The 55,672-nt window shown below is 66.8% G+C and carries 55 protein-coding genes and 4 tRNA genes (2 of these 59 cut by a window edge); 40 read left to right on the forward strand and 19 right to left on the reverse strand.

Translation table 11 applies throughout. From position 1 onward, the window contains the following. The 15 genes from fabF to nagZ form a co-directional block, all read left to right on the forward strand. Positions 1-548, forward strand: partial view of a beta-ketoacyl-ACP synthase II gene (gene fabF / locus WT24_RS11975; protein WP_059501592.1) — the final stretch only. It extends 685 nt beyond the left edge of the window; only the last 548 of its 1,233 coding nucleotides appear in the window; its start codon lies off the left edge, out of view; it ends in the stop codon at positions 546-548. Positions 549-559: 11 nt separating this feature from the next. Beyond that, positions 560-1,024 carry a protein YgfX gene (locus WT24_RS11980; protein WP_059791472.1) on the forward strand — a complete coding sequence of 155 codons (465 nt, stop codon included), beginning with the start codon at positions 560-562 and terminating at the stop codon, positions 1,022-1,024. Positions 1,025-1,115: 91 nt separating this feature from the next. Next, positions 1,116-1,715, forward strand: a complete 600-nt coding sequence (gene rpoE, locus WT24_RS11985; protein WP_006490873.1) for an RNA polymerase sigma factor RpoE — start codon at positions 1,116-1,118, stop codon at positions 1,713-1,715. Positions 1,716-1,801: 86 nt separating this feature from the next. Then, positions 1,802-2,419 carry a sigma-E factor negative regulatory protein gene (locus tag WT24_RS11990; RefSeq protein WP_059501590.1) on the forward strand — a complete coding sequence of 206 codons (618 nt, stop codon included), beginning with the start codon at positions 1,802-1,804 and terminating at the stop codon, positions 2,417-2,419. A 5-nt stretch (positions 2,420-2,424) separates the two neighbouring features. Beyond that, complete coding sequence (locus WT24_RS11995; RefSeq protein WP_011544940.1) at positions 2,425-3,477, forward strand: MucB/RseB C-terminal domain-containing protein; 1,053 nt, start codon at positions 2,425-2,427, stop codon at positions 3,475-3,477. A gap of 16 nt (positions 3,478-3,493) precedes the next feature. Then, a complete protein-coding gene (locus tag WT24_RS12000) occupies positions 3,494-4,990 on the forward strand; it encodes a DegQ family serine endoprotease (protein WP_059501587.1) in 1,497 nt (498 codons plus the stop codon). A 7-nt stretch (positions 4,991-4,997) separates the two neighbouring features. Next, on the forward strand, positions 4,998-5,234 hold the full coding sequence (locus WT24_RS12005) for a glutaredoxin family protein (RefSeq protein ID WP_006476497.1): 237 nt from the start codon (positions 4,998-5,000) through the stop codon (positions 5,232-5,234). A gap of 196 nt (positions 5,235-5,430) precedes the next feature. After that, a complete protein-coding gene (gene lepA, locus WT24_RS12010) occupies positions 5,431-7,224 on the forward strand; it encodes a translation elongation factor 4 (protein ID WP_059501585.1) in 1,794 nt (597 codons plus the stop codon). A gap of 15 nt (positions 7,225-7,239) precedes the next feature. Further along, positions 7,240-8,133, forward strand: coding sequence for a signal peptidase I (gene lepB / locus WT24_RS12015; protein ID WP_059501582.1), 894 nt, complete (start codon positions 7,240-7,242; stop codon positions 8,131-8,133). A 154-nt stretch (positions 8,134-8,287) separates the two neighbouring features. After that, the gene (gene rnc, locus WT24_RS12020; RefSeq protein ID WP_060033644.1) at positions 8,288-9,514 is read left to right on the forward strand and encodes a ribonuclease III; all 1,227 of its coding nucleotides are present in this window, start codon (positions 8,288-8,290) and stop codon (positions 9,512-9,514) included. A gap of 60 nt (positions 9,515-9,574) precedes the next feature. After that, the gene (gene era / locus WT24_RS12025; RefSeq protein ID WP_034206782.1) at positions 9,575-10,474 is read left to right on the forward strand and encodes a GTPase Era; all 900 of its coding nucleotides are present in this window, start codon (positions 9,575-9,577) and stop codon (positions 10,472-10,474) included. Continuing rightward, entirely contained in the window at positions 10,461-11,297 is an 837-nt protein-coding gene (gene recO, locus WT24_RS12030) for a DNA repair protein RecO (RefSeq protein ID WP_059501578.1), read from the forward strand. Before era ends, recO begins: the two co-directional genes overlap by 14 nt. Next, positions 11,294-12,070, forward strand: coding sequence for a pyridoxine 5'-phosphate synthase (gene pdxJ, locus WT24_RS12035; protein ID WP_059501577.1), 777 nt, complete (start codon positions 11,294-11,296; stop codon positions 12,068-12,070). Before recO ends, pdxJ begins: the two co-directional genes overlap by 4 nt. 80 nt (positions 12,071-12,150) lie before the next feature. Continuing rightward, entirely contained in the window at positions 12,151-12,585 is a 435-nt protein-coding gene (gene acpS, locus WT24_RS12040) for a holo-ACP synthase (RefSeq protein WP_034206785.1), read from the forward strand. A gap of 16 nt (positions 12,586-12,601) precedes the next feature. Beyond that, positions 12,602-13,630 (forward strand): beta-N-acetylhexosaminidase, encoded by a 1,029-nt coding sequence (nagZ, locus tag WT24_RS12045; RefSeq protein WP_059501573.1) that lies wholly within the window; start codon positions 12,602-12,604, stop codon positions 13,628-13,630. Positions 13,631-13,806: 176 nt separating this feature from the next. Here nagZ and WT24_RS12050 read toward each other — a convergent pair whose 3' ends face one another. The 3 genes from WT24_RS12050 to earP all read right to left on the reverse strand — a co-directional run bounded on the left by WT24_RS12050 (position 13,807) and on the right by earP (position 17,347). After that, positions 13,807-15,192: a sigma-54 dependent transcriptional regulator gene (locus WT24_RS12050; RefSeq protein ID WP_059501572.1), complete on the reverse strand. Its 1,386-nt coding sequence runs from the start codon at positions 15,190-15,192 to the stop codon at positions 13,807-13,809. Positions 15,193-15,459: 267 nt separating this feature from the next. Then, on the reverse strand, positions 15,460-16,017 hold the full coding sequence (gene efp, locus WT24_RS12055) for an elongation factor P (RefSeq protein ID WP_034206788.1): 558 nt from the start codon (positions 16,015-16,017) through the stop codon (positions 15,460-15,462). A gap of 136 nt (positions 16,018-16,153) precedes the next feature. Further along, positions 16,154-17,347 carry an elongation factor P maturation arginine rhamnosyltransferase EarP gene (gene earP, locus WT24_RS12060; protein WP_060033648.1) on the reverse strand — a complete coding sequence of 398 codons (1,194 nt, stop codon included), beginning with the start codon at positions 17,345-17,347 and terminating at the stop codon, positions 16,154-16,156. 76 nt (positions 17,348-17,423) lie between these two features. Between earP and uvrC the strand changes: the two genes are divergently transcribed. The 6 genes from uvrC to WT24_RS12090 all read left to right on the forward strand — a co-directional run bounded on the left by uvrC (position 17,424) and on the right by WT24_RS12090 (position 20,779). Next, a complete protein-coding gene (gene uvrC, locus WT24_RS12065) occupies positions 17,424-19,457 on the forward strand; it encodes an excinuclease ABC subunit UvrC (RefSeq protein ID WP_059501568.1) in 2,034 nt (677 codons plus the stop codon). Between the two features lie 91 nt (positions 19,458-19,548). Next, positions 19,549-20,136: a CDP-diacylglycerol--glycerol-3-phosphate 3-phosphatidyltransferase gene (pgsA, locus tag WT24_RS12070; RefSeq protein ID WP_059501566.1), complete on the forward strand. Its 588-nt coding sequence runs from the start codon at positions 19,549-19,551 to the stop codon at positions 20,134-20,136. Between the two features lie 138 nt (positions 20,137-20,274). Beyond that, positions 20,275-20,350: transfer RNA gene (locus tag WT24_RS12075), tRNA-Gly, on the forward strand. Positions 20,351-20,403: 53 nt separating this feature from the next. Continuing rightward, positions 20,404-20,479: transfer RNA gene (locus WT24_RS12080), tRNA-Gly, on the forward strand. A gap of 51 nt (positions 20,480-20,530) precedes the next feature. Beyond that, positions 20,531-20,606 (forward strand) — tRNA-Gly (locus tag WT24_RS12085). Between the two features lie 99 nt (positions 20,607-20,705). Then, positions 20,706-20,779, forward strand: a tRNA-Cys gene (locus WT24_RS12090). 51 nt (positions 20,780-20,830) lie between these two features. Here the strand turns inward: WT24_RS12090 and WT24_RS12095 are convergent. Beyond that, a complete protein-coding gene (locus WT24_RS12095; protein WP_059791456.1) occupies positions 20,831-21,451 on the reverse strand; it encodes an NADPH-dependent F420 reductase in 621 nt (206 codons plus the stop codon). A gap of 112 nt (positions 21,452-21,563) precedes the next feature. On the opposite strand from WT24_RS12095, the gene WT24_RS12100 reads away from it, so the two are divergent. Then, entirely contained in the window at positions 21,564-22,490 is a 927-nt protein-coding gene (locus tag WT24_RS12100; protein WP_060033651.1) for a LysR family transcriptional regulator, read from the forward strand. A 243-nt stretch (positions 22,491-22,733) separates the two neighbouring features. On the opposite strand, the gene WT24_RS12105 is transcribed toward WT24_RS12100, so the two are convergent. Beyond that, entirely contained in the window at positions 22,734-23,282 is a 549-nt protein-coding gene (locus WT24_RS12105) for a GNAT family N-acetyltransferase (protein WP_034206794.1), read from the reverse strand. Between the two features lie 50 nt (positions 23,283-23,332). Beyond that, positions 23,333-23,950, reverse strand: coding sequence for a helix-turn-helix domain-containing protein (locus WT24_RS12110; protein WP_060033653.1), 618 nt, complete (start codon positions 23,948-23,950; stop codon positions 23,333-23,335). A 146-nt stretch (positions 23,951-24,096) separates the two neighbouring features. Between WT24_RS12110 and WT24_RS12115 the strand changes: the two genes are divergently transcribed. Both WT24_RS12115 and map read left to right on the forward strand, forming a co-directional pair. Then, positions 24,097-24,333 carry a ParD-like family protein gene (locus WT24_RS12115; RefSeq protein ID WP_059501559.1) on the forward strand — a complete coding sequence of 79 codons (237 nt, stop codon included), beginning with the start codon at positions 24,097-24,099 and terminating at the stop codon, positions 24,331-24,333. After that, entirely contained in the window at positions 24,333-25,139 is an 807-nt protein-coding gene (gene map, locus WT24_RS12120) for a type I methionyl aminopeptidase (RefSeq protein ID WP_059501557.1), read from the forward strand. Before WT24_RS12115 ends, map begins: the two co-directional genes overlap by 1 nt. Positions 25,140-25,242: 103 nt before the next feature. Here the strand turns inward: map and WT24_RS12125 are convergent, their stop codons facing one another. Together WT24_RS12125 and WT24_RS12130 are read right to left on the reverse strand one after the other, a co-directional pair. Then, positions 25,243-25,746 (reverse strand): GAF domain-containing protein, encoded by a 504-nt coding sequence (locus WT24_RS12125; protein WP_060033656.1) that lies wholly within the window; start codon positions 25,744-25,746, stop codon positions 25,243-25,245. A gap of 102 nt (positions 25,747-25,848) precedes the next feature. Continuing rightward, positions 25,849-26,766, reverse strand: coding sequence for a LysR family transcriptional regulator (locus tag WT24_RS12130; RefSeq protein WP_059836697.1), 918 nt, complete (start codon positions 26,764-26,766; stop codon positions 25,849-25,851). A gap of 110 nt (positions 26,767-26,876) precedes the next feature. On the opposite strand from WT24_RS12130, the gene WT24_RS12135 reads away from it, so the two are divergent. Next, on the forward strand, positions 26,877-27,743 hold the full coding sequence (locus tag WT24_RS12135) for a pirin family protein (RefSeq protein WP_059824191.1): 867 nt from the start codon (positions 26,877-26,879) through the stop codon (positions 27,741-27,743). Between the two features lie 143 nt (positions 27,744-27,886). Beyond that, complete coding sequence (locus tag WT24_RS12140; RefSeq protein WP_034206801.1) at positions 27,887-28,378, forward strand: GNAT family N-acetyltransferase; 492 nt, start codon at positions 27,887-27,889, stop codon at positions 28,376-28,378. Between the two features lie 22 nt (positions 28,379-28,400). On the opposite strand, the gene WT24_RS12145 is transcribed toward WT24_RS12140, so the two are convergent. From WT24_RS12145 to WT24_RS12155, 3 genes are read right to left on the reverse strand one after another with little or no spacing between them, the layout of a single operon-like run. Next, positions 28,401-29,270, reverse strand: a complete 870-nt coding sequence (locus WT24_RS12145; RefSeq protein WP_060033659.1) for a cytochrome c oxidase assembly protein — start codon at positions 29,268-29,270, stop codon at positions 28,401-28,403. 10 nt (positions 29,271-29,280) lie between these two features. Next, the gene (locus WT24_RS12150) at positions 29,281-29,727 is read right to left on the reverse strand and encodes a copper chaperone PCu(A)C (protein WP_059501551.1); all 447 of its coding nucleotides are present in this window, start codon (positions 29,725-29,727) and stop codon (positions 29,281-29,283) included. Positions 29,728-29,735: 8 nt separating this feature from the next. Continuing rightward, positions 29,736-30,371, reverse strand: coding sequence for an SCO family protein (locus tag WT24_RS12155; protein WP_059791441.1), 636 nt, complete (start codon positions 30,369-30,371; stop codon positions 29,736-29,738). Between the two features lie 408 nt (positions 30,372-30,779). Here WT24_RS12155 and otsB point away from each other — a divergent pair, with 408 nt between their 5' ends. Together otsB and otsA are read left to right on the forward strand one after the other, a co-directional pair. After that, the gene (gene otsB, locus WT24_RS12160; RefSeq protein ID WP_060033662.1) at positions 30,780-31,532 is read left to right on the forward strand and encodes a trehalose-phosphatase; all 753 of its coding nucleotides are present in this window, start codon (positions 30,780-30,782) and stop codon (positions 31,530-31,532) included. Next, entirely contained in the window at positions 31,529-32,914 is a 1,386-nt protein-coding gene (gene otsA / locus WT24_RS12165; protein WP_059501547.1) for an alpha,alpha-trehalose-phosphate synthase (UDP-forming), read from the forward strand. Before otsB ends, otsA begins: the two co-directional genes overlap by 4 nt. 83 nt (positions 32,915-32,997) lie before the next feature. Here the strand turns inward: otsA and WT24_RS12170 are convergent, their stop codons facing one another. After that, entirely contained in the window at positions 32,998-34,830 is a 1,833-nt protein-coding gene (locus tag WT24_RS12170; RefSeq protein ID WP_034206807.1) for an ABC transporter ATP-binding protein, read from the reverse strand. Between the two features lie 567 nt (positions 34,831-35,397). On the opposite strand from WT24_RS12170, the gene WT24_RS12175 reads away from it, so the two are divergent. From WT24_RS12175 to WT24_RS12185, 3 genes are all read left to right on the forward strand, one after another. Beyond that, on the forward strand, positions 35,398-36,462 hold the full coding sequence (locus tag WT24_RS12175) for a glycosyltransferase family 4 protein (RefSeq protein WP_034186533.1): 1,065 nt from the start codon (positions 35,398-35,400) through the stop codon (positions 36,460-36,462). A gap of 225 nt (positions 36,463-36,687) precedes the next feature. Next, positions 36,688-37,488: a hypothetical protein gene (locus WT24_RS12180; RefSeq protein ID WP_059501544.1), complete on the forward strand. Its 801-nt coding sequence runs from the start codon at positions 36,688-36,690 to the stop codon at positions 37,486-37,488. 39 nt (positions 37,489-37,527) lie between these two features. Next, positions 37,528-37,992, forward strand: a complete 465-nt coding sequence (locus WT24_RS12185; RefSeq protein WP_060033665.1) for a DUF2214 family protein — start codon at positions 37,528-37,530, stop codon at positions 37,990-37,992. Positions 37,993-38,188: 196 nt separating this feature from the next. Here WT24_RS12185 and gudD read toward each other — a convergent pair whose 3' ends face one another. Further along, positions 38,189-39,541: a glucarate dehydratase gene (gudD, locus tag WT24_RS12190; protein WP_059501540.1), complete on the reverse strand. Its 1,353-nt coding sequence runs from the start codon at positions 39,539-39,541 to the stop codon at positions 38,189-38,191. Between the two features lie 356 nt (positions 39,542-39,897). On the opposite strand from gudD, the gene WT24_RS12195 reads away from it, so the two are divergent. Further along, positions 39,898-40,647, forward strand: coding sequence for a FadR/GntR family transcriptional regulator (locus WT24_RS12195; protein WP_034206811.1), 750 nt, complete (start codon positions 39,898-39,900; stop codon positions 40,645-40,647). A gap of 138 nt (positions 40,648-40,785) precedes the next feature. Here the strand turns inward: WT24_RS12195 and WT24_RS12200 are convergent, their stop codons facing one another. From WT24_RS12200 to pdxY, 3 genes are all read right to left on the reverse strand, one after another. Further along, positions 40,786-41,934: a branched-chain amino acid ABC transporter substrate-binding protein gene (locus WT24_RS12200; RefSeq protein WP_059782139.1), complete on the reverse strand. Its 1,149-nt coding sequence runs from the start codon at positions 41,932-41,934 to the stop codon at positions 40,786-40,788. Between the two features lie 367 nt (positions 41,935-42,301). Continuing rightward, positions 42,302-44,446 carry a phosphocholine-specific phospholipase C gene (locus WT24_RS12205; protein ID WP_059501538.1) on the reverse strand — a complete coding sequence of 715 codons (2,145 nt, stop codon included), beginning with the start codon at positions 44,444-44,446 and terminating at the stop codon, positions 42,302-42,304. Positions 44,447-44,809: 363 nt separating this feature from the next. Next, the gene (pdxY, locus tag WT24_RS12210) at positions 44,810-45,670 is read right to left on the reverse strand and encodes a pyridoxal kinase PdxY (protein ID WP_059501536.1); all 861 of its coding nucleotides are present in this window, start codon (positions 45,668-45,670) and stop codon (positions 44,810-44,812) included. A 184-nt stretch (positions 45,671-45,854) separates the two neighbouring features. Here pdxY and WT24_RS12215 point away from each other — a divergent pair, with 184 nt between their 5' ends. Then, positions 45,855-46,916: an alpha/beta fold hydrolase gene (locus tag WT24_RS12215; RefSeq protein ID WP_059501534.1), complete on the forward strand. Its 1,062-nt coding sequence runs from the start codon at positions 45,855-45,857 to the stop codon at positions 46,914-46,916. A 36-nt stretch (positions 46,917-46,952) separates the two neighbouring features. Here the strand turns inward: WT24_RS12215 and WT24_RS12220 are convergent, their stop codons facing one another. Next, entirely contained in the window at positions 46,953-47,951 is a 999-nt protein-coding gene (locus tag WT24_RS12220; protein ID WP_059501532.1) for an LLM class flavin-dependent oxidoreductase, read from the reverse strand. 637 nt (positions 47,952-48,588) lie between these two features. Between WT24_RS12220 and hpnI the strand changes: the two genes are divergently transcribed. From hpnI to WT24_RS12245, 5 genes are all read left to right on the forward strand, one after another. Then, on the forward strand, positions 48,589-49,764 hold the full coding sequence (gene hpnI, locus WT24_RS12225; RefSeq protein WP_059501530.1) for a bacteriohopanetetrol glucosamine biosynthesis glycosyltransferase HpnI: 1,176 nt from the start codon (positions 48,589-48,591) through the stop codon (positions 49,762-49,764). 133 nt (positions 49,765-49,897) lie between these two features. Beyond that, a complete protein-coding gene (hpnJ, locus tag WT24_RS12230) occupies positions 49,898-51,340 on the forward strand; it encodes a hopanoid biosynthesis associated radical SAM protein HpnJ (protein WP_306453344.1) in 1,443 nt (480 codons plus the stop codon). A gap of 3 nt (positions 51,341-51,343) precedes the next feature. After that, positions 51,344-52,228: a hopanoid biosynthesis-associated protein HpnK gene (hpnK, locus tag WT24_RS12235; RefSeq protein WP_059501528.1), complete on the forward strand. Its 885-nt coding sequence runs from the start codon at positions 51,344-51,346 to the stop codon at positions 52,226-52,228. Further along, on the forward strand, positions 52,225-53,274 hold the full coding sequence (locus tag WT24_RS12240; RefSeq protein WP_060033667.1) for a lysylphosphatidylglycerol synthase domain-containing protein: 1,050 nt from the start codon (positions 52,225-52,227) through the stop codon (positions 53,272-53,274). Before hpnK ends, WT24_RS12240 begins: the two co-directional genes overlap by 4 nt. An 88-nt stretch (positions 53,275-53,362) precedes the next feature. Continuing rightward, complete coding sequence (locus WT24_RS12245) at positions 53,363-53,917, forward strand: hypothetical protein (protein WP_060033670.1); 555 nt, start codon at positions 53,363-53,365, stop codon at positions 53,915-53,917. A gap of 3 nt (positions 53,918-53,920) precedes the next feature. Here the strand turns inward: WT24_RS12245 and WT24_RS12250 are convergent, their stop codons facing one another. Together WT24_RS12250 and WT24_RS12255 are read right to left on the reverse strand one after the other, a co-directional pair. Continuing rightward, a complete protein-coding gene (locus WT24_RS12250; RefSeq protein ID WP_059501524.1) occupies positions 53,921-54,217 on the reverse strand; it encodes a BrnA antitoxin family protein in 297 nt (98 codons plus the stop codon). Further along, a complete protein-coding gene (locus WT24_RS12255; RefSeq protein WP_082742159.1) occupies positions 54,201-54,527 on the reverse strand; it encodes a BrnT family toxin in 327 nt (108 codons plus the stop codon). Before WT24_RS12255 ends, WT24_RS12250 begins: the two co-directional genes overlap by 17 nt. A gap of 368 nt (positions 54,528-54,895) precedes the next feature. Between WT24_RS12255 and WT24_RS12260 the strand changes: the two genes are divergently transcribed. Both WT24_RS12260 and WT24_RS12265 read left to right on the forward strand, forming a co-directional pair. Further along, a complete protein-coding gene (locus WT24_RS12260) occupies positions 54,896-55,585 on the forward strand; it encodes an ABC transporter permease (protein WP_006488734.1) in 690 nt (229 codons plus the stop codon). Continuing rightward, a protein-coding gene (locus tag WT24_RS12265) for an ABC transporter permease (protein ID WP_034206823.1) crosses the window boundary here: on the forward strand, positions 55,582-55,672 show its 5' end (the start). The gene runs 623 nt beyond the window's last position; 91 of the gene's 714 nt are visible here — the first part of the coding sequence; it begins with the start codon at positions 55,582-55,584; its stop codon lies beyond the right edge, outside the window. Before WT24_RS12260 ends, WT24_RS12265 begins: the two co-directional genes overlap by 4 nt.

Raw genomic sequence — 55,672 nt, forward strand, 5'->3', positions numbered from 1 at the left:
GCTTCGTGCTGGGCGAGGGCTCGGGCGTGATGGTGCTCGAAGAGTACGAGGCGGCGAAGGCGCGCGGCGCGAAGATCTACGCGGAAGTCGCGGGCTTCGGCATGACGGGCGACGCGTACCACATGACCGCGCCGAACATGGACGGCCCGCGCCGCTGCATGGTCGCGGCGCTGCGCGACGCCGGCATGAACCCGGACGAGGTCCAGTACCTGAACGCGCATGGCACGTCGACGCCGCTGGGCGACAAGAACGAGTCCGACGCGGTGAAGGCGGCCTTCGGCGAGCACGCGTACAAGATGGTGGTCAACTCGACGAAGTCGATGACGGGCCACCTGCTGGGTGGCGCGGGCGGCCTCGAATCGGTGTTCACGGTGCTGGCGCTGCACAACAACGTGTCGCCGCCGACCATCAACATTTTCAACCAGGACCCCGAGTGCGATCTCGATTACTGCGCGAACACCGCGCGTGACATGAAGATCGACGTGGCCGTGAAGAACAACTTCGGCTTCGGCGGTACCAACGGCACGCTGGTGTTCAAGCGCGTCTGACGTCGAATCGCTTGACGAGTCCATTCGATGCTCCGGCCGGGCGTCCGCAGCGCTTTGCGCTGCGGGCCTCGGCCGTGTCGTATCTCGTGCTGGCCGCGTTCGTCGCGTCGGCTGCCGCGTCGGCGTACCTGTTCTGGGCGCCGCGCGCGGGCGTTGCCGCCGGCGCGGGCGTGTCGGCCGCGACGGCGGCCCTGCTGGCCGTATGGGCGGTGCGGGCCTGCGCCCGCCGGCTGCCGGCCGAGCTGCGGATCGATGCCTTCGGGGAGATTGCGGCGTTTGGCCGCACCGGGCAGTTGTTGGCCCGCGGCCGCGTGACGGGCCACGCGCACTGGAGCAGCCTGCTGCTGGTGCTGTCGGTCGGGCAGGGTGCCCGGCGGGCCCGGCCGCTGCTGATTCCGGCCGACGCGCTCGACGCCGCATCGTTCAGCGCGCTGTCGGTGCTGGCGAGGACGGCCGGGGCGGCGGGGCGGGCATGACGGCGGCGCGGTTACCGGCCGTAACCAGCGCCCGGCGCCGGAACGCTACAATAACGCTCCGCGTTGCATCCCTAGTTAACGGATTTGTCAGGTGAGTGAAAAAGAAATCGATCAGGCTCTGGTCGAGCGCGTACAGAAGGGCGACAAGGCGGCGTTCGAACTCCTGGTCTCCAAATACCACCGCAAGATCATTCGGCTGATCTCGCGCCTCGTGCGGGATCCCGCCGAGGTCGAGGATGTGGCCCAGGACGCGTTCATCAAGGCGTATCGTGCGTTGCCGCAATTCCGCGGCGAATCGGCGTTCTATACGTGGTTGTACCGAATTGCCGTCAACACGGCGAAGAACTACCTTGCGACGCAAGGCCGCCGGGCGCCGACCTCGACCGAGGCCGATGCGGAGGAAGCGGAAACTTTCTCCGACGCAGACCAACTAAGGGATATCAACACGCCTGAGTCGATGTTGATGAGCAAGCAGATTGCCGAGACGGTCAACGCTGCAATGGCTCTGCTGCCCGAAGAACTGCGCCAGGCAATCACGCTGCGCGAGATCGAGGGCCTGAGCTACGAAGAGATCGCGGAAATGATGGGCTGTCCGATTGGGACGGTCCGATCGCGGATCTTCCGCGCGCGCGAAGCAATCGCTGCCAAATTGCGTCCGCTGCTCGATACGCCCGAAGGCAAGCGCTGGTAAGCGCGACGGGCGGAACGACGCGGGTCGGGGTCTAGTAACGGATAGAGTCGTGAAGTCACGACGGGGTGTGCAAGATGGGGAGCATCATGGGGTCGGTCAATACGCAATCGCAGGCGTGCTCGCGCGGCGAGCGCATTTCCGCGCTGGTCGACGGCGAAATGTTCGACGGCCCGGATCACGGGCAGTTTCTGGCTGAACTCGACCGCGCGGATCGCGCCGTATGGGCCCAGTACCACTTGATCGGCGATGCGCTGCGCTCGGACGAGCTCGCGCTGTCGCCCGCGCTGAGCGTCGCGTTCACCGCGCGCATGTCGGCTGCGCTCGAAAGCGAGCCGCACCTGCTGGCGCCGGCGGCCGCGCCGGTCGCACGCAAGCTGCTGTCGCTGCGCCGCCGCGTCGTGCCCGCGTTCGCGGTGGCCGCCGCGGCCGCCACGCTGACGTGGATCGTCGTCCCGCAGATGCAGACGGCCGGCGCCCCGGGCGCCGTCCAGGTCGCATCGGCAGGCGCGCCGCAGAACGGCAACCTGCAGCGCGTGACGGTTGCGCAGGCATCGACCCAGCCGGGCCTGCAGGACGTCAACATCATTCGCGACGCCAGCCTCGACCAATACCTTGAAGCGCACCAGCAATTCGCGCAGCAGCCCGTCGTCACGGGTTCGATGCCGCTGATCCGCGCTGCCGTGACCACCACGCCAGGCCAATAACCCCGATGCGGACATTGCAGTTGAATCACGCCATCTCCGGATGGAAGCGGCTGCCGGCCCTTTTGCTTTGCGCAGCCGCCCTGTTGTCCGTTCAATCCCTTCCCGCCAGCGCCCAGCAACCGGACGATCCCGTCGCGACCCGCAAGGGCGCCGCTGACTGGCTCGACCGCGTCCAGCAGGCGGCGCAGCAGCAGAGCTACGAAGGTACGTTCGTCTACCAGCGCGGTGGGTACGTGCAGTCGTCGCGCATCGCGCACGTCTCGTCCCGCGACGGCGAGTTCGAGCGGATCGAGACGCTCGACGGCAAGCCGCGCAAGCTGCTGCGGCACAACGACGAGCTGTATACGTTCGTGCCCGAGCGCAAGCTGTGCGTGGTCGAACGCCGCCAGACGCGCGACTCGTTCCCCGCGCTGCTCGGCGCGAGCGGCGAGCACGTGATGTCCGTCTACGATGCGAAGTCGCTCGGCAAGGACCGTGTGGCCGGGATCGACGCGCAGGTCGTCGAGCTCGTGCCGAAAGATGCGTATCGTTTCACGTACAAGCTGTGGGCCGACGCGCGCACCGGGCTGCTGCTGCGTTCGCAGACGCTCGACGCGAACGATCACGTGCTCGAACAGATCGCGTTCTCGCAACTGCAGACGGGCGGCGCAAGCGGCGACAAGGCCGCGATTGCAGCCGGCATGCGCAATCTGAGCGGCTGGACGGTCGTGCGCCCGCCGGTCGCGGCGGTCGACATGGAGGCGCAGGGCTGGCAGCTTGCGCCGAGCGTCGCCGGCTTCCAGAAGATTCGTGAAGTGCGCCGGCCGATGGCCGCGCGCGATGCGGGCGATCCGCCGATCCCGGTCGATCAGGCCGTCTTCACCGACGGCCTCGCGACGATCTCGGTTTTCATCGAGCCGGCCGAAAAGAATACGCGCAAGGAAGGCGCGGGCAGCACCGGTGCGACGCACGTTCTCGTGAAGCGCCGCGGCGACTACTGGATCACCGTGCTCGGCGAAGTGCCGCCGGCCACGTTGCAGCAGTTCGCGTCTGCCATAGAATACAAGGCTTCCAAGTAACGCTACGGCTTCCGACATGATGAAACTCACGCTGCGCAAATGGCTCGCGGCGGCGGCGCTGTCTGCCTGCCTGCCGCTCGTGCCGCATACCGCGTTCGCTGTGACGGCTCCCGCTGCCAGCCTGCCCGACTTTGCCGATCTGGTCGAGAAGGTCGGCCCGGCCGTCGTGAACATCCGGACCACCGCCAACGTGCCGACGAGCGGCCCGCGCGGGATGCTCCCGCCCGGCTTCGACAACGGCGACATGTCCGAATTCTTCCGGCGCTTCTTCGGCATTCCGCTGCCGCAAGCGCCCGGTAACGGCGGCGGCAACGGCGGCAACCCGAAGAACGCGCCGGCGCCGGACAATCCGCCCGACACCGAGCAGAACCGCGGCGTCGGCTCGGGCTTCATCGTGTCGGCCGACGGTTACGTGATGACCAATGCGCACGTCGTCGACGATGCGGACACCATTTACGTGACGCTGACCGACAAGCGCGAATTCAAGGCGAAGCTGATCGGCGTCGACGACCGCACGGACGTCGCGGTCGTCAAGATCCAGGCGTCGAACCTGCCGGTCGTCGCGATCGGCGATTCGAACAAGGTGCGCGTCGGCGAATGGGTCGTCGCGATCGGGTCGCCGTTCGGCCTCGACAACACGGTCACGGCCGGCATCGTCAGCTCGAAGAGCCGCAACACGGGCGACTACCTGCCGTTCATCCAGACCGACGTCGCCGTGAACCCCGGCAACTCGGGCGGCCCGCTGATCAACATGCAGGGCGAGGTGATCGGCATCAACTCGCAGATCTACAGCCGGACCGGCGGCTTCATGGGCATTTCGTTCGCGATTCCGATCGACGAGGCGATGCGCGTGGCCGACCAGCTGAAGGCGACGGGCAAGGTCACGCGCGGCCGGATCGCGGTGGCGATCGGCGAGGTGACGAAGGACGTGGCCGACTCGATCGGGCTGCCGAAGGCCGAAGGCGCGCTCGTCAGCAGTGTCGAGCCGGGCGGCCCCGCCGACAAGGCCGGCATCCAGCCGGGCGACATTATCCTGAAGTTCAACGGCCGTCCGGTCGATGCGGCGTCGGATCTGCCGCGCATGGTCGGCGACACGAAGCCTGGCACGAAGGCGACGGTCAGCGTGTGGCGCAAGGGTCAGGCGCGCGATCTGCCGATCACGATCGCCGAGACGCCGGCCGAGTCGACGGCGAAGGCCGAGCAGCGCAAGAATGCACCGCAGAAGCCGCGCCAGACCAATTCGCTCGGCCTGACGGTCAGCGACCTGACGGCGGAGCAGATGAAGACGCTGAAGTTGAAGAACGGCGTGCAGATCGACGGCGTCGACGGCCCGGCCGCCCGTGCGGGCCTGCAGCGCGGCGACATCGTGCTGCGGGTGGGCGACACCGACATCACGAGCGCGAAGCAGTTCGCGGACGTGACCGCGCAGCTCGATCCGCAGAAGGCGGTCGCGGTGCTCGTGCGGCGTGGCGACAACACGCAGTTCGTGCCCGTGCGGCCGCGCCAGAAGTAACGCGCCGATGTTCACGCTCTACGGCCGCGGCTGGTGCCACCTGTGCGACGACATGCGCGACGCACTGGCGCCGGTGGCGGCCGAATTCGGCGTCGCGGTCGACTACATCGACATCGACACCGATGCTGCGCTCGTCGCGCGTTACGACGAGGACGTGCCCGTGCTGCTGCTGGACGGCGCGGAAGTGTGCCGCCACCGGTTCGACGACGCGCGGGTGCGCGACGCGCTGGCGGCCCGGCGCTGAACCGGGCCCGCCGCGGGCTGGCGCCGCTTCGCACGGGGCACGATCCGGCGGTCGGCTCGGCCGGGCTCCCGCGTGGCAGGGCGTCCGAAATCCCGCCCGGCGTAAGCCTTTTCGGCTAAAATAAGCCGTTTTTTCACCGACTTACAAGGCGTGCTCCGCAGTGGTGAGCGCGCCTTTTTCGCTTGATCGGCACTGAATGGATCATATTCGCAATTTCTCGATCATCGCCCACATCGACCATGGCAAGTCGACGCTCGCGGATCGCATCATCCAGGTATGCGGCGGCCTCGCCGACCGTGAAATGGAAGCGCAGGTGCTCGACTCGATGGATATCGAGCGCGAGCGCGGCATCACGATCAAGGCGCAGACTGCCGCGTTGTCCTATCGCGCACGCGACGGCAAGGTCTACAACCTGAACCTGATCGACACGCCGGGGCACGTCGACTTCTCGTACGAGGTCAGCCGTTCGCTGTCCGCGTGCGAAGGCGCGCTGCTGGTCGTCGACGCGAGTCAAGGCGTCGAGGCGCAGACGGTCGCGAACTGCTACACGGCGATCGAGCTCGGCGTCGAGGTCGTGCCCGTGCTGAACAAGATCGACCTGCCGGCCGCGAACCCCGAGAACGCGATCGAGGAAATCGAGGACGTGATCGGCATCGACGCGACCGACGCGACGCGCTGCAGCGCGAAGACGGGCCTCGGCGTCGAGGACGTGCTCGAGTCGCTGATCGCGAAGGTGCCCCCGCCGAAGGGCGATCCGGCCGCGCCGCTGCAGGCGCTGATCATCGATTCGTGGTTCGACAACTACGTCGGCGTCGTGATGCTCGTGCGCATCGTCAACGGCACGCTGCGTCCGAAGGACAAGATCAAGATGATGGCGACCGGCGCGCAGTATCCGGTCGAGCACGTTGGCGTGTTCACGCCGAAGTCGCGCAATCTCGAGTCGCTGTCGGCCGGGCAGGTGGGCTTCATCATCGCGGGCATCAAGGAACTGACGGCCGCGAAAGTCGGCGATACCGTCACGCACGCGACCAAGGCCGCTGCCGAGCCGCTGCCGGGCTTCAAGGAAGTGAAGCCGCAGGTGTTCGCGGGGCTGTATCCGGTCGAGGCGAACCAGTACGACGCGCTGCGCGAATCGCTCGAGAAGCTCAAGCTGAACGACGCATCGCTGCAGTACGAGCCGGAAGTGTCGCAGGCGCTCGGTTTCGGGTTCCGGTGCGGCTTCCTCGGGCTGCTGCACATGGAAATCGTACAGGAGCGGCTCGAGCGCGAGTTCGACATGGATCTCATCACGACCGCGCCGACGGTCGTCTACGAGGTCGTGCAGAGCGACGGCTCGACGATCATGGTCGAGAATCCGGCGAAGATGCCGGAGCCCGGCCGCATCGCCGAAGTGCGCGAGCCGATCGTCACCGTGAACCTGTACATGCCGCAGGATTACGTCGGCTCGGTGATCACGCTGTGCGAGCAGAAGCGCGGCTCGCAGATCAACATGCAGTATCACGGCCGCCAGGTGCAGCTCACGTACGAAATCCCGATGGCCGAGATCGTGCTCGACTTCTTCGATCGCCTGAAGTCGGTATCGCGCGGCTATGCGTCGATGGATTACGAGTTCAAGGAGTACCGTTCGTCGGACGTCGTGAAGGTCGACATGCTGATCAACGGCGACAAGGTCGACGCGCTGTCGATCATCGTGCACCGGTCGCAATCGCAATATCGCGGCCGCGAAGTCGCCGCGAAGATGCGCGAGATCATCCCGCGCCAGATGTACGACGTGGCGATCCAGGCCGCGATCGGTGCGCACATCGTCGCGCGCGAGAACATCAAGGCGCTCCGCAAGAACGTGCTCGCGAAGTGCTACGGCGGCGACATCACGCGGAAGAAGAAACTGCTCGAGAAGCAGAAAGAAGGTAAGAAACGCATGAAGCAGGTGGGTTCGGTCGAGATCCCGCAGGAGGCGTTCCTCGCGATCTTGCGCGTCGAAGACAAATAACAGGACTGATCCTTTATGAATTTTGCGCTGATTCTTTTTGTGCTCGTCGTCGTGACGGGCGTAGCGTGGGTGCTGGACAAACTGGTGTTCCTGCCGCGGCGTCGCAAGGCGGCCGACTCGGCGATCGAGGAGTTCGATCGCCAGCAGTCGCGCATCGACAAGCGTTTCGCGGACGAAAACGCAGCGCAGACGCGTTCGAAGCTGCGTGACGAAAAGCTGCGCCAGCCGTGGTGGCTCGAGTACACGGCGAGCTTCTTCCCGGTGATCCTGGCCGTGTTCGTCGTGCGTTCGTTCGTCGTCGAGCCGTTCAAGATTCCGTCGGGTTCAATGGTGCCGACGCTGCTCGTCGGCGACTTCATCCTCGTCAACAAGTTCGAGTACGGGCTGCGCCTGCCGGTCACGAACACGAAGATCACGCAGGGCAGCCCGCTGTCGCGCGGCGACGTCGTCGTGTTCCGCTATCCGAAGGACGAGTCGGTCGATTACATCAAGCGCGTGATTGGCCTGCCGGGCGACACGATCGCGTATCAAGACAAGCAGCTCACGATCAACGGCCAGCCGGTGCCCGAAACGCCGCTGCCCGATTTCTTCGACGACGAGCGCCAGAATTACGCGAAGCAGTTCGAGGAAACGATCGGCAACAAGAAGAACGCGATCCTCAACAACCCGGCCGTGCCGCCGTTCGTGATGGGCGCATACGACTATCCGTATCGCGACAACTGCACGTACAACAGCCGCGGCGTGATCTGCAAGGTGCCGCCCGGTCACTACTTCATGATGGGCGACAACCGCGACAACAGCGCGGACAGCCGCTACTGGGGTTTCGTGCCGGACCGGAACATCGTCGGCCGCGCGTTCTTCATCTGGATGAACTTCGGCGACCTGAAGCGCATCGGTTCCTTCAACTGATCGCATTCGATTCACACGCAATACGCGACGCACGGGCCGCGTCGCGTATTGCCGAACTACTTTAAGAACCGGCGGTAACACCGCCTCGACACGCCTTTTCGCGTCCGGCCGTGCCGTTTCGGTCCGACCGGGCGCCCGCGTTATACTCCTGCACATGCCCCTATCCCAGTTGGAAAGCCGGCTGCGCTACGAATTTCGCAATGCGGAATTGTTGCGCCAGGCTTTGACCCATCGCAGTCACAGCGCCACGCACAACGAACGGCTCGAGTTTCTCGGCGATTCCGTTCTGAATTGCGCGGTGGCCGCCCTTTTGTTCCAGCGTTTCGGCAAGCTGGACGAAGGTGATCTGTCGCGCGTACGCGCCAACCTCGTCAAGCAGCAGTCGTTGTACGAAATCGCTCAGGCCCTGAATATTTCGGACGGCCTGCGACTCGGCGAGGGCGAGCTGCGCAGCGGCGGATTCCGCCGCCCGTCGATCCTCGCGGACGCGTTCGAAGCCATCATCGGGGCCGTATTCCTCGATGGCGGCTTCGAAGCCGCCCAAGGGGTCATCAAGCGGCTCTACATCCCGATTCTCGACCACATCGATCCACGCACGCTCGGCAAGGACGCGAAGACGCTGCTGCAGGAATACTTGCAGGGGCACAAGATCGCGCTGCCGACCTATACGGTCGTCGCGACGCATGGTGCGGCGCACAATCAGCAGTTCGAGGTCGAGTGCACGGTGCCGAAGCTTGACGTGAAGGTATCGGGTTCCGGCGCGAGCCGGCGCGCGGCCGAGCAGGCCGCCGCGAAGAAGGCGCTCGACGAAGTGATGGCGGCCGCGCCGATGCTGGCCGCGAAGCCGAAGCGCTCGAAAAACGCACGCGGGTCCAAGCATGTCGAACCCGAGATCGTGCCGGGCGTGAAGGGCGTGCAGGAAGCGCTCGACCTGCGCTCGCCGGAGCGCAAGGAACGTGCGGCGGCGCGCGAGGCCAGGGCGGCCGGCGCGGCGCCGGCTGCAACTGCTGCGGCTGCGGCCACGGGCGAGCCGGCCGTCGCGCCGATGGCGGCGATTCGCGCGGCGCATGTCGAGCCGGCAACGGACAAGGGCGAGCGGGCGGCGAAGCCGGCAACCGACAAGGTGGCCGACAAACCGGCCGAGCGGTCCGACAAGGCCGCAGAAAAACCCGCCGAAGCCGCGTCGCGCGCAGCCGACAAGCCGGCCGGCCATGCAGCCGATTCGACAGCGTCGTCGGCCGACAAGCCTTCCGCGAGTGCCGACTCCGCCGCGCGCACGCCGGCGCGCGCACGCGATGCCGCGGCGCCCGACGCCGATGCGCCGCCTGGCGGCGCGAGTCTTGCTGCCGCGCAGGCGCGCGTGGCCGATGCCGGCCACTGAATTGCCCATCGATCGTGCCGCGCGCCGCGCGGCCGTTTCCGAACCTGTCTCCCAAACGATATGAACACTCCCGCTCCTACCGGTTTCCGTTGCGGCATGATCGCGATCGTGGGCCGCCCGAACGTCGGCAAGTCGACGTTGATGAACGCACTCGTCGGCCAGAAGATCAGCATCACGTCGCGCAAGGCGCAGACGACCCGTCACCGCATCACCGGCATCAACACGTTCGACGACGCGCAATTCGTGTTCGTCGACACGCCCGGCTTCCAGACGCGTCACAGCACCGCGCTGAACCGTTCGCTGAACCGCGCGGTCACGTCGACGCTGACGTCGGTCGACGTGATCCTGTTCGTGATCGAGGCCGGTCGCTTCGGGCCCGACGACCAGAAGGTGCTCGACCTGATCCCGCCCGGCATGCCGACGCTGTTGATCGCGAACAAGATCGACCGCGTGAACGACAAGGCGTCGCTGTTCCCGTTCATGCAGAAGGTGAGCGAACTGCGCGAATTCACCGAACTCGTGCCGCTGTCGGCGCAGCGGCCGGAAGACATCAAGCGCCTGCTGGACACGATCAAGCCGTACCTGCCGGAAGGCGAGCCGATCTACGGCGAGGACGAGCTGACCGACCGCAGCTCGCGTTTTCTCGCGGCCGAAATCCTGCGCGAGAAGGTATTCCGCTGGACCGGCGACGAACTGCCGTACACGAGCACCGTGCTGATCGACAAGTTCGAGGAAGAGGGCCGCCTGAAGCGCATCTTCGCGACGATCCTCGTCGAGCGCGATTCGCACAAGGCGATGGTGATCGGCAAGAAGGGCGAGAAGCTCAAGCAGATCAGCACCGAGGCGCGGATGGACATGGAGAAGCTGTTCGACGGCCCCGTCTACCTCGAAACCTTCGTGAAGGTGAAGAGCGGTTGGGCCGACAACGAGGCGGGGCTGCGTGCCTATGGGTACGAATGACGCGCTGACGTCGACCGAAGACGCGGTGAGCGCCGGCGCGAACGACGCGCCGTTGCCGGCACCGCCCGAACCGCCGCGCAAGGTGCGGCGCGCGGCGTCTCGCACGTCCGATTTCCGCGTCGCCGAGCAGCCGGCGTTCGTGCTGCACAGCTATCCGTATCGGGAAACGAGCCTGATCGTCGATGTGCTGACGCGCGACCACGGCCGGCTCGCGCTCGTCGCAAAGGGCGCGAAGCGCCCGCACTCGGCGTTGCGCGGCGTATTGCAGACCTTCCAGCCGTTGCTGCTGTCGTGGTCCGGCAAATCCGAGGTGCGCACGCTGACGGGCGCCGAGTGGGTCGGCGGGATGCTGCCGCTAAGCGGCGACGGGCTGTTGTGCGGTTTCTACGCGAACGAGCTGCTCGTGAAATTCTGCGCGCGCGAGGATCCCCAGCCGCCGCTGTTCAATCATTACGTGCTGACCCTCACGCGCCTCGCGCACGGCGAGCCCGCGGTGCAGGTGCTGCGCTCGTTCGAGCGTGTGCTGCTGCGCGAGACCGGGTATGCGATGGCGCTGAACCGCACGGTCGCGCGCCGCGCCGTCGAGCCCGAGCGCCGCTACGTGTTCGATCCCGAGCGCGGCGTGCGCAATGCGGACGACGACGTGCCGTCGCACTGGCCGGTCATCACCGGACAGACGTTGCTCGACATGGAGCAGGACGATTACCATCGAGCCCAGACGGTTGCGCAAAGCAAGACGCTGATGCGCTTCCTGCTGAACACCTATCTCGGCGGCACGCCGCTCGCCACGCGTCAGATCCTGATCGACCTGCAAAACCTATGAGCTTCTTCCTGACAACGCCCACCGCCATCGACCTCGGCGTGAACATCGACCACGTCGCGACGCTGCGCAATGCGCGCGGCACGCGCTATCCCGATCCGGTCCGCGCGGCGCTCGCCGCCGAAGAGGCGGGCGCGGACGCGATCACGCTGCACCTGCGCGAGGATCGTCGTCACATCGTCGACGCCGACGTGCGCGAACTGCGCCCGCTGCTGAAGACGCGCATGAACCTCGAATGCGCGGTGACGGCGGAGATGCTCGACATCGCGTGCGAGGTGCGTCCGCACGATGCGTGCCTCGTACCGGAGAAGCGCGCGGAACTGACGACCGAAGGCGGTCTCGATGTCGCCGGCCACTTCGAGGCCGTGCGCGCGGCGTGCAAGCAGCTCGCCGACGTGGGCGTGCGCGTGTCGCTGTTCATCGACCCTGACGACACGCAGATCCGCGCCGCGCACGAAGCGGGCGCGCCGGTGATCGAGCTGCATACGGGCCGCTACGCCGAAGCGCACGACCAGGCCGAGCAGCAGCGCGAATACGAGCGTATCGTCGCGGGCGTGCAGGCCGGCGCGCAGCTCGGCCTGAAGGTCAATGCGGGCCACGGGCTGCACTACACGAACGTGCAGCAGATTGCCGCAATCGACGGTATCGTCGAGCTGAACATCGGTCATGCGATCGTCGCGCACGCGATCTTCGCGGGCTGGGACAACGCGGTGCGCGAGATGAAGGCGATCATGGTCGCCGCACGCGTCGCCGCGCTGCACGGCGGCGCGCGCTGAGATGCGAGGCCGCCGCGCCCCGCACGCCGTTTGCGACGCACTTGACCCGGCCTCGCCGGGCCACCCCGGCGGAGACTGACATGGCGATCTACGGCATCGGTACCGACATCGCGCAGGTGAGCCGCGTCGCGGCGGTGCTCGAACGCACGGGCGGCCGGTTTGCCGAGAAGGTGCTCGGCCCCGACGAACTGCGCGTGTTCCACGCGCGGCGCGCCCGCTCCGAGGCGCGCGGCATCGCGTTTCTCGCGACGCGCTTCTCCGCAAAGGAAGCGTTTTCGAAGGCAATCGGACTCGGCATGCACTGGCCGATGACGTGGCGCGCACTGCAGACGCTCAACCATCCGAGCGGCGAGCCGTACGTGGTCGCTTCGGGCGAGCTGGCCGACTGGCTGGCCGCTCGCGGCATCACGGCGCGCGTGACGGTCAGTGACGAACGCGACTACGCGGTGTCGTTCGTGATCGCCGAAACGGACGCCGCGCCTGCTCCCGGACCTGTTTCCCGAACCCCCTCCTGACGGAATTCCCGATTCGATGAAAACGACTCCCGGCCCGGTCATGCTCGACGTCGTCGGCACGACCCTGTCGCGCGACGATGCGCGGCGCCTCGCGCATCCGAATACCGGCGGCGTGATCCTGTTCGCGCGGCACTTCCAGAATCGTGCGCAACTGACCGCGCTGACCGATTCGATCCGCGCGGTGCGCGAAGACATCCTGATCGCGGTCGATCACGAAGGCGGGCGCGTGCAGCGGTTCCGCACCGACGGCTTCACGGTGCTGCCCGCGATGCGTCGCCTCGGCGAACTGTGGGATCGCGACGTGCTGCTCGCGACGAAGGTCGCGACCGCTGTCGGCTACATCCTGGCTGCCGAATTGCGCGCGTGCGGGATCGACATGAGCTTCACGCCGGTGCTCGATCTCGACTATGGGCACTCGAAGGTGATCGGCGATCGTGCGTTCCATCGCGACCCGCGCGTCGTCACGCTGCTCGCGAAGAGCCTGAACCACGGGCTGTCGCTCGCCGGCATGGCGAACTGCGGCAAGCATTTCCCCGGGCACGGCTTCGCGGAGGCCGATTCGCACGTCGCGCTGCCGACCGACGACCGCACGCTCGATGCGATCGTCGAGCAGGACGTCGCGCCGTACGACTGGCTCGGGCTGTCGCTGTCCGCGGTGATTCCGGCGCACGTGATCTACACGCAGGTCGACAAGCGGCCGGCCGGGTTTTCGCGCGTGTGGTTGCAGGATATCCTGCGCGGGAAACTCGGCTTTACGGGCGCGATCTTCAGCGACGACCTGTCGATGGAGGCGGCGCGCGAAGGCGGCACGCTCACGCAGGCAGCCGACGCCGCGCTCGCCGCCGGTTGCGACATGGTGCTCGTCTGCAACCAGCCGGACGCGGCCGAAGTCGTGCTGAACGGATTGAAGGCGCGGGCCTCGGCCGAGTCGGTGCGGCGCATCAAGCGGATGCGTGCGCGCGGCAAGGCGCTCAAGTGGGAGAAGCTGGTCGCGCAGCCCGAGTATCTGCAGGCGCAGGCGCTGTTGAGCAGCGCGCTGGCGTAAGCGGCCACGGACGGGGCGCATCGCGCCGTTTGGGTCGCCTCAACAGAAAGCCGCGCAATAGCGCGGCTTTTTTTGCGGGTCGCGACCGCCCGATCAGGGCAGTCGCCGGGACGAGCTCGGGCGTATAAGCAACTAACGGTCAGATCCCGTCAGCGCCCGCATTCAGGGCCGCCCGCTCAGTTCACCTTCATCCGCTGCAGCTTGTTGTACAGCGTCTTCGGGCTGATGCCGAGCAGCGTAGCCGCGCGGTGGCGCGTACCGCCGACCGCGTCGAGCGTCGCGCGGATCAGCAGATCCTCGACGTCGGACAGCGGCGTGCCGACCTTGATCTGCACGCTGCTGCCGTTCAGCGCGGCGCCGGCGGAGAAGCTGGCTTCGCCCGCGCGCAGCGTCTCGATGAAGTCGCCCGACGCGTCGTACGCGAAGCGCACGCGTTCCTGCAACTCGCGCACGTTGCCCGGCCATTCGTAGGACAGGCATTCGCGCACGAAGCCCGGCGCCGCCCGCTTGTCGGTCGTGCTGCGGCCGGTTGCGCGCGCTTCGCGGTTCAGTTCGTCGATCTGCGCGTCCGCGATCGCGAGCGCGTCGCCGTCGCGCTCGCGCAGCGGCGGCATCGTGATCGACGCCGCGTCGAGGCGCAGCCACAGATCCTCGCGCAGCGTGCCGTTTGCCACCGCTTCGCGCGCCGGGCGGCGCGTGGCCGCGATCAGCCGGAAATCGCTGGTGATCGGGCTCGTGCCGCCGATCCGCATGAAGTTCTGCGAATCGAGCGCGTGCAGCAGCGCTTCCTGCAGCACGAGCGGCAGCGCGGTGATTTCGTCGAGGAACAGCGTGCCGCCGCCGGCCTGCTCGAACAGGCCCGATTCGCGGCGCTCGGCGCCGTCGAACGCGCCGCGTTCATGGCCGAACAGCACGCTGTCGAGCGACGCGCCGTGCCGGCCGGCCTGCGCGAGCATGCGGCAGTCGAACGAGACGAACGGCCCCTTGCGGCGCCGGCTCAGTTCGTGCAGCGTGCGCGCCGCCAGCTTCTTGCCGGTGCCGGCTTCGCCCGAGAACAGCACGGCCGTTTCGGTGCGGGCGTTGTGCTCGATCATGTCGTACACGTGCTGCATCGCATCGCTGCGGCCCACCAGCGCGCCGAAGCGGCCGAGATGGCGCAGCGACGCACGCAGCGACTGCACTTCGTCGATCAGTTCGTACGGGCGGGGGATCCGCGCGAGCAGGCTGCGCAGGCGCGGAATGTTGATCGGCTTCAGCAGGTAGTCCCAGATGCCGTGGCGCAGGCCCTCGATGGCGCTCTCGACCGTCGCGTTGCCCGTCAGCACGATTACCGGCAGCGAGCCGTTCGGCTGTTGCTGCGGCAGGTGCTGGAGCAGGTCGAACCCGCTGCCGTCCGGCAGGTTCAGGTCGACGAGCACGACGTCGGGAATCGAGCGGCCGAGCGCCGTGCGCGCTTCGGCGAGCGACGTGGCCGTGTCGACCGAGAAGCCGTCTGCGGCGAGCAGTGCGGTGAGGCCTGACAGGCTGTTGGGATCGTCTTCGACAATCAGGGCGTGTGGCATGGTGGACGCGAGTCGAGTCAAGAGAGGCGGGCTGTCGGCCAGCGGGCCGCAGCCGCATGTCGGATTAAAGATTGATTTTATGCCCCGCCGAACGCATCACGCGCATTATTTCTCCGGCGCTATAAAACAGTTACCGATGATACAAATTGAATATCTTTACCGGTGGCTTTTGTGCTGCTTATGGCTCTGGTTTGTGGCAGCTGTTGGCGCCAGACAAACAAAAAGCGCCCCGGAGGGCGCTTTGTTCGATGCGGGTATCGCTGACGATTACGCGCGGCTGCGGTATTCGTTCGTGCGCGTATCGATTTCGATCTTGTCGCCGGTGTTGCAGAACAGCGGCACTTGCAGTTCGAAGCCGGTCGCCAGCTTCGCGTTCTTCAGCACCTTGCCCGACGACGTGTCGCCCTTGACGGCCGGTTCCGTGTAGGTGATTTCGCGAACGAGGATCGTCGGCAGTTCGACCGAGATCGCCTTCTCGTTGTAGAACACGACTTCGCAAGCCATGCCGTCTTCGAGGTAGTTCAGCGCTTCGCCCATCATTTCGGCTTCGACTTCGTACTGGTTGTAGTCGGCGTCCATGAACACGTACATCGGGTCGGCGAAGTACGAGTACGTCACTTCCTTGCGATCGAGCACGACGACGTCGAACTTGTCGTCGGCCTTGTAGACCGATTCCTGGCCTGCGTTCGTCAGCAGGTTCTTCATCTTCATCTTGACGACGGCGGCGTTACGGCCCGACTTGTTGTATTCCGTCTTGGCGATGACCCATGCGTCGCTGCCGATCTGCACGACGTTGCCTACGCGGAGTTCCTGTGCGGTCTTCATAAAAAACTGTCCTGATCCAATCGAATAAATAGGTGCCTGAGCGTTGCACAACGGGTGAGGCGCCAAGCAGATGCGTTCCGGTGGGCCCCCAAAGCTCAAACGCGAGCGCTTGCATGGTCAGCCGTCGGATAACCGCTTATTTTAACTGAGATTTTGCGTATTCCGCCAGCTTTCCGGCGAGATCGCCGACGGTCGCGAGCGCGTCGGCCCAGCGGGCTGCATTGGTGTCGAGTGCGGCGCGGTGCTGCCATAAATCGGCCCAGTCGGGTATGCCGGCGCCGTTCCAGGCATGCCAGAACCGCTCGAGCGCTGCGCGCGGCGCATCGGCGAGACCGGCCGACAGGTGCGCGAGCGCGGCGTCGAGCTTCGGCAGGTGCGCGTCGTCGGCTTGCGGGTAGATGTGCCACGCAAACGGCTTGCGCGCCCACTGTGCGCGGACGAACGAATCCTCGCCGCGGACGAAATTGAAATCGGCGACCCACAGCAGCGGGTCGTAGTCGGCCTGCGGAACGAACGCGAGACCATGGGCGGTCAGGTTGCCGCTGCGCGCCCGTGCGCCCGCCGCGAACGATTCGACCCCGAAAAAATGGGCGACGGCGGGCGACAGACGTCCGGCCGGCACGAGCGCGACGACCGGCGACGGGCCGTCGCGCCATTGCGCAAGCAGCGCGTCGACGGCCGGGTTTTCGTAGGCGAACAGGCTGACGACCGTCGTGCCGGGCGCCGGCGGCGCGCCGCCGGTCGCGCGCTGCCACCACGCGGCGCGTGCTGCCGGATCGGTGTCGAAGGCCATGCGGCGCGCGTCGAGGTCCCGCTCTTTCGGCACGCCGCCCGTGCCGGCCGACAGGCCCGGGAAGAAGAACGTCTTCAGCAGCGGGTAGCGTGGATGCGGCGATGGCCGCAAATGGAAATCGGCGACCCAGTCCTCGGCGCTCAGGTATTCGAGGTTGATCCACACGGGGCGTCGCGCGCGCCGCGCCATCGCCGAGAGATACGCGCCGGGCAGCTCGCACGCGAACGCCTCGATCACGACGTCGGCGATTTCCAGCGCATCGCCGACTTCCGCATGCCAGTGCTCGATCACGATCGTGTCGACCGTCTGCCGCGTCGCGTCGGGATCGACCTGCGGCAGCAGGCGTGCGAACGTGTGCAGGTCGTCGACGAACAGGCGAACCTGCCAGCCGTGCTCGTGCGCGAGCTGGCGCGCGACGCGCCAGCACACGCCGATGTCGCCGAAATTGTCGATCACCGTGCAGAAGAGGTCGCAGGCGATCGGTTCGCCCGGCGCGAGCGGCACGGCGGAGAGGGGGGCAGCGGAGGAGCGTGGCATCGAAGCAAGCCGGTGAATGCTCTAAACTGGCGATTCTAATAGACCCGTTCCGCGTTACAAGGCGCCCGGATCACGCATGACATCCCCAGAAGCCTCCGATACCCCGTTCGAACCGAAGAAGATCCTTGCGCAGTTGCCGCACATGCCGGGTGTCTATCGCTATTACGACACGGCGGGCGCCGTCCTCTACGTCGGCAAGGCGCGCGACCTGAAAAAGCGCGTGTCGAGCTATTTCACGAAGACGCAACTGTCGCCGCGCATCGCGATGATGGTCACGCGCATCGCGCGCATCGAAACCACCGTCACGCGCTCGGAAGCCGAAGCGCTGCTGCTCGAGAACAACCTGATCAAGGCGCTCGCGCCGCGTTACAACATCCTGTTTCGCGACGACAAGTCGTATCCGTACCTCAAGCTCACCGCGCACCGCTTTCCGCGGATGGCCTACTACCGCGGCTCGGTCGACAAGCAGAACCAGTATTTCGGGCCGTTCCCGAGCGCGTGGGCGGTGCGCGAGAGCATCCAGATCCTGCAGCGTGTGTTTCAGTTGCGCACCTGCGAGGATTCGGTCTTCAACAACCGCACGCGGCCGTGCCTGCTGCACCAGATCGGGCGCTGCACGGCGCCGTGCGTCGGCGCGATCTCCGACGAGGATTACGCGGTCGACGTATCGAACGCCGCGCGGTTCCTGCTTGGCAGGCAGTCCGAAGTGATGAAGGAGCTCGAGCAGAAGATGCACGCGTTCGCGGCCGAGCTGAAATTCGAGCAGGCGGCAGCCGTGCGCAATCAGATGAGCTCACTTGCGACGGTCCTGCACCAGCAGGCGATCGAGGTCGGCAGCGACCGCGACGTCGACGTCCTGGCCGTCGTCGCGCAGGGCGGACGCGTGTGCGTGAACCTCGCGATGGTCCGCGGTGGCCGGCACCTCGGGGACAAGGCGTATTTCCCGACACACGTCGAAAGTGCGCTGACGCTCGCCGAAGGCGGTCTCGGTGACGAGGCCGAGCCGGCGGAAGCGGTCGATGCGCCGCTCGACACGGTGCCTGACCAGCCTGTGGAAGAGGCCGGCAGCGCGCGCGGCACGGCCGCGGCGTCGGTCGAGGCCGAGGTACTCGATGCGTTCATCGCGCAGCACTATCTCGGCAATCGCGTGCCGCCCGTGCTCGTCGTCAGTCATGCGCCCGCGAGCCGCGACCTGCTGGAGCTGCTGTCCGAGCAGGCTGGCCACAAGGTGTCGCTGGTGCGGCAGCCACAGGGGCAGCGGCGCGCGTGGCTGTCGATGGCCGAGCAGAACGCGCGGCTCGCGCTCGCGCGGCTGCTGTCCGAGCAGGGCTCGCAGCAGGCGCGCACGCGTGCGCTGGCGGACACGCTCAGCTACGACAGCGACGATCTCGCGACGCTGCGGATCGAATGCTTCGACATCAGCCATACGATGGGCGAGGCGACGCAGGCGTCGTGCGTCGTCTATCACCATCACAAGATGCAATCGAGCGAATATCGCCGCTACAACATCACGGGCATCACGCCGGGCGACGATTACGCGGCGATGCGGCAGGTGCTCACGCGCCGCTACGAGAAGATGGTGGAACAGGCCGCGCAGGCGGCGGCCGCCGACGAAGCGGCCGGCATCGACGGCGAGTCGACGCGCCAGGCCGAGGCGTCGAGCCTGCTGCCGAACATCGTGCTGATCGACGGCGGCAAGGGTCAGGTCGAGATCGCACGGCAGGTGTTCACCGAGCTCGGCCTCGACACGTCGATGCTGGTTGGCGTCGCGAAAGGCGAGGGGCGCAAGGTCGGCCTCGAGACGCTGGTGTTCGCGGACGGTCGCGCGCCGCTCGAACTCGGCAAGGAGAGCGCCGCGCTGATGCTCGTCGCGCAGATCCGCGACGAGGCGCACCGTTTCGCGATCACCGGCATGCGGGCGAAGCGGGCGAAGGCGCGGCAGACGTCGCGGCTCGAGGAGCTCGAGGGCGTCGGCGCGAAGCGCCGGCAGCGGCTGCTCGCGCGTTTTGGCGGATTGCGCGGCGTGGTGGCCGCGAGTGTCGAGGAACTGGCGAGCGTCGAGGGCATTTCGCACGCGCTCGCCGAGCAGATCTACAAGCAGCTTCACTGACGCGGCCGTGCGGCCGGCGGCATTTGCCAGCATTCTTGTGGCAGGCCGGTCGACACGGCACAATTGCGAATCCTTTACTGTCCCGCATGCCATGCCGTTCAATTTCCCGATTTTCCTGACGTGGGTACGGATCGTGCTGATTCCGCTCGTCGTCGGCGTGTTCTATCTGCCGGACACGGTGATGGACGGCGCGCACCGCAATCTCGCGGCGGCGGCGATCTTCATCCTCGCCGCGCTGACCGACTGGTTCGACGGTTTCCTCGCTCGCAAGTGGAACCAGACGTCGTCGTTCGGCGCGTTTCTCGACCCGGTGGCGGACAAGCTGATGGTGACGGCCGCGCTGCTGATCCTCGTGCAGATTTCGCGGGTCGACGCGGCGATCGCGCTCGTGATCGTCGGTCGCGAGATCGCGATTTCGGCGCTGCGCGAATGGATGGCGCAGATCGGCGCGTCGAAGAGCGTCGCGGTGAATCAACTCGGCAAGTTCAAGACCGCATGCCAGATGGTCGCGATTCCGATGCTGCTGTTCTACGGGCCGCTGCCGCTCGGCGTCGTGACGATCGATACGCGCGTGTGGGGCGAGTGGCTGATGTATCTCGCCGCGGTGCTGACCATCTGGTCGATGCTGTACTACATGAAGCTCGCATGGCCGCAGATCCGCGAGCGCGGCGGTGCGTGATCCGCGCCGCATGGGCGGCGGTTTTTGTAAAAAGGGCTGGAAAAGCCCTTGACACACGAATGTGCCTTCGACATAATCTCGCTTCTCCGCTGCACGACGAAGTAAGTGTGTGACGGGGAAGCAGTAGCGTAGCGATACGCGGGAGTAGCTCAGTTGGTAGAGCGCAACCTTGCCAAGGTTGAGGTCGCGAGTTCGAGACTCGTCTCCCGCTCCAGATTTTCTCTGGCAGCGTGTAGTACGGCAAAGCGCTGCGGATGCAGGACACATGCGGGAGTAGCTCAGTTGGTAGAGCGCAACCTTGCCAAGGTTGAGGTCGCGAGTTCGAGACTCGTCTCCCGCTCCAGATTTTTCTGGCAGCGTGTAGTACGGCGAAGCGCTGCAGATGCAGGACAATGCGGGAGTAGCTCAGTTGGTAGAGCGCAACCTTGCCAAGGTTGAGGTCGCGAGTTCGAGACTCGTCTCCCGCTCCAGGTAACGGGGAAGCCACGCTTCCCTTTTTATTTGATGGACTTCCGGTCCTCGAATAAAAATCTGTCGCTTGCCTCACGGCATCCGGACAGTCCGCTTTTGGCGCGATAGCAAAGCGGTTATGCAGCGGCCTGCAAAGCCGTTTAGGCCGGTTCGACTCCGGCTCGCGCCTCCAGAAAAAGCCCCGCTTCGGCGGGGCTTTTCTTTTTTCTGCGTCGCTTCGTCGTTACTGATCCAGCTGGGTGAGGTTGATCACCGCGAGCGGCCCACCCGGAAACTGGATGAGCCGACCTTCGTCCACACCACCGAGATCGACCGGCGCGAAACCGAGGCGAACGATCAGGTCGCTGACGGATTTCTTTGCATCAGCATCTTGTCCGGCCAAGAACAGCACGCGTCGACCGCCGTCAACCTTGGGGCCAGAGGCCAGCGGCCCGGCACTCAAATGGTTGAACGCCTTCACAACCCTTGCTCCAGGCGCCCACTGCGCGACTAACTCGCTGGAAGCGCGACCACCAAAGTCGATAGCGTGGAACGACGGTACGTTGTCGGCACCGATTCGTACTTCGACCGCGTTGTTTGCGTCGACCAGAACGCGGGCGTTCCACGGACCGAGATCCTTCAAGACAGTGGCCACTTGATCCCAAGGCACCGCGAGAAACACGATGTCGGCGCGTGCGGCCTCTTTTACGCTCACGGCTCTGATATAGGGGCCGAGTTCATTGGACAGTGCCTGTAGTGATTGCGGTCCACGGCTGTTGGCAATGGAAGCCGAGATGCCACTACGGGCGAGATTGCGCGCGATGGCCGAGCCGATGGCGCCGGCCCCAATGATTGCGATACTCATACTGGTTCCCTCTGGTTGAAAGTCATTTCGTAGAGGGACTTTATGCTCGTTGAGCCTTTACAGGTAGTTGAATGCAAGTAGAATCAATTTCAATCAATATTTGAAGCCCATCATGGAAAGCCTTGCCAACCTGGAATGCTTCGTCCGGAGCGCAGAGTCAGGAAGCTTTTCGGCGGCTGCACGCAGGCTCGCGCTTACGCCTGCAGCGGTCAGCCGCAACGTTGCGCACCTTGAGCGCAACCTGGGCGTCCAACTGTTTCAACGTAGCACGCGCGGCCTGACCCCCACCGAAGCGGGCGACCGTTTTCTGCTGTCGGTGCGGAGCGGTCTCGACAGTATCCAGGGTGCGATTGCGGATCTCATGGTCAATGCCGCCAAACCCTCGGGCGTTCTGAAACTGAGCGTTCCAGCGGGTTTCGGAATGGACTACCTGTTACCGCTGATGCCTGCTTTCCTGGAGCGCTATCCTGAGGTGAGGCCGGATTGGTTTTTCGATAACCGGCCGGTCGATCTCATCGGAGAAGGATTCGATGTGGCAATTGGGGGCGGTTTCGAGCTACCTGCCGGTATGGTGGCTCGCGAGTTGGGCCGGATTCATTTGATTGCGGTGGCATCACCGGCATTCATGGTCGGTAAACGTCCCCCGAAAGATCCCGCAGATCTCGCGAGACTGGGAAGCGTGACGATGCGTTCGCCTCTAAGCAGTCGTCAGCGCGCGTGGGTCATGCGCGACTCGGTCGGCACCGAGATGGCCGTAGCAGAAAAGCCAGTGATGCTGGTCAACGACCCCGATGCGGTATGTCGGTCGGCTCTACTGGGTATTGGCGTCGGTGTGGTTTCGCTACTACATGCAGCGCCACACCTCGCCAGCGGCGCCCTGGTGCGAGTGCTGGAAGATTGGCATGTCGATGCTGGGCCATTGTCGTTGTATTTTTCGAACCAAAAACTCTTGCCGGCCAAAACACGCGCGTTCGTGGACTTCATCACCGAGTCATTTCGGGCGCAGAAGTTGCCGAGGATTGAGCGCAATCGGAGGTAGTGCAGAAGATGGTGAAGCCGCCATGCAAAGACTCGCATTCAGGAAGCGGCTGCCTTGGCGGTTAAACCGTATAAGTAATTGAAGTAAAGAAACTCATCGCGGCCTGCAAACCGTTTAGGTCGGTTCGATTCCGCCTCGCGCCTCTAGGTAAAACGAGATAAAGCCTCGCTTCGGCGAGGCTTTTCTTTTTTTCGCGTCGCTTTGAAACAATCGCGCACGATGCATACGACGGCCGCCGATCAATCACCCATCCACCGGCTGCACCGGCGTCTCGAGCTTCAACTGATAGAACGCCGCATCGAGCCAGCGGCCGAACTTGAATCCCGCCTCGGCGATCGTGCCCGCGTGCACGAATCCCAGTTTCGTATGCAGCGCGATGCTTCCGGCATTGGTCGCGTCGATGCAGCCGACCAGCACGTGCACCTGCGCTTCGCGCGCACGGCGCACGACTTCGCGCAACAGCAATTCGCCGAGCCCGCGACCGCGCTGATCGTTGCGCACGTACACACTGTGTTCGACCGTGTACTTGAACGCCGGGAACGCGCGAAACGTCCCCCAGCTCGCGAAGCCGAGCAGCGTGCCCGCTGCGTCGACGGCGCCGAAGACCGGAAAGCCGCCCGCGCGCTTCGTCGCGAACCACGCGACCATTGCTTCCGGCGGCCGCGGCCGGTAGTCGTACAGTGCGGTCGAGTTCACGATCGCGTCGTTCAGGATCTCGAGAATCGCCGCTGCGTGTTCGGCCTCGCTGCAGTCGATCAGGCGCACGTCGTCGCGCTGTGACGGGGAGTTCATATGGATTCCTTCCTGTTGGCTCTAAATCGGTTGCGCACACGCCGTGCGCATCACGCGCTCCGCACGGCGGCGGATGCGTCGCAGATCGCGACGACATAGCGCGCGGCATGCGACGACGGATTGCTGAAGACGAGCGGCCGGTCGAGCCGCATGGCCAGGCAGTCGCCTTCGCGAAGCTCGTGAAGCGCATCGCCCAGCGTGACGTCGACGCGGCCGCTGATGATCCACACCTGCTGATGCAGCGCGCTTTCGCGCCCGCCGCTGTCGTACGCGACGCGCGCGCCGGGCGGGAAATCGACCTCGACGAGCTGGAGCGGCGACGGCCAGCCGGCCGGCGACAGGTTGCGTCGCACATAGCCGGACGCCGGGTCGCGCCATTCGGCCTGCTGCGCGCGGCGGGCCAGCGGCTGCGCGGGCGCGTCGTCCCGGTCGCCGCCGAACAGCCCGGCGAGCGACACGCCGAGGCCGGCGGCGAGCTTGTCGAGCACGACGGCCGTCGGGCTGGCCGACGCGCGTTCGATGAGCGAGATCATCGAACGGCTGACGCCGGAACGCGCGGCCAGCGCATCGAGCGTGTAGCCTCGAACGGCGCGCAGGTCGCGCACGCGTCGGGCAATGCGCTCGTTGATACCGGCGTCGTCGGCCGTGGGGATCGCTGATTCTTTCATGATGGATTTATTTTCCAGCAAGATGGAATTCGATGTCAACGGCATTCCCCGAGGGGGGTGAAGAGGGGCGGAAGCCAAACGGCTTGCCCGGTCACCATGCGCGGCGTAATATACGAAACAGCTACGTTTCGTTTAATTGGGGATATATGGGCATCATCAAGATTTCCGAGCACATGCATGAACGGCTGCGCTCGACGAGCACGGCGCTGAGCCGTTCGATCAACGCGCAGGCCGAACACTGGCTGCGCGTCGGAATGCTGGCGGAACTCAATCCGGCGCTGTCCTATGGCGACATCTGCAAGATGCTGATCGAGGCAGAGGCGCGTGGCGGCGACATGGGGCCGGCGGAACCGGTCGCGCAGCACATCGAGCAGGTGGCGTAATGGCGAAACGCGAAATCCCGATCCGCGGTGCCGCGGAAATCGCCAAGTCGCGCGAAGCCGCGAAGCTCGCGTCGCAGGTGCTGACGATGATCACCGAGCACGTGAAGCCGGGCGTCACCACCGACGAGCTGGACGCGCGCTGCCGCGAATACATCGTCGACGAATTGGGCGCGATTCCCGCGAACATCGGCTACCACGGCTATCCGAAGACGCTGTGCACATCGGTCAACCACGTGGTCTGTCACGGCATTCCGACGTCGCGGCCGATGCGCGACGGCGACATCGTGAACCTCGACATCGCGGTGATCAAGGACGGCTGGTTCGGCGATACGAGCCGCATGTATTTCGTCGGCGAACCGAACGCGCTCGCGCGGCGGCTCGTCGCGGCGACCTACGAGGCGATGCACGCCGGCATCCGCGCGGTGCGCCCCGGCGCGACGCTCGGCGACGTCGGCTATGCGATTCAGCAGGTCGCCCATCGTGAAGGGTTCAGCGTGGTGCGCGAATATTGCGGGCACGGCATCGGCGACGTCTATCACGACGAACCGCAGGTGCTGCACTACGGTCGCCCGGGCACCGGCCTGCCGCTGCGGCCGGGGATGATCTTCACGATCGAGCCGATGCTGAACGCGGGCAAGCGCGATACGCAGGTGCTGGCCGACGGCTGGACGGTCGTCACGAAGGACCATTCGCTGTCCGCGCAATGGGAGCACATGGTCGTGGTGACGGACACGGGCGTCGAGGTGCTGACCGAGGATGCGAAGCCGCAGGCGTTCGCGGCGCTTTCCGGCACGCACGCGGCCTGACGGCGACCGTGCGCCGCATACGGCGGCGCGGCGTTGCAATGAAACGGGCTCCTTCGCGGAGCCCGTTTCGCTTGCCGCGGCCAGCGCCGCGGCGCCGCCGAGCTTAACCGCGCGCCTTCTGCCACGCGTGTTCGACGAACACGCGGCACAGCGCTTCCATGCCACGGCGGTCTTCGTCGTCGAAGCGCGCGGCGACCGGGCTGTCGACGTCCCATACGCCGATCAGCGTGCCGTCGCCGGCCACCAGCGGCACGACGATTTCCGATTCCGACGCCGCATCGCAAGCGATATGGCCGGGGAAGTCGTGCACGTCGCGCACGACCTGCGTCTCGCGCGTCTGCGCGGCGGTGCCGCACACGCCCTTGCCGAGCGCGATTCGTACGCACGCGGGCTTGCCCTGGAACGGGCCGACCACGAGTTCGGTGCCGTCGAAGAAGTAGAAGCCCGCCCAGTTCAGGCGATCGAGCGAGTGATAGACGAGCGCGGAGAAATTCGCCGCGTTCGCGGTCAGGTCGCGTTCGGATTCGACGAGCGCGCGTGCCTGCTCGACGAGCGTCGCGTATTGATCGGCCTTGGAGGCGGTAGGGTCGTTGGACAGCGTGAACATGGCGGGAAAGCGATAGGGGTTGTGAAATGCGCATTGCGCGTACCGCAGTCTACGGCACCCGCGCGCGGTCTGCAGCGCTGGGTCGTGCGCGATGCGGCGTGCTCAGTCGGGTTCGAGTTCGGCGAACCGTTCGGCCAGAAAGTCGAGCAGCGCCCGTACCGCGGGCAGCAGCCCGCGGCGCGACGCGAACACCGCGTGCACGATTTCGCGGCGGGGCGCCCAGTCGGGCAGCACCGTGACCAGTTCACCGCGCGACACCTCATCGCGCACCATCATCGTCGGCAATTGCACGACGCCGACGCCTGCGGCGGCCGCCGCGCGCAGCGCGAGCATGCCACCCGTCACGAAGCGCGGCTGGTGATGGATTTCCGCGTGCGCGCCGTCAGGCCCGCGCAGTCGCCACACGTGCGTGGACTGCGGCACGCCGTGATCGAGGCTCGGCAGGCGCGCGAGGTCGGCGGGAACGGCCGGTACGCCGTGCTCGCGCAGCAGCGCGGGGCTCGCGACGAGACACTGGCCGCGCTCGGCGAGCACGCGCAGTGCGAGATCGCTGTCCTCCAGCGGCGGCGGGCGCACGCGGATCGCGACGTCGATTCCTTCGCCGACCACGTCGACGCGCCGATTCGTGGCTTCCAGGTGGATCTCGACGCGCGGGCACGCGGCCATGAACGCGGCGATCATCGTGCCGACCAGCGAATCGAGCAGCACGATCGGGCAACTGACGCGCACGATGCCGCGCGGCTCCTCGTGCAGCAGCGCGATCGCCTCGTCGGCGGCATCGGCCTCGACGAGCATCGCGCGGCAATGCGCGTAATAGGTCTGGCCGACGTCGGTGACCGTGAAGCGGCGCGTCGAACGCTGGATCAGCCGCATCCCGAGCCGCGCCTCGAGCAGCGCGATGCGGCGGCTCAGCTTCGATTTCGGCATGTCCAGCGCGCGCCCGGCCGGCGCGAAGCCGCCGTGTTCGACGACCTGCACGAAGTAGTAGAGATCGTTCAGATCCCGCGCTTTATCGTTCATGAAATGGAACGCTGAGTGCGATTTTGGCAGTCTACCGGATCGATCGTTCCATCTCTATATTGTCATCCATGGATGCGAAACACGGGTTTCGCCGCAATACGGAGAAGGCAATGAAGAAGATCCAGGGTGTGTACAGTGCGCCGCGCGGTCATTGGGTCGGCGACGGTTTCCCGGTGCGTTCGATGTTCAGCTATCAGTCTCACGGCACGCACCTGAGCCCGTTTCTGCTGCTCGATTACGCAGGCCCGGCGACGTTCGAACCGACGAGCACGCCGCGCGGTGTCGGCCAGCATCCGCACCGCGGGTTCGAAACGGTGACGATCGTCTATGACGGCGAAGTCGCGCACCGCGACTCGACCGGCGCGGGCGGCACGATCGGCCCGGGCGACGTGCAGTGGATGACGGCCGCGAGCGGGATCCTGCACGAGGAATTCCACTCGGAGGCGTTCACGAAGCGGGGCGGCCCGCTCGAGATGGTGCAGCTGTGGGTGAACCTGCCCGCCGCGGACAAGATGGGCGCGCCCGGCTATCAGACGCTGCTGAACGCCGATATCCCGGTGGTCGAGCTGCCGGACGGCGCGGGGCGGGCGCGGATCATCGCCGGTGAGCTCGACGGGCGGCGCGGCCCGGCCCGCACGCACACGCCGATCGACGTGTGGGACGTGCGGCTCGTCGCAGGCGGTCATGCGCGGTTCCCGGTCGCCGAAGGGCGTACGCTCGCGGTGGTCGTGCTGAGCGGCACCGTGCAGGTGAACGGCGAGACGGTGGCCCGCGAAGCGCAGTTCGTGCAACTGGGCCGCGACGGCAGCGACGTCGAGATCGAAGCGAACGGCGACGCGAAGCTGCTGATCCTGAGCGGCGAGCCGATCGACGAGCCGGTTGTCGGCTACGGTCCGTTCGTGATGAACTCGCAAGCGGAGATTCGTACCGCGATCGAGGACTTCAACAGCGGCCGCTTCGGCCAGATGCCGGCATGACGGCATGACGGCATGACGAGCAGGCCCCGCGCGATGCGGGGCCTTTTTTTCGCACGCGAGCAGGCGGTCGCGCGCGAGGCGCGCTTCGAGGCATAATCGACGGTTGCCGCGCGCCGGTCGGCGCGCCCGACTCAGGACCGCACATGAACGCATCCGCACCCGCCGCATCCCCGAGCACCGCCGATCTCGACTGGCGCTGGAAATCCTTCGACGCGCTGACGGCGCGAGAAATCTATTCGATCCTCGAAGCGCGCAGCGCCGTATTCGTCGTCGAACAGAACTGCGTGTATCGCGACATCGACGATGCGGACCAGGCCGCGTGGCACCTGGCGGCCTTCGATCCCGCCGGCCGTCTGGCCGGCTATCTGCGCGTGCTGCTGCCGGACGCGCAGCACACCGACGTGCGCATCGGCCGCGTGCTGACGACCGCCGCGTTTCGCGGCGCGGGGCTCGGCAACGGGCTGCTGTCGCGCGCGCTCGAGCATATCCGCGCGCAGTGGCCGGATACGCCGGTGAGCCTGCATGCACAGGCTCACTTGCAACGTTTCTACGGAGCATTCGGCTTCACGCCGAGTTCGGACGTGCACGACGAGGACGGCATCCCGCACGTCTGGATGAGCAGCGCGCGCGCGTGACGCGCGCCGCGCCGCGCGGCAGTCAGTGCGCGCCGCGTGCGACGCGCGGTTCGTCCGTGCGCCGCGCGGCCCGTTCGCCGATCAGGCGCCCGCGCGCGGACAGCCGTAGCCAGTGCCGCAGCGCGATCAGTGCGCCGATCACGCTCATCATCGAACCGGGAATCCACAGCAGCAGGCCGCCGATCTGCTGGTCGCGCAGCGGGCTCAGCCACGTGAACGCGCGGCCGCAGATCGAATAGATCGGATACAGCTCGTGCGGTGTGAAGAAGATCAGCGCGCCGAGCGCGATCTGCGGCGGGATCGCCGCGACGACGATCAGGATCCGGCGGCCCGGCGACAGCCGCGCGGGCGGCGCGGGACGTGGATCGACGACGAGCCACCAGAACAGCAGCCCGTCGATCACCATGCTCCAGTTCATCACGCGATAGAGACGCCAGTCGAGCATCGCGATGAAGTGGATCGGCGACAGCAGCCAGAAATAGATCAGCCCGACGAACAGCACGACCGCGACGACCGGATGGAATACCACGTCGAGCGTCGCGCGCACCGGCGCCCACGCGAGCGCGGGGCGCACGAAGCGCTGCCGCCAGCGGAACGGAATGCCTGCGCGGATCGCCGCGCCCGGATAGGACAGCGCGATGAAGAACGGCCCGAGGTGATGCAGCACGAGGTGCTGCGCGCGGTGCATGAAGAATTCGTGCTCGAAGAAGTAGTCGAGCCGCGTATGCAGCGCGATATAGAGCGCCGTCAGCCCGAACCAGAACGAGAACTGCCGCAGCGGCGACACCTTCGCCTTCTTCACACCGCGTGCGAACAGCACGGCGGCCGCCAGCACCGCGACGACCACGGTCGGCGACGGTTCCCACGGATCGAGCCAGTACAGGAGGTTCATCGCGCGTACATCACTTCGCCCGGGCCGGCGATTTCACGGCGAACGGCGCATCGACCGTTTCGCCGTCGGAGAACTTCAGGCGCAGATGCACGGTGTCGCCCGGCTTGATCGCGTGCTTCGGCTCCTCGAGCATGAAGTGATAGCCGCCCGGCGCGATGTCGACCTTGCCGCGCGCGGGGATCGTCAGCTTGTCGACCATCTCCATCTTCTGCGTCGAGCCGTTCGATACCGTCTGGTGCAGCATGGCCATTCCGTAGTCGGGGCTGTCGACGTCGACGAGGTCGATCGGCTTGTCGCCGGTGTTCACGAGCGTCACGTAGCCGCCCGCGGGCAGCTTGTTCGGCAGCCAGCGCACCCAGGCGTTCTGCGCGCTGATCGCGCCGGCGGCATAGGCGTGGGCGCCGGCGCACAGCGCGGCGAGGAGGGCGAACGTCTTGAGGGTCGTTTTCGTGTTCATCGCGGAATTCAGGTCGTGGAGGCAGGGTCGATGATCCGGCGCACATCGGCGGCGATGGCGTCGGGCGAATCGCGATCGGTCGCGAGCAGGCGCGCGCGGCCGGTCGCGTCGAAGATGTAGACGGCCGAGCTGTGCGTCACTTCGTAGCCGCCGGACGGATCGCGTTTTTCCATCTGGTACGCGACGCGATAGCGCTTCGCGAGCGATTCGATCTGGCCGTCGGTGCCGGTCAGGCCGCGCGCGTGCGCGGCGTCGAACGCGGCGACATAGGACTGCATCGCCTGCGGCGTGTCGCGCGCCGGATCGACCGAGACGAACAGGATGCGCACGTGGTCCGCCTGCGGGCCGAGCTTCGCCAGCACTTCCATCAGCCGCGCCAGGGTTTCGGGGCAGACATCGGGGCAGTGCGTGTAGCCGAAGTAGACGAGCGCGACGCGGCCGCGGAACGCATCGGCATCGACGGGATGGCCGTCGCCGCCCGTCAGCTCGAACGACAGGTCGGGCAGGTGGCCGGTGACGTTGGTCAGGTTCCAGCGTGGCTCGTCGTGCGTGCACGCGGCGAGCGCCAGGGCGGCGGCGAGGGCCGCGGCCGTGTGGATGAGGCGGGAGAAGCGCCGGCGCGGCGCGGGACAGGCAGACGGCATCTCAGGGACTGTTTCCATATGGAACGCGCATGCGCTGCCACGAGAACGGCCGCTCGCGAGGCGCGTGACGCTGACCGTATCCGCAAGGAGCGCAACGCGGCGAGCGGACGTTGTCGTGGCAGCCCCAAATTAAAAAACATTTTACGGGAATGTCCGAAATTGCCCGTATGGCGGCGTCGCGCGGCAGGCGGTTGCGACTGTAGCGCAATTCGCGCGCCTGCGTCCTTTCGAAACCCGTACGGCGCGGGCGAGCGGGGCAATATGTCGCAGTTGGCGCAGCGGGCGGCGCGATGTCCGTGCTGCCCGCGGTTTCGCCCATCTGGACGCGCAGGCGCGGTAAGATGCGCACAACTCCATTCGCGCAGCGGCGGCCGGCATGTGCCGGCTGCCCCTCAGACTATCGAATCGATGCAATCCGTTCCGGCTTCCCTGTCCCTGACCGATACCGCGTTCTTCTTCGACTTCGACGGCACGCTCGTCGAACTGGCGCCGACGCCCGACAGCATTCGCGTTCCGCCGTCGCTGCTGACGCTGCTCGACGAGTTGTCGCGCCGCTCGCACGGCGCGGTCGCGATCGTGTCCGGGCGCGGCATCGACAACCTCGACACGTTCCTGAAGATGCCCGGCCTGCCGATCGCCGGCCTGCACGGCGCGGAGCGCCGCGATGCGAACGGCGACACGCAGCGCATCGGCTTCAACGACGAACGCCTGCTGCGCATCGAGCGCGAGCTCGCGGACGTCGTCGACCGCCATCCGGGCATGCTGCTCGAGATCAAGGGCGCGGCCGTCGCGCTGCACTTTCGCAATGCGCCCGAGCGCGAGGCGGTGGCGCGCGAAGCGGCCGAGCGCCTCGTCGCCGACTATGCGGATGCGTACGTGTTGCAACCCGGCAAGATGGTGTTCGAGATCAAGCCGAAGGGCGTCGACAAGGGCCGCGCGCTGGCCGCGTTCCTCGACGAGCCGCCCTTTGCGGGCCGCGTGCCGCTGTTCGTGGGCGACGATCTGACCGACGAGAAGGGCTTCGCGGTGGTCAACGCGCGCGGCGGCCTGTCGATCAAGGTCGGTGCGGGCGAGACGTCCGCGCGCATGCGGCTCGATTCGGTCGACGCATTGCATGAGCAGATCGCCTGCTGGCTCGGCGCGGGGCAGCCGCACGCATGAGCCGGCTCATCATCGTTTCAAACCGCGTCGCGCCGATTTCGGAAGGCGAACCGGCGGCGGGCGGCCTCGCGATCGGTGTCTATGACGCGCTGAAGGAAACCGGCGGCATGTGGTTCGGCTGGAGCGGCGAAGTGGTCGCGTCCGGCGCACCGCAGCCGCAGATCCGCATCGAGGAGCGCGGGCCCGTGACGTTCGCGACGGTCGGGCTGTCGCGCCGCGATTACGACCAGTATTACCGCGGGTTTTCCAACGCGACGCTATGGCCCGCGTTCCATTACCGCGCGGACCTGATCCAGTACGATCGCCACGAATTCGACGGCTATCGCCGCGTCAACGTCTGGCTCGCGCAGCAGCTCGTGCCGCTGCTGCAGGACGACGACGTGATCTGGGTGCACGACTATCACCTGATTCCGTTCGCGCGCGCGTTGCGCGACGCCGGCGTGAAGAACCGTATCGGCTTCTTCCTGCACATCCCGTTTCCGGCCGCGCAGGTGCTCGTCAACGTGCCGCCGCACCGCGAGCTCGTCGAGTCGCTGTGCGCGTTCGATCTGCTGGGCTTCCAGACCGGGCCCGATCTGCGCGCGTTCTGCGATTACGTCGAATTCGAGGCGGACGGCGAAGTCGAGCATGACGGGCACACGGTGCGCGTACGCGCGTTCGGCCAGACGCTGCGCGCGGCCGCCTATCCGATCGGCGTGTACCCGGACGAGATCGCGTCGCTCGCGCAGGCGGGCGAGCACGGCAAGGCGGTGCGCACGCTCGCGACGTCGCTGCGCGGGCGGCAACTGATCATGAGCGTCGACCGGCTCGATTATTCGAAGGGGCTCGTCGAACGATTCCGTGCGTTCGAGAAGCTGCTCGAGCACCAGGCGTCGATCCGCAACCGCGTGTCGTTCCTGCAGATCGCGCCGTCGACGCGTGCGGACCTGCGTGCGTACCAGGACATCCGCCTGCAGCTTGAAGCGGAGTCGGGGCGTATCAACGGGCGCTACGCGGAGCTCGACTGGGCGCCGATCCTCTACATTCACCGTCAGTACGACCGTCAGGTGCTGGCCGCGCTGTACCGGCTCGCGCGCGTGGGTTTCGTGACGCCGCTGCGCGACGGGATGAACCTCGTCGCGAAGGAATACGTGTCCGCGCAGAATCCGGACGATCCGGGCGTGCTGGTGCTGTCGCGCTTCGCGGGCGCCGCGCGCGAGCTCACGGGCGCGCTGATCGTCAATCCGATCGATATCGACGGAATGGCCGATGCGCTGTCGCAGGCGCTGACGATGCCGCTCGCCGAGCGGCGTGCGCGCTATGCGGACATGATCGCGCAGCTTCGCGAGAACAACGTGTCGGTGTGGCGGGACAATTTCCTGCGCGATCTGCAGCAGGTCTGATCCGATCCGTTGCTGTCGGCGCAAATGAAAAAGCCGCCGTGCGGGAAGCACGGCGGCTTTTTCGTCGGCGCGATGCCGGCGCGTCAGGCCACGCGTTCGCCGGTCGGCGTGTTGCCGTCGGGGGCCGCATGATGGCGGCCGTGCTGCTTCGCGAGCAGGTCGCGATACAGGCCGGGGCGGCTGCGCAGCACGTCGGGCGGGCCGTCGTCGATCACCTTGCCGTTGTTCATCACGATGATGCGGTCGAAGTTGCGCAGCGTCGACAGGCGGTGCGCGATCGCGATCACCGTGCGGCCTACCATCAGGCGGTCGAGCGCGCTCTGGATCGCTTCCTCGGACGCGCTGTCGAGCGCCGACGTCGCTTCGTCGAGCAGCAGGATCGGCGCATCCTTCAGGATCGCGCGCGCGATCGCGATGCGCTGGCGCTGGCCGCCCGACAGCTTCACGCCGCGGTCGCCGACGATCGTGTCATAGCCTTCCGGCATCGCTTCGATGAACTCCGCGCAGCGCGCGTCGCGCGCGGCGGCGAGCACTTCGTCGCGGGTCGCGTCGGGGCGGCCGTACGCGATGTTGTCGTAGATCGTCCGGTGCAGCAGCGAGATGTCCTGCGGCACCAGCGCGATCGCGTGGCGCAGGCTGTCCTGCGTGATGCCCTTCACGTCCTGGCCGTCGACCTTCACCGCGCCGTCCTGCGTGTCGTAGAAGCGCTGCAGCAGCGCGAGCACGGTCGACTTGCCGGCACCCGACTTGCCGATCAGGCCGACGCGCTGGCCCGGCTCGATATGAAGGTCGAAGTGGTCGAGGATCGCGCGGCGGTGCGGGTACGCGAACGTCACGCGCTCGAAGTCGACGCGACCGCCCTTGGCCGACAGCGGCTGCGCGTCCGAGCGGTCCGGCATGCCGTGCGGTTCGAGCAGCGTCTTCACGGCTTCGGACAGGCGTGCGACGTGCTGGGTGACGTCGACGAGCGCGACCGCGAGATCGCGCGTGCCGTGCAGGATCGTGAAGCCGAGCGAGCTGACGAGCACGATGTCGCCCGACGTCGCGCGGCCTTGATCCCACAGCCACAGCGCCCAGCCGAGCAGGCCGGCGGACAGCATCGCGGTGATCACTGCGTGCAGCAGGCGCAGCTTTTCGAGATAGAGCAGGCTCTGCTGGCGCGCATCCATCTCGGCCTTCACCGTCGCGCTGAAGCGCTTCTGTTCGCGCAGCGTCATCCCGAACGCGCGCACGAGGCCCATGTTGCCGATCACGTCGACGAGCTCGCCGTCGACCGCCGCGGCCTTCGCCGCGAACGCATGGTGGCGCGCGGAGCCGCGGCCGGCGAGCTTGAACAGGATGACGGACAGCACGGCCGAGCAGCCGAGCAGGCCGGCCGCCATCAGCGGATTGACGACGATGATCATCAGGATCGCGCCCATCACCGCGATGCACGGCGGCAGCACGTTCCACGCCATCGTGTTCTCCGACGTGTAGACCGCGTTCGACGTGGCCGTGATGCGGCTGGCGAGCGTGCCCGGCTGCTTCTCCGAGTAATACGTCGGCGAATGGCCGATCAGGTACTGGAACAGGTCGCGCCGCAGGTCGCCCGTGACCGCGACGAACGTGTGCGCGGCGACCCAGCCGCCGACGCGCCACAGCAGGTTGTCGGCCGCGATCAGCCCGACGAGCAGCGCGAACGCACTCCACAGCGGGCCCGGATGATGGCGTCCGGTCGCCAGCACGTCGATCAGGTGCTTGATCGCATATTGCGAGCCGAGCGCGCAGCCCACGGCGGCCAACACGCTGCAGAGCACGACCAGGTGCGCGACGGGGTGGAGGCGGATGTAGCGGAACAGGAACGCGATCGGCCGATGCGCGTAGCTCGACAGCTTCGCGTTGTGGGCGTTGCGCTGGGCGGGGGTGAGAGATTCCAAAATATGCGTGCGGTGATTCGGTGAGTGAGCGAGGCGGCTGGGTCGCAGGCCGGCGTTCGCCCGGACTGAATAATCCGGCATTGTAAACAACGCCGCGCGTCGCGCTGCGCGAATCTTGCCTTGGCCAGGGGCTCGCGCTCGATTTTGAGATAAAATCCGGCATCCCGTCCTGCGTCGTATGCCGGAATCACGCTGCCGGCAGCTGCGGGTTAACAAGGATCGCCAAAACGGCCTTCCACTCTAGAACGGACGCCCGAGTCCGCGGGTTGCAAAGTGTTGCGCCTTTGTAACAAAGTAAAGTGTTTGAAATGTCGTGCGCCGTATCGGGATTAACCCTAGATAATCGGCTCCGGGTTCGATTCCAGGTTTTTTTACGAACCCCTGTCAACGGGTCTTCGTTTCAAACGTTCTATGCCTGTCGCGTCGCCGACGCTCCTTGAGCAGCGCGGGTTTCGACGCTCCCGGCAGGCCGATTCGTCCGATGTTCGGGCGACGCGCAGCCAGCCCGGACCGCCGGCAGGTTGCCGACCCATACCTGGTTTTTTGCCGATTTTTTAGGAGTTACGCATGCGAATCGCCCAAATCGCTCCGTTGCACGAAGCGGTGCCCCCGAAACTGTACGGTGGTACCGAGCGAGTGGTGTCCTACCTCACCGAAGCACTTGTCGAGATGGGGCACGACGTCACGCTCTTCGCGAGCGGCGATTCGCAAACGTCCGCGAAGCTCGAAGCGTGCTGGCCGCAGGCGCTGCGCCTCGACCCGACGATCCGCGACGTGATGGCCCCGCACATGCTGCTCCTCGAGCAGGTGCGCCGCCGCGCGGAAGAGTTCGATGTCCTGCACTGCCACATCGACTACTACCCGTTCTCGCTGTTCTCGCGCCAGCCGGTCCCGCATCTGACGACGATGCACGGCCGTCTCGACCTGCCGGAACTGCAGCCGATCTTCAATGCATTCAGCGACGTGCCGGTCGTGTCGATCTCCGACAACCAGCGCATCCCGCTGCCGCAGGCGAACTGGCTGTCGACCGTCTACCACGGCCTGCCGGAAAACCTGCTGACGCCGATCCCGAACGTGAAGCCGAGCTACCTCGCGTTCCTCGGCCGTATCTCGCCGGAGAAGCGCGTCGACACGGCGATCCGCATTGCCGAGCAGGCCGGCCTGCCGATCAAGATCGCCGCGAAGCTCGACAAGGCCGACCGCGCGTACTACGAAGAGAAGATCAAGCCGCTGTTCGCGCTGCCGCACGTCGAGTACATCGGCGAAATCAGCGAGGCCGAGAAGACCGAATTCCTCGGTAACGCGCATGCGCTGCTGTTCCCGATCGACTGGCCGGAGCCCTTCGGCCTGGTGATGATCGAGGCGATGGCCTGCGGCACGCCGGTGATCGCGTTCAAGCGCGGCTCGGTGCCGGAAGTGATCGACAACGGCGTGTCGGGCTTCGTCGTCGAAGACGAACTGTCGGCCGTCGCCGCGCTCAAGCGCCTCGATACGCTGCCGCGCGAGAAGGTTCGCGCCGCGTTCGAAGCCCGTTTCTCGTCGAAGGTGATGGCGCAGAATTACGTGAAGGGCTACGAGGAACTGCTGCGCCAGAAGCGCCGCACGGTGCTCCGCGAAGTCAACGCGAGCTGATTGCGGGCCGCCGCCGCGCGGCCTTCACGACGCCCCGTCCGGGTTTGCCGGCGGGGCGTTGTCACATCCGCGGCGCGGATCTGTTGTATTCTCGCCGCGCCCGGCGCCGCGAACGGCCTCCGAAGCGGCCCGCCACGCCATCCGGCCATCTGTCCAGACGGTAATGTCCCTATAATGGCCGTGCCGTGAAATCCGGCCGGTACGAATATCCAGAGGAGAGCAGTCTTGGCGAGAACGAAAACCACGCGCGCAGCGCCGGCCCCCGGCGCCGGCGTGATCTTCGCGTTGCGCGCGATCGGTCTCGTGCTGCTCGCGCGCTGGCTGTTCTCGATGTCCCAGATGGGCTATCGCTCGTCGCTGTCGGCGATGGTGTCGTCGCCGTGGGCGTTCATCTACCTCATCCTGATCTTCTTGCTACTCGCGCTGCCGGGCGCCGCCGCACGGGCCGAGCGGCCGTTCCATCCGCTGCCGCAGTGGTTGCGCCAGGCGCTGCGCGTGTTCGCGCTGATCGGTCTTCTGTTCGCCGTGTGGTCGATCGGTGCATTCACGTGGGCGGCCGGCTGGCGCCGCGCGCTGCATGCGGTGACGGCGACCAACGGCTGGCTCGTCGCCGCGCCGGCGCTGTACGCGGCGATCGTATGGATCTGCCGGCCGCGGCCGCTGTGGCGGACCAACGTGGCCGCGCGCCGCTTCGCGGTTGGCCGGTATGCGATTTCGCTCGACGTGCTGACGCGTACCGCGATCGTCTGGATGGAAAGTCGCAAGGTCGGCCAGTACGACGCGCGCGAACTGTCGGTGCGCTGGCCCGGCCACGCGGCGCCCGCCGCGGGCGAGCAGGGCGCGCAGCCGGCGGTCGTGCCGCCGCGCCGCGGCAGCCTGTTCAATCGACCGAAGGTCGAGCTGCTGTGGGATTCGCCGGCGGCTGTCGGTCACAACCGGCAGACCGTGATGCGCACGCCGCTCGCGACCGAAGGCGACCGCGTCGCGGTGCTCGCGCTCGACGCGGCGCTCAAGCAGATCGTCTGACAGGGCCCGCGCACCGGGTGCGGGCGACAAGGAGGCGCGATGATCGTCCATTGGTTGCTGGCCGCCATTCACCTGAGTGCGTTCGGCGTCGCGTTCGCCGCGATCGCGGGGCGCAACCGCGCGTTGCGCCGGTTCGTCGCTTCGTCGCAGGCGGCCGATTTGCCCGGCGTGTTCAAGGCCGATGCGGTCTGGGGGCTGTCCGCGCTCGTGCTGATCGCGACAGGGCTTGTACGAGCGTTCGGCGGTTTCGAGAAAGGGACCGCGTACTACCTGCACGAACCGTTCTTTCACCTGAAGATGACCGCGCTCGCACTGATCCTGCTGCTCGAGATCGCGCCGATGCTGGGGCTGATCCGCTGGCGTGTCGCCGCACGGCGGCAGCAGATGCCCGATATCGGCCGTGCGCGCACTTATGTGCGGATCGGCCACTGGCAGGCGGTGCTGGTGATCGTCATCGTCTTCGCCGCGTCGGGGATGGCGCGGGGGATAGGGACGCCCGGTTAGGGGCGTCCGGCCGGACACCCGGCTAGGACTGACCGGCTAGGTGCGGCCCGCCTGTCCGGCACGGCGACAGCCATCCGGATCTCGTCCCACTCGCGAGGCGTTTCGAGCCCGGCGTCAGCCGGACCGGCCACGCACGGCGTCGTGGCTGCCGATCCCCATCCGACCGGGCGGTTCCGCCGCCCGGCTTGCCCTATGCTCAGCGCACGAGGCAGGGGCGCTTGTTGTCGAACGTCCAGCCCGGGATCAGATACTGCATCGCCGCCGCGTCGTCGCGGGCGCCGAGGCCGTGCTGCTTGTACAGCTCGTGTGCCCGTGCGACCGCGTCCATGTCGACGTCGATGCCGAGCCCCGGCCGCTTCGGCACTTCCACCAGCCCGTTCTCGATCTTCAGCGGCTCGCGCGTCAGCCGTTCGCCGTCCTGCCAGATCCAGTGCGTATCGATCGCGGTGACCTGGCCCGGCGCCGCGGCCGCGACGTGCGTGAACATCGCGAGCGACACGTCGAAGTGGTTGTTCGAATGCGAACCCCACGTGAGGCCCCAGTCGCGGCACATCTGCGCGACCCGCACCGACCCCTGCATCGTCCAGAAGTGCGGATCGGCGAGCGGAATGTCGACGGCGTGCAACTGCACCGCATGGCCCATCTGCCGCCAGTCGGTCGCGATCATGTTGGTCGCCGTCGGCAGCCCCGTCGCGCGGCGGAATTCGGCCATCACCTCGCGACCCGAGTAACCGTTCTCCGCGCCGCAAGGATCTTCCGCATACGCGAGCACGTGATGCTGGTCGCGGCACAGCCGCACGGCCTCGTCGAGCGACCATGCGCCGTTCGGATCGAGCGTCACGCGCGCGTCGGGGAAGCGCTCGGCGAGCGCCGTCACGGCTTCGATCTCGCGTGCCCCCTCGAATACGCCACCCTTCAGCTTGAAGTCGTTGAAGCCGTAGCGCGCATGCGCGGCTTCGGCGAGCCGCACGACGGCTTCGGGCGTCAGCGCGGCTTCGTCGCGCACGCGCGTCCAGTCGTCGGTCGCGCCGCGGCCGTCGCGGTAGGGCAGTGCGGTCTTCGTGCGGTCGCCGATGTAAAACAGGTAGCCGAGCATTTCGACGCGCTCGCGCTGCTGGCCCTCACCGAGCAGCGCGGCGACCGGCACGCCCAGATGCTGGCCGAGCAGGTCGAGCAGTGCGGCTTCGAGCGCGGTGACCGCGTGGATCGTCGTGCGCAGGTCGAAGGTCTGCAGTCCGCGGCCGCTCGCGTCGCGGTCGGCAAAGGTGCGCCGCACGTCGTTGAGCACCGCTTGATGGTTGCCGACCGGCTGGCCGACGACCAGTGCGCGCGCGTCGTCGAGCGTACGGCGGATGCTTTCGCCACCGGGCACTTCGCCGACGCCCGTGCGGCCCGCGCTGTCCTTCAGGATCACGAGGTTGCGGGTGAAGAACGGGCCGTGCGCGCCGCTCAGGTTGAGCAGCATGCTGTCGTGGCCGGCGACCGGAATCGCTTGCAGGTCGACGATGCGCGGCGTGTCGTGGGAGGGCGAGGCAGTGACGGCGTTCATGGGCGGCGATGGCGAAAGAGTGGGCGATGCCGTGCGGCAAAAGCTTTGCCGCGCGCGGCGGGAGGTGCGATCATTCGACAACCGACGTGCGCGGCGCGCAAGCCCGCATGCCGACGCAACCCGAAACGGGGTGGAAGCGACAGCCGGGCCAGCGGAGCGCAGAACGCGAACGCGGGTCGATCGTCGCGCATGGGACCAGATGTGCTGAACAGCCGATCTGAGTCGACAGGAGATCCATGCGCCGATCATCAGTCGTCGGATGACTTGTGACGCAGTATAATGAATCATCGGCTTTCGCTCAAACCCCGCGTAAACCCTCGGCTCACATTACGATCATTCAAAAAGGAACCGGCCACATGTCCGTGCCTACGCTTCCCGCAGCGCCGCGCCGTCGCGCACGCAGCCTCGCACAAGATGTCGTCGACGCGCTGACCGCGCAGATCGAAAACGGCACGCTGCGTCCCGGCGACAAGCTGCCGACCGAAACCGAAGTCATGGCGGCACAGGGCGTGAGCCGCACGGTCGTGCGCGAGGCGATCTCGCGGATGCAGGCGAGCGGCCTCGTCGAGACGCGCCACGGCATCGGCAGCTTCGTGCTGGAGCCGTCGCGCCGCCAGACGCTCGGCATCGATCCCGCGACGATCACGACGCTGCGCGACGTGCTCGCGGTGCTGGAGTTGCGCATCAGCCTCGAAAGCGAGTGCGCGAGCCTCGCCGCGCAGCGTGCGAACGATACCGACCTCGCCGCACTGCGGCGCGCGCTCGACGCGATCGCGACGGGCGCGGGCAGCGGCCGCGACACCGCGCAGCTCGATTTCCAGTTCCACCTGCAGATCGCCCAATCCACCGGCAACCGCTATTTCGTCGACATCATGACGCAGCTCGGCACGTCGATCATCCCGCGCACGCGCGTGAATTCGGCGCGCTTTGCCGGCGACGACCTCGAGCGCTACGTCGGCCGGCTGAACCACGAGCACGAGGACATCTACGAGGCGATCGCGCGCCACGATCCGGAAGCCGCCCGCGCCGCGATGCGCACGCACCTCACGAACAGCCGCGAGCGGCTGCGCCGCGCGCACGAGGCAGCCGAGGCCGAGGCAGGTTGACCGTCAAGTCTCGCGGGACTCGCATGGATGCGTGTCCCGCCGCATGGCATCAACATCAGTCGTCATATAAGGTCGGCATGACCGCCTCGATGTCGGCGGCCACGCGGCATTTCCGCCGCCGGCCGCTTCCCTCGCCGCTCAGCCCCCCTTCGTCACGATCGTCTTCCACGCGCCGTTCTTCACCTGGTACAGCGTCGACATCCCGCTCTTCAGCGAGCCGTCGTTCGAGAACGAGATACGGCCGGTCACGCCTTCGAAGTCGATTTTCTTGAGCGCCGGGCGATAGGCCTTCGGGTCGGTCGAACCGGCCGCCTGCATCGCCTTGATCGCCGCCCACGCGGCGTCGTAGCCGAACTGCGCGTACGACAGCACGTCGACGCCGAAGCGCTTCTTGAAGCGCGCCTCGAAATCCTTCCCCTGCGGCAGCTCGTCGAGCGGCCGGCCGTATTCCCACGCCATCGCGCCTTCGGCGGCCGGCCCCGCGATCTTGATGAACTCGTTGTCCTTCACGCCGCCGCCGCCGACGAACTGCGCGTTCAGCCCGAGCTGCCGCATCTGCTTGATGAAGTTCGCGGCGAGCGAATCGAGGCCGCCGAAGAAGATCAGGTCGGGATTCTTGGCCTTCAGGCTCGTGATCTGCGCGCGGAAATCGACCGCCTGGTTGCTGGTGAACTCGCGCCCGATGAGGTTGCCGCCGGCGGCTTTCACCGCCTTCTCGAATTCGTCGGCCTCGCCCTGGCCGAACGCCGTGCGGTCGTCGATGATCGCGATGCGCTTCGCCTTCGTCACGTCGACCGCGTACTTGCCCGCGTTGCCGGCATTCTGGCCGTCGGTCGCGATCACCATGAACATGTTCGCGAGCCCGCGCGACGTGAGCGTCGGATTGGTCGCTGCCGGGTCGATCACCGGAATGCCGGCCTTGTCGTAGACCACCGATGCCGGGATCGTCGTCCCCGAGTTGAAGTGACCGACCACGACCGACACGTTCTGGTCGACCAGCGCCTGCGCGGCCTGCACACCGATGCGCGGGTCGGCCTGGTCGTCCTGCACGACGAGATTGAAACGGGCAGGCTTGCCGGCAATCTGCACCTTCTGCGCGACCGCATCGTCGAGCGCGAGTTGTACGCCGTTTTGCAGATCCTTGCCGTAGCCGGCGTTCACGCCCGTGAGCGGCGCGGCGAAGCCGACTTTCACGTCGGTTGCGTCGGCGGCCTGCGCGGCCTGTTGCGAGAGGAGGGCAAGCGCGGATGCAATCGACACCGACAGCAGGGAATGACGGAATTTCATGTTGTTCCTCTTGTTCGACACCTGCGAGTAGGTACCGCACGCGTTCGGCGGGCCGGCGCGTACGACGGGCGGGCGGTTCGACCGCTTCTCGGAATCGGGCGGGGAGGTCGGCATCGTGATTCTCGGAAACATCTCCCGTCAGGCTCCGCGAAGAGCCCCGATTGCCTCGATATATAGGTCGCCGATATGCACGGGTCTTGGAAATTTGTCGCGCATTCGATGCGGATTTGCGCATAGCTTCCGCGCGTGCGCGGGCGGCCGGTATCGGGAATTTCCCGTCGCGAACGGAATGGCCGGGGGAGGAAGGGGGCGGAGCGGGGCAACGCAGCGGCGCGGCCCGCCGGGGCCGCGCCGCGTTGGGTCGACGTCAGTCGGACAAGGCGTCCGATGCGGCTTCGGCGTCGTCGTGCGACGCGGTCGTGCGGATCAGCGGGTCGCTGGTGCTTGGGCGGCCCGTTTCGACGTGACCCGCGAAGCGGCGCAGGAAGCCGAGCAGCCGGCCGTCGCTGACGGTCAGGTCGTACCAGCCGTGGCTGCCGCGCAGGTCCCAGTAATCGTCGACGTGCGCGCCCGGCGCGAGGTCGAACGTGCGCGCTTGACCGTGGCCGTACGCGTTCGTGACCTTGAGCCGCACGGCCTTGTGGCCGCGGTTCATCAGGCGCAGCGTGATGTTGCCGTTCGCGACGTCGTAGCCGTAGATCACCTCGGGGTTCACGTTCGCGCTGCCGACACCGGTCGCGAACGGGCCGCGGAAATGGCAGTAGAAGCCGTTCGGGCCGTACACGTCGAGGTCGTACAGGCCGAGCGACGCGGCGGCGCTCCACGTGTCGGCGACGCGCTTGCCGGCTTCGACCGTGTACGCCCACGGGCCGTCGACGCGATTGCGCGACTGGACCTGGAACGCCGCGCCTGCCCGGCCCGTGTTCGCGAAGGTCAGCCGGAACTGGCCGTTCGCGGCTTCGACGCGGCCGTGCACGAACAGCTCGTACGGCAGCGCACGCGCCGGACGCAGCCCGGCCTCCTGTTTCGGCAGCTTCTGCAGCACCGGCGGCACCGGGATGTAGTCGGGATGGCGCGCGCGGTCGGGCGGCGCGTAGCCGCTCGTGTCGGGCAGCGTCGGCCAGGCGGCGTCCGCGGTCGCGAAGTCGAACGCCGACGTCAGGTCACCGCACACCGCGCGACGCCACGGCGACACGTTGGCGGCCGTGACCGGATACTGCGCGCCGAACCGCGCCTCGATGAATTGCAGCAGCGACGTGTGATCGAAGGTCTGCGAGCAGACCCAGCCGCCCTTGGTCCACGGCGACACGACCAGCATCGGCACGCGCGGCCCCAGGCCGTACGGGCCGGCCATGTGCGATGCGTCGCCGGCGTATACCTCGTTGGTCGTCGCGACCGTCGACAGCCCGTTGTCGCGCGACTGCGGCGCGAACGGCGGCGGCACGTGATCGAAGAAGCCGTCGTTTTCGTCGTACGTGATGAAGAGCGCGGTCTTGCTCCACACGTCGGGATTCGACACGAGCACCTTCAGCACCTGCTCGATGTACCACGCGCCGTAGTTGGCGGGCCAGTTCGGATGCTCGGAATATGCTTCCGGCGCGCAGATCCACGACACCTGTGGCAGCGTGCCGTTCTTCACGTCCTGCTGCAGCACGTCGAACAGCGTGCCGCCGGCGCTGATGTTGGTGCCGGTGCGCGCCTTGTCGTACAGCGGCGTGCCGGGCAGCGCGGTGCGGTACTGGTTGAAGTAGAGCAGCGAGTTGTCGCCGTAGTTGCCGATGTACGGGTTTTGCGTCCAGCCCCACGAGCCGTTCGCGTCGAGCCCGGTGCCGATGTCCTGGTAGATCTTCCACGACACGCCGGCCTGTTCGAGCACTTCCGGATAGGTCGTCCAGCCGTAGCCCTTTTCGTCGTTGCCCAGCACCGGGCCGCCGCCCGTGCCGTCGTTGCCGACGTAACCCGTCCACATGTAGTAGCGGTTCGGGTCGGTCGAGCTCGGGATCGCGCAGTGGTACGCGTCGCAGATCGTGAACGCGTCGGCGAGCTGGTAGTGGAACGGGATGTCGTCGCGCTTCAGGTACGCCATCGTCGTGGTGCCCTTGTTCGGCACCCACTGGTCGTAGCGGCCCTTGTTCCAGGCGGCGTGCATGTCCTGCCAGCCGTGCGGCAGGTCCTGCAGGAACTGCAGGCCGAGCTTGTCGGCGCCCGGGTGGAACGGCAGCAGTTCGGCCGGGCCGACCGGCTGGTGAAACACCGATTTGCCGTTCGCGAGGCGCAGCGGGCGCGGGTCGCCGAAGCCGCGGACACCGCGCATCGTGCCGAAGTAGTGGTCGAACGAACGGTTCTCCTGCATCAGGATCACGATGTGTTCGATATCGCGGATCGTGCCGGTGCGGCGGTTCGCGGGAATCGCGAGCGCATCTCGGATCACGGGCGGGAACAGGTTCAGCGCGGCGGCGCCGGCAGTGCCGGCGGCGACGCGCAGGAAGTCACGACGGTTCGATCGGGTCATGGTCGTTATCGTGCGGAAAAGGGGGGAGCCGATTGGCGGGACCTGCGGGAACGGCGCGCGCCGGGTCGCAGGATGCGGCTGCGCCGGTTCGTGCCGCCGCGAGCATAGCGAGGAATCGGTGTCATTCATGTGAAGTCCGGAAACGTTTGCACGCGCGGATCGGATGGCGGGCGGCGGCACGCCGCCGTACGAACCGCGAGGAAGCGGCGACGGTCGAGGCGGGCGGCGCGTGGCACGCCGGAGGAGTGGGGAGCGGCGGGACGGGTGCGGGGGCGGCAGAGGGACGGCAGAGAGCGGTAGAGAGCGGCAAAGGTGCAGAGGGTGCAGAGGGGCGGCAGCGGCGACGATCGCGATGCGCATGCGTCAGGCGTCGGTCACCCACGCGCCGAACCATTCGCTCGGCCGCGCGATTTCGTCCTGCGCGGCGACGAGTTCGAGCTCGTAGCGGCGGGCGTCGTAGGTGGCCTTCACGACCGCATGCACGGCCGCGAGCGTGTGCTCGAACGCGGCGCGCACCGAGTCGCCGCGCAGCCGGCACGCGACGAAGATCGCGCTGGTCAGGTCGCCGACGCCGACCGGATGGCGCGGAAACGCATACAGCGGCCGCTGGCCGATCCACGCTTCGGTTTCGGTGACGGCGAGCATGTTGAAACGGTCGGCCGGGCTGTTGCGGTCGTGCAGGTGCTTGACGAGGATGATCTTCGGGCCGCGGCGGATCAGCGCGCGGCAGGCGTCGACGGCTTCGGCGACGGTCTCGATGCGCCGCCCGGCGAGCTTCTGCAGCTCGGTGTGGTTCGGCGACATGCCGTCCGCCAGCGCGGGCATCTCCTGGACGATGAATTCCTCGACGCCGGGCTCGGGCCGGATGCCGCCCGTCTGGCCCATCGCCGGATCGCAGAAGTACCATGCGTTCGGATTCATCGCCTTCACCGAGCGCACGATCTCGGCCGCCGCGCGCGCCTGCGGCGGCGAGCCGAGAAAGCCGGACAGCACCGCGTCGCAACGCTTGAGCGCGCCGATGGCGGCGACGCCGTCGACGAGCTGTTCCATCTTCGCGGCATCGATCGCGCTGCCGGCCCAGTGGCCGTACTGCATGTGATTCGACAACTGGACGGTGTTGAGCGGCCAGACGTTGATGCCGAGACGCTGCATCGGGAACACGGCCGCACTGTTGCCGGCATGGCCGTAGATGACGTGCGACTGAATGCTGAGGACGTTTTTCATGGGAATTCGCCTGCACGCGTTTCAGGGTCACGTCACACGATACCCGAGTTCGTCGTACGCACGGAAGTCGCGCGGCCCCGGAGTGTTGCGCGTCGTCGTCATGCGACCGCGTAAAATCGCGGGGCGCGATGCAGCACGGGTGCAGCCCGACTGCCCGCGCGCGTCTCCAATCACCGTGATCGCCATGCTTTCGATTTGCAAGATGTTGTCCGTCGCGCGCGCCGCCGTGCTCGGCGCGAGCGCCGCCGCCGCGTGCGCGATACCCGTTGCGACCGTCGCCGCGACACCCGCCGCCAACGACGGGCCCGTGTACGGCCCGCGCCTCGAAGGGTTCGCGTATCCGGCGCCCGTGCACGAATACGCGTTCGTGTCGCAGCGCGAAACCCTCGAGATGGCGTACCTCGACGTGCAGCCTGCGCACCCGAACGGCCGCACCGTCGTGCTGCTGCACGGGAAGAATTTCTGCGCGGCGACCTGGGAGGACACGATCGGCGTGCTGAGCCGCGCAGGCTACCGCGTGATCGCGCCGGACCAGATCGGCTTCTGCAAGTCGTCGAAGCCCGAGCGCTACCAGTACAGCTTCCAGCAACTCGCGCGCAACACGCACGCGCTGCTCGAATCGGTCGGCGTGAAGTCGGCGACGATCATGGGCCACTCGACGGGCGGGATGCTCGCGATCCGCTACGCGCTGATGTATCCGAAGGCGACCGAGCAGCTCGTGCTCGTGAACCCGATCGGCCTCGAGGACTGGAAAGCGCTCGGCGTGCCGCCGCTGTCGGTCGACTACTGGTATGCGCGCGAACAGAAGACCACGGCCGACGGGATCCGCCGCTACGAGCAGGGCACGTACTACGCGGGCAAGTGGTCGCCGTCGTACGAGCGCTGGGTGCAGATGCTCGCCGGGATGTATCGCGGCGCCGGCCGCGACGCGGTCGCGTGGAACTCCGCGCTGATCTACGACATGATTCTCACGCAGCCGGTGGTCTACGAACTCGGCGCGATCCGCGTGCCGACGCTGTTGATGATCGGCGACAAGGATACGACCGCGATCGGCAAGGACGTCGCGCCGCCCGACGTGCACGCGAAGCTCGGCCGCTATCCGGAGCTCGCGAAGCGCACGCAGGCCGCGATTCCCGGCGCGCAGCTCGTCGAATTCCCGGCGCTCGGACACGCGCCGCAGATCCAGGACCCGGACGCGTTCCACAAGGCGCTGCTCGACGGGCTGGAGGCCGTGCACCCGCAGTGATGCGGGGCAGCCGGCCGGCCGCGCGCGGTCGTGCCGTCAGCTTGCCTCGTTCGCGAGCTCGTCGCGGATCTGGGCGGTCAGCTCGAACGAGCGCAGCCGCGCGGCATGATCGTAGATCTGCGCGGTGACGATCAGCTCGTCGGCGCCCGTTTGCGCGATACGGTCGCGCAGCTTGTCGCGCACCGTGTCGCGCGAACCGACTGCCGCGAACGACAGCGAATGCGCGACGGTCGCGAGTTCGAGTTCGTTCGCCTCGAGCACGTCGACGGGCGGCGGCAGCTTGCCCGGCGTGCCGCGCCGCAGGTTGATGAACTGCTGCTGCAGCGACGTGAACAGGCGCCGCGCCTCGTCGTCGGTGTCGGCCGCGAACACGTTGACGCCGACCATCGCATGCGGCTTCGGCCACGCGGCCGACGGCCGGTACTGCGCGCGATAGATCTCGAGCGCCCGCATCAAATAATCCGGCGCGAAGTGCGACGCGAACGCGAACGGCAGCCCGAGCATCGCCGCGAGCTGCGCGCTGAACAGGCTCGAACCGAGCAGCCACACCGGAACGTCGAGCCCGGCGCCCGGCACTGCCCGCACGCGTTGACCGGGTACCGGCTCCGCGAAGTAGCGCTGCAACTCCGCGACGTCATCCGGAAACGAGTCCGCGCTGCCGATCAGGTCGCGGCGCAGCGCGCGCGACGTGGTCTGGTCGGTGCCCGGCGCGCGGCCGAGGCCGAGATCGATGCGCCCCGGATACAGCGACGCGAGCGTGCCGAACTGCTCGGCGATCACGAGCGGCGCGTGGTTCGGCAGCATGATGCCGCCCGAACCGACCCGGATCGTCTGCGTGGCGCCCGCGACGTGGCCGATCACGACGGCGGTGGCCGCACTCGCGATCCCCGGCATGTTGTGATGCTCGGCCAGCCAGTAGCGCCGGTAGCCCCAGCGCTCCGCGTGCTGTGCGAGGTCGACGGTGTTACGGAACGCTTGCGAGGCGTCGGCGCCGGCCGGAATGGGGGCGAGATCGAGTACGGAAAAGGGTGTCATCGGGGGACCTTCGAAACGGGGTGGCGTGGTGATGCGATTACGCAACAAACGCCAAGGATTTTGCCAAAGGGTTCCGGAACGTGCTGGCGGCGCGCGGATACCCATGCGCCTTACAGGGGCGCAGGGTTGCTTGCGACGATCGTTGCAAAAATCAATCTAATCGTCGATTAATTACCAAACTTTACGGCGATTGGAAGTGATACCGCATCGACATACAAATTTGCACGAAACGTTTGATTTTCAAGACTGCAATACGCCTGCAAAGTGCTTACGCTAATGTGAACGTGGCCGGACCGATCGGGTTCGTCGACCGCTCAGCTTTGCCGGAATTGCACTAGTCCGTTTCTCGTAGCGCCGAGCGCGGGGGGGCGCGGACTGCTAAAATCCGGCGCCTGCCCATGTTGTGCCGATGGAGCCATTCGAGTCTTCCCGCATGCCGTCCTGGCGCTGCGCGGGGATACGCCACGCGAAGCCGGGCATGGCCGAACCCGAACAACGGGTCGTGCCTCCCCCTTACAGACGCTGCTGGAACAAGGAGTCGGGTCGTGCCCGCGTTCGTCGTTGTCGGAAAACCGCATCACGCTCAATCGCGCTCAAGCGTTTGCCATGGCGCCCATGCCGCCGGGAGGCGTCGCGCATGACGCCCACCGTCACGCTGCTCGACTGGCTCCTGATCGCGTTCACGCTGGCCGCGGCCGGTTATGCGCTCGTCGCGGCCTTCGCGCCGCGGCCGCGCACGCCGCGCACGGCGGTGCGCGACGGCTTCGAGCCGGTCAGCGTGCTCAAGCCGCTGTGCGGCGCCGAGCCGCACCTGTACGAAAACCTCGCGACTTTCTGCGCGCAGCGCCATCCGCGCTATGAGGTGCTGTTCGGCGTCGCATCGTCCGCCGATCCGGCGATCGCCATCGTCGAGCGGCTGCGCGCCGATCATCCGGAGTGCGACATCACGCTCGTGATCGACGCGCGCGTGCATGGCAAGAACCTGAAGGTCAGCAACCTGATCAATCTCGCCGAACGCGCGAAATACGGCCGCATCGTGATCGCGGACAGCGACATCGCGGTGCAGCCCGACTATCTGGAGCGCGTGACGGCGCCGCTCGCCGACGCGTCGGTCGGGGTCGTCACGTGCCTGTATCATGCGCGCAGCGTCGGCGGCTTCTGGACGCGGATCGGCGCGCAGTTCGTCGACGCCTGGTTCGCGCCGTCGGTGCGGATCACGCACCTCGGCCGCTCGAGCCGTTTCGGCTTCGGCGCGACGCTCGCGCTCACGCGCGACACGCTCGACCGGATCGGCGGTCTCTTCGCGCTGAAGGACGAGCTGGCCGACGATTTCTGGCTGGCCGAGCTGCCGCGCCGCCTCGGGCGGCGCACCGTGCTGTCGGAGGTCGAGGTCGCGACCGACGTGATCGAACCGTCGTTCGGGCCGCTATGGCACCGCGAGACGCGCTGGCTGCGCACGATTCGTTCGCTGAACCCGGCCGGCTTCGCGTTCCTGTTCATTACGTTTACCGTGCCATGGCTCGCGATCGGCGCGGCGCTCGCATTGCGCCTCGACGGCACCTTCGCCGGCTGGCTGGCGGGCGGAGCGGCTGCGGTCGGCGCATTCGGGCGGCTCGTGCTGCATGCGCGCGGCGAGGACGGCTGGCGCGCGTTCTGGCGCGACCTGCCGCTCGTCGCGGTGCGCGACACGCTGCTCGCGCTCGAGTGGCTCGCGGCCGCGTTCGGCACGCAGGTCGTGTGGCGCGGCGCAAGGATGACGGTCGTCGGCGGCGAGCGCGCGACGGCGGCCGTGGAAGCAGTGGACGGCCGCTAGGGCTGTCGATCGAACCGGCCCGCGGGCCGAGACGCGTCGCACGGCGAAGCCGCGCGGCGCGACATGACGGAGAGGCGGGCGCCGGCATGGCGGCCCGCGGTTTTTTGACTGAATCGTTGTAACGAAACGAACTATGCAGGCTACCGGAGCATTCATGAAAACGCTGTTCTTGCAGGCCCCTTCGTATGACGGCTTCGACGGCGGAGCCGGCTCGCGCTATCAGGCGAAGCGCGAAATCCGTTCCTTCTGGTATCCGACCTGGCTCGCGCAGCCGGCCGCGCTCGTGCCGGGCAGCCGCGTCGTCGACGCGCCGGCCGACGGCCTGTCGGTCGAGGAGACGCTGAAGATCGCCAACGACTACGATCTCGTGATCATCCACACGAGCACGCCGTCGTTCCCGACCGACGCGATGTTCGCGCAGGATCTGAAGAAGATGAAGCCGTCGATGCTGGTCGGCATGGTCGGCGCGAAGGTGATGGTCGATCCGCACAACTCGCTCACGGCGAGCGACGCCATCGACTTCGTGTGCCGCGAGGAGTTCGACTACACCTGCAAGGAACTCGCCGAAGGCAAGCCGTTCCCCGAGATCAAGGGCTTGAGCTGGCGCGCGAAGGACGGTTCGATCGAGCACAACGAAGCGCGTCCGATCCTCGAGAACATGGACGAGCTGCCGTTCGTCGCGCCCGTCTACAAGCGCGACCTGAAGATCGACAACTATTTCATCGGCTATCTGAACTATCCGTACGTGTCGATCTACACGGGCCGCGGCTGCAAGTCCCGCTGCACGTTCTGCCTGTGGCCGCAGACGGTCAGCGGCCATCGCTACCGCACGCGCTCGGTCGAGAACGTGCTCGCGGAAGCGAAGTGGATCCGCGACAACATGCCGGAAGTGAAGGAACTGATGTTCGACGACGACACCTTCACCGACGACCTGCCGCGCGCCGAAGCGATCGCGATCGGTCTGGGCAAGCTCGGCATGACCTGGTCGTGCAACGCGAAGGCGAACGTGCCGTACAAGTCGCTGAAGGTGATGAAGGAGAACGGCCTGCGCCTGCTGCTGGTCGGCTTCGAATCGGGCGACGACCAGATCCTCGTGAACATCAAGAAGGGCGTGCGCACCGATTTCGCGCGCCGCTTCAGCGCGGACTGCAAGAAGCTCGGCATCAAGATCCACGGCACCTTCATCCTCGGCCTGCCGGGCGAGACGCAGGAGACCATCAAGAAGACGATCGAGTACGCGAAGGAAATCAACCCGCACACGATCCAGGTCTCGCTCGCCGCGCCGTATCCGGGCACGACGCTCTACAAGCAGGCCGTGGAAAACGGCTGGATGGAAGAGAACAAGACCATCAACCTGGTGAGCAAGGAAGGCGTGCAGCTCGCCGCGATCGGCTATCCGCACCTGTCGCGCGACGAGATCTATCACCATCTCGAGCAGTTCTATCGCCAGTTCTACTTCCGTCCGTCGAAGATCTGGGAGATCGTGCGCGAGATGCTGACGAGCTGGGACATGATGAAGCGTCGCCTGCGCGAAGGCGTCGAGTTCTTCCGCTTCCTGCGCGCGCACGAGGCCTGATCCGTGGCGACGCAGCGGGCGGCGCAGGCGCTGATTTTCACCGCGGACGACTTCGGGCTGCATCCGCGCGTCAACGCGGCGGTCGAGCGCGCGCATCGCGACGGCGTGCTGAACGCCGCCAGCCTGATGGTCGGTGCGCCCGCGGCGCAGGATGCGATCGAACGCGCGCGGCGGCTGCCGTCGCTCGCGGTCGGCCTGCATCTGGTGCTCGCGGACGGGCCGGCCACGCTTCCCGCGCATGACATTCCCGCACTCGTCGGCCCCGACGGGCGATTCGGCGACGCGATGGCGAAGGACGGCTGTCGCTTTTTCTTCCTGCCGCACGTTCGCGCGCAACTGCGCCGCGAAATCCGTGCGCAGTTCGATGCGTTCGCGGCGAGCGGCCTGCCGCTCGACCACGTGAACGCGCACAAGCATTTCCACCTGCATCCGACCGTGCTGTCGATGATCGTCGAGATCGGCCGCGACTACGGGCTGCGCGCGGTGCGGCTGCCGTACGAAACCGGCGCGCCCGCGTGGCTCAAGCCGTGGATCGCGCTGGTGCGCGCTCGGCTGAACCGGGCCGGGCTCGCGCATAACGACTACGTGGTCGGCATCGAGCGGACGGGCGCGATGGACGAGGCCGTGCTGCTCGACGCGCTCGCGAAGCTGCCGCCGGGTGTCGGCGAGATCTATTGCCATCCGGCCGAAGCCGGCGACGGCCCGATCACGCCGACGATGGCCGGCTACCGTCCGGTCGACGAACTGGATGCGCTGCTGTCGCCGCGCGTCGCGGCCGCGCTGAAGGCGGCGGGCGTCGCGACCGGCGGCTTCGCCGCCGTATTCGGCGAGCCCGCGGCACGGCGCGGCGCGCACGCGTCGCGGGCGCCGGGAGCCCAGCCGTCATGAGCAAGTGGATCAAATGGCTCGGCTGGCCGATCGGCATCGGCATCCTGCTCGCGCTGGGGCTGCACGAAGGCGTCGGTGACGTGTCGCAGATGCTCGCGCGCGCCGGCTACGCGCTGCTGTGGCTGGTGCCGTTCCACGCGCTGCCGCTGCTGCTCGATGCGTACGCGTGGCACCTGCTGCTCGACCGGCGCAGCTCGCTGCGGTTCCTGTGGTGGATCGCGACCGTGCGCGAGGCCGTGAACCGGCTGCTGCCCGTGGTCGGGATCGGCGGCGAGATCGTCGGCATCCGGCTCGCGCGCTGGCAGGTGCCCGACGCGAGCCGTGTGACTGCGTCGGTGATCGTCGAGGTGCTCGTGACGATCGTCGTGCAGTATGCGTTCGCGGCGCTCGGCCTCGTGCTGCTGCTCGCGGCAACCGACAACATGGGCGGCGGCACGATCGGCCTCGCGCTGTTGCTGACGCTGCCGTTGCCGGTGCTCGGCGTGGTGCTGATGCGGCGCGGCGGCATCTTCCATGCGATCGAGCGTTTCGCGGGCCGCCTGCTCGGCGATTCGCACCGGCTGCTGCAGGGCGTCGACGGCCGTCGGCTCGACGCCGACATCGATTCGCTGATGTCGCGCACGGGCCTGCTGTTCAGCGCCTTCTTCTGGCAACTGGCCGGCTACGTGCTCGGCGCGCTCGAGATCTACTGGGCGCTCGCGCTGCTCGGCCACCCGGTGTCGATCGGCGGCGCGATCGCGATCGAGGCGATGACGCAGGCGGTGCGGCATGCGGCATTCATGGTGCCGGGCGGGCTCGGCGTGCAGGAAGCGACCGTCGTGCTGCTCGCGCAGATGTTCGGCGTCGACCGCGAGACGGCGCTGTCGCTCGCGGTGGTCAAGCGCGGCCGCGAGGTGCTGTTCGGTTGCCTCGCGCTCGGCTCGTGGCAGCTCGTCGAGCTGCTGCGCACGCGCCGCCGTCTGGGCGCGCAGCCGGCCGTGCCGCGCACCGCGCCGCCGGCGAATCGGGCGTCCGAAACCCGGACCGAAACGGAAACGACGCATTGAATCCGGGACGGGGCGCACGGCCCGTCTCGCGCTTTCGGCGTCGCGCGGGTATCCTTGCCGCGTGTTTCCTACACGCGCAACTCTTCCGATGATTTTCCGTTTCCGGCTGCTTTCCGTGACGATGCTGGCCGCTGCGCTGGCGCTAACCGGTTGTGACGACCAAGGCCATCTCGACGTGCAACGTATCAAGGACTTCTTCAACGCGATCAAGCCCGCGCCGCTGCTGCTGAAGGGGCTGAAGGTCGGCGAATCGACCGAGGCCGACGTGCGCGGCACGATGGGCAAGCCCGAGACCGAGCGCACGTTCACCGACGGCTCGAAGCGTCTCGAATATCCGCGCGGCCCGATGGGCAACCAGACCTGGTTCGTCGACCTCGATGCGAACGGGCGCTACACGGGCGCGACGCAAGTGCTGACCGCAGAGAATTTCGCGAAAGTGCGCCCGGGGATGAACGAGGACGAGGTGCGACGCCTGCTCGGCAAGCCTGGCGACATCGCGCAATACCCGCTGAAGCCCGAGACGGTCTGGAGCTGGCGCTGGCTCGAGGACGGCGTCAACACCGATGCGTTCTTCAACGTCCATTTCGGCCCGGACGGGCTCGTCTATACGACTTCGCGCTCCGACATCCTGAAAGGGCGGTGACGTTTACGCGCGGCGCTTCTTCAGCCAGTCGCGCAGCGCGTCGTTCATGCGCGTCTGCCAGCCGGGGCCGTCCGCCCGAAACGCGGCGAGGATGTCGGCGTCGTAGCGGATGCTGACCTGTTCCTTCGGGTGCTCGAGCTTCGGGCGCCCGAATTTCTTCGCGACGACCTCGACGAATGGCTCCATCGCATCGATTTCTTCGTCACTGAGTTCATGGGCGTCCGAATCGGCGGCGATGCCGCGCGCGATCGCCGCTTCTTCCTCGGGCGTGTTGCGTATGAATTTAACCGCCTTCTTCATATCGAATCATCTCTCGGTTGTTGGCTTTTCGCAGGCTGACGACACGCAGCGCGCGGCCGCGCGGGACGACGATCGCCGTGTGAAGGCGCGCGCCGATCGGCACCAGGCAGACCCAGCGCGTCTCGCCGTAATCGCGACGAACGTCCGGCCACGCGCACGCTGCGTCCCACTCGGCGAATTCGGCCATTCGCAGCGATATGCCATGTTTCAGTCGGTTCGACAGATCCTTGGCATCATCGAAAACGAACGGAATTCCGACTAATTGTGGATGCGAAAAACATGAGGTGGCAAGAAGTTTTTGTAGATGCAAAAATGAGGCGTCGCCGCGGATGACATCGAATCGGCCCGCATCGCGTCGCGGGCATGAGCGAGCGATTGTGTGGCGTGTGTCCGGACATGCCCATTCGGCTCGATGGCCAGTGCGGCGCTATATCGAAAAAGCGACCGGAAAATTGCAAAAAACCCGCTTCCCGACGTGTCATGAGACTGTCAGGAAACGGGTTTTTCCCTTTTGAAACAGCGGCGTAAGTCGTGCGCACAAATGGTGGGACGAATTGCTGCGACGCAGCAAACGCGTGCACGGGGATTTGAGGCAATCAATTTCGCTTGCGACTATCCGCGTCAGCCCGGCGCGGGACAGGCATACGCGTCGGCATTCATTCAATTCTGGAGACGCGCGTGTTCCTTTACGGCTTTGGTCCTGTCCTCTGGGCCGGCACCGTGCAGACCATCGAGCTGTCGGTGCTGTCGCTCGCCACTGCGGTGGCATTGGGACTGATCGGCGCGGTGGCGAAGCTGTCGCACAACCGGGTGCTGCGAGCGATCGCGACCGGTTATACGACGCTGATCCGCTCGGTGCCCGATCTTGTGCTGATGCTGCTGCTGTTCTACAGCATCCAGATCTGGCTGAACCAGTTCACCGACCTCGTCGGCTGGAACCAGATCGACATCGATCCGTTCGTGGCCGGCGTGCTGACGCTCGGCTTCATCTACGGCGCGTACTTCACCGAGACGTTCCGCGGCGCGTTCCTGTCGGTCCCGCGCGGCCAGCTCGAAGCCGGCGCGGCCTACGGGATGAGCGGCGCGCGCGTGTTCGCGCGGATCATGTTTCCGCAGATGATGCGCTTTGCGCTGCCGGGCATCGGCAACAACTGGCAGGTGCTCGTGAAGGCGACCGCGCTGGTGTCGATCATCGGTCTTGCGGACGTCGTGAAGGCCGCGCAGGACGCCGGCAAGAGCACGTTCAACATGTTCTTCTTCATCCTCGTCGCGGCGCTGATCTATCTCGCGATCACGACCGTCTCCAACCTCGTGCTGATCCAGCTCGAGAAGCGTTATTCCATGGGCGTGCGGCACGCAGAACTATGATCGAGATCCTCCAGGAATTCGGCAAGGCGTTCCTTTTCTGGGACGGCCAGCGCCTGTCCGGCCTCGCGGTGACGCTGTGGCTGCTCG

Source organism: Burkholderia sp. MSMB1078WGS (assembly GCF_001528895.1).
In the GTDB taxonomy this organism is placed as follows: Bacteria; Pseudomonadota; Gammaproteobacteria; order Burkholderiales; family Burkholderiaceae; genus Burkholderia.

Excerpts from the sequence above, each read along its gene's own strand:
- WT24_RS12195 (WP_034206811.1), top strand. The coding sequence starts at position 39,898 with ATGTCCGTGCCTACGCTTCCCGCAGCGCCGCGCCGTCGCGCACGCAGC.
- WT24_RS12140 (WP_034206801.1), top strand. The coding sequence starts at position 27,887 with ATGAACGCATCCGCACCCGCCGCATCCCCGAGCACCGCCGATCTCGAC.
- pdxJ (WP_059501577.1), top strand. The coding sequence starts at position 11,294 with ATGAGCTTCTTCCTGACAACGCCCACCGCCATCGACCTCGGCGTGAAC.
- WT24_RS12205 (WP_059501538.1), bottom strand. The coding sequence starts at position 44,446 with ATGACCCGATCGAACCGTCGTGACTTCCTGCGCGTCGCCGCCGGCACT.
- otsB (WP_060033662.1), top strand. The coding sequence starts at position 30,780 with ATGCAATCCGTTCCGGCTTCCCTGTCCCTGACCGATACCGCGTTCTTC.
- pdxY (WP_059501536.1), bottom strand. The coding sequence starts at position 45,670 with ATGAAAAACGTCCTCAGCATTCAGTCGCACGTCATCTACGGCCATGCC.
- acpS (WP_034206785.1), top strand. The coding sequence starts at position 12,151 with ATGGCGATCTACGGCATCGGTACCGACATCGCGCAGGTGAGCCGCGTC.
- nagZ (WP_059501573.1), top strand. The coding sequence starts at position 12,602 with ATGAAAACGACTCCCGGCCCGGTCATGCTCGACGTCGTCGGCACGACC.
- WT24_RS12185 (WP_060033665.1), top strand. The coding sequence starts at position 37,528 with ATGATCGTCCATTGGTTGCTGGCCGCCATTCACCTGAGTGCGTTCGGC.
- WT24_RS12250 (WP_059501524.1), bottom strand. The coding sequence starts at position 54,217 with ATGAAGAAGGCGGTTAAATTCATACGCAACACGCCCGAGGAAGAAGCG.
- WT24_RS12130 (WP_059836697.1), bottom strand. The coding sequence starts at position 26,766 with ATGAACGATAAAGCGCGGGATCTGAACGATCTCTACTACTTCGTGCAG.
- WT24_RS12155 (WP_059791441.1), bottom strand. The coding sequence starts at position 30,371 with ATGCCGTCTGCCTGTCCCGCGCCGCGCCGGCGCTTCTCCCGCCTCATC.
- WT24_RS12240 (WP_060033667.1), top strand. The coding sequence starts at position 52,225 with ATGAGCAAGTGGATCAAATGGCTCGGCTGGCCGATCGGCATCGGCATC.
- WT24_RS12125 (WP_060033656.1), bottom strand. The coding sequence starts at position 25,746 with ATGTTCACGCTGTCCAACGACCCTACCGCCTCCAAGGCCGATCAATAC.
- gudD (WP_059501540.1), bottom strand. The coding sequence starts at position 39,541 with ATGAACGCCGTCACTGCCTCGCCCTCCCACGACACGCCGCGCATCGTC.
- rnc (WP_060033644.1), top strand. The coding sequence starts at position 8,288 with ATGCCCCTATCCCAGTTGGAAAGCCGGCTGCGCTACGAATTTCGCAAT.
- WT24_RS12095 (WP_059791456.1), bottom strand. The coding sequence starts at position 21,451 with ATGAGTATCGCAATCATTGGGGCCGGCGCCATCGGCTCGGCCATCGCG.
- WT24_RS12215 (WP_059501534.1), top strand. The coding sequence starts at position 45,855 with ATGCTTTCGATTTGCAAGATGTTGTCCGTCGCGCGCGCCGCCGTGCTC.
- lepA (WP_059501585.1), top strand. The coding sequence starts at position 5,431 with ATGGATCATATTCGCAATTTCTCGATCATCGCCCACATCGACCATGGC.
- WT24_RS12150 (WP_059501551.1), bottom strand. The coding sequence starts at position 29,727 with ATGAACACGAAAACGACCCTCAAGACGTTCGCCCTCCTCGCCGCGCTG.
- era (WP_034206782.1), top strand. The coding sequence starts at position 9,575 with ATGAACACTCCCGCTCCTACCGGTTTCCGTTGCGGCATGATCGCGATC.
- WT24_RS12145 (WP_060033659.1), bottom strand. The coding sequence starts at position 29,270 with ATGAACCTCCTGTACTGGCTCGATCCGTGGGAACCGTCGCCGACCGTG.
- WT24_RS12100 (WP_060033651.1), top strand. The coding sequence starts at position 21,564 with ATGGAAAGCCTTGCCAACCTGGAATGCTTCGTCCGGAGCGCAGAGTCA.
- WT24_RS12105 (WP_034206794.1), bottom strand. The coding sequence starts at position 23,282 with ATGAACTCCCCGTCACAGCGCGACGACGTGCGCCTGATCGACTGCAGC.
- WT24_RS12115 (WP_059501559.1), top strand. The coding sequence starts at position 24,097 with ATGGGCATCATCAAGATTTCCGAGCACATGCATGAACGGCTGCGCTCG.
- WT24_RS12050 (WP_059501572.1), bottom strand. The coding sequence starts at position 15,192 with ATGCCACACGCCCTGATTGTCGAAGACGATCCCAACAGCCTGTCAGGC.
- WT24_RS12135 (WP_059824191.1), top strand. The coding sequence starts at position 26,877 with ATGAAGAAGATCCAGGGTGTGTACAGTGCGCCGCGCGGTCATTGGGTC.
- WT24_RS12005 (WP_006476497.1), top strand. The coding sequence starts at position 4,998 with ATGTTCACGCTCTACGGCCGCGGCTGGTGCCACCTGTGCGACGACATG.
- WT24_RS11995 (WP_011544940.1), top strand. The coding sequence starts at position 2,425 with ATGCGGACATTGCAGTTGAATCACGCCATCTCCGGATGGAAGCGGCTG.
- otsA (WP_059501547.1), top strand. The coding sequence starts at position 31,529 with ATGAGCCGGCTCATCATCGTTTCAAACCGCGTCGCGCCGATTTCGGAA.
- map (WP_059501557.1), top strand. The coding sequence starts at position 24,333 with ATGGCGAAACGCGAAATCCCGATCCGCGGTGCCGCGGAAATCGCCAAG.
- earP (WP_060033648.1), bottom strand. The coding sequence starts at position 17,347 with ATGCCACGCTCCTCCGCTGCCCCCCTCTCCGCCGTGCCGCTCGCGCCG.
- WT24_RS12245 (WP_060033670.1), top strand. The coding sequence starts at position 53,363 with ATGATTTTCCGTTTCCGGCTGCTTTCCGTGACGATGCTGGCCGCTGCG.
- hpnI (WP_059501530.1), top strand. The coding sequence starts at position 48,589 with ATGACGCCCACCGTCACGCTGCTCGACTGGCTCCTGATCGCGTTCACG.
- hpnJ (WP_306453344.1), top strand. The coding sequence starts at position 49,898 with ATGCAGGCTACCGGAGCATTCATGAAAACGCTGTTCTTGCAGGCCCCT.
- uvrC (WP_059501568.1), top strand. The coding sequence starts at position 17,424 with ATGACATCCCCAGAAGCCTCCGATACCCCGTTCGAACCGAAGAAGATC.
- WT24_RS11990 (WP_059501590.1), top strand. The coding sequence starts at position 1,802 with ATGGGGTCGGTCAATACGCAATCGCAGGCGTGCTCGCGCGGCGAGCGC.
- WT24_RS12200 (WP_059782139.1), bottom strand. The coding sequence starts at position 41,934 with ATGAAATTCCGTCATTCCCTGCTGTCGGTGTCGATTGCATCCGCGCTT.
- pgsA (WP_059501566.1), top strand. The coding sequence starts at position 19,549 with ATGCCGTTCAATTTCCCGATTTTCCTGACGTGGGTACGGATCGTGCTG.
- lepB (WP_059501582.1), top strand. The coding sequence starts at position 7,240 with ATGAATTTTGCGCTGATTCTTTTTGTGCTCGTCGTCGTGACGGGCGTA.
- WT24_RS12110 (WP_060033653.1), bottom strand. The coding sequence starts at position 23,950 with ATGAAAGAATCAGCGATCCCCACGGCCGACGACGCCGGTATCAACGAG.
- WT24_RS12175 (WP_034186533.1), top strand. The coding sequence starts at position 35,398 with ATGCGAATCGCCCAAATCGCTCCGTTGCACGAAGCGGTGCCCCCGAAA.
- recO (WP_059501578.1), top strand. The coding sequence starts at position 10,461 with ATGGGTACGAATGACGCGCTGACGTCGACCGAAGACGCGGTGAGCGCC.
- efp (WP_034206788.1), bottom strand. The coding sequence starts at position 16,017 with ATGAAGACCGCACAGGAACTCCGCGTAGGCAACGTCGTGCAGATCGGC.
- WT24_RS12220 (WP_059501532.1), bottom strand. The coding sequence starts at position 47,951 with ATGACACCCTTTTCCGTACTCGATCTCGCCCCCATTCCGGCCGGCGCC.
- WT24_RS12000 (WP_059501587.1), top strand. The coding sequence starts at position 3,494 with ATGATGAAACTCACGCTGCGCAAATGGCTCGCGGCGGCGGCGCTGTCT.